Genomic DNA, 57,671 nt, shown 5'->3' with positions numbered 1-57,671 from the left:
CCTCGATGAAATCGCCGAGGTGGGAATCCTCGTCGTCGCCGATCGGCGTCTCCATCGAGATCGGTTCCTTGGCGATCTTCATCACCTTGCGGATCTTGTCCTCGGGCATGTCCATTTCCTTGGCCAGCTCCTCCGGCGTCGGCTCACGGCCGTACTGCTGGAGCATCTGGCGGGAAATGCGGTTGAGCTTGTTGATCGTCTCGATCATGTGCACCGGGATGCGGATGGTGCGCGCCTGGTCGGCGATCGAGCGGGTGATGGCCTGGCGGATCCACCACGTCGCGTACGTCGAGAACTTGAAGCCGCGGCGGTGTTCGAACTTGTCGACCGCCTTCATCAGGCCGATGTTGCCTTCCTGGATCAGGTCGAGGAACTGCAGGCCGCGGTTGGTGTACTTCTTGGCGATGGAGATGACGAGACGCAGGTTGGCCTCGACCATTTCCTTCTTGGCCTTGCGCGCCTTGGCTTCGCCAATGGCGAGCATGCGACCGATCTCCTTGAGATCGTGCAGCGTCACCATCATGCGCTGTTCGAGCTCGATCGCCGATTCCTGCTGGGCGATGATCTGCTCGCGCACATCGCGCAGGCCGGAGCCCCACTTCTGCTTGCGCTTGAGCATCTCGTCCACCCATTCGAGGTTGGTGAGGTTGCCCTCCCACCCGCGGATGAATTCCTTGCGCGGCATGCCGGCGCGCTTGGTCGCCAGCTCGAGGATGCGGCGCTCGCGCTCGCGCATCTCGGCCATCGCACCACGCAGCTGCACCACCAGCGATTCCAGCATCGGCAGCGGCAGGCGGAAGCTCGCGAACACTTCGGCCATCTCGCCGCGCAGCTTCAGCACCGTCTTGTGCGACGGGCCGTGCTTGTCGTAGGCCTTCTCGAACTTGCCGTAGAGATCGGCAAGCAACGCCATGCTTTCCTTGACCTTGGCCGGATTCGGGCCGGCGGGCGCGGCTTCCTTCTCCTCGCCGTCCTCGTCTTCGTCCTCGTCGACTTCGGCATCGTCCATCGCCAGTTCTTCGGCAACGCTGGCTTCGTCATTGAGGTCGTCGGCGAAACCGGAAATGATTTCCGGCAGGCGCTTCTTGCCGGCCTGGACCAGCGCGTAATCGTCGAGCAGCTGCTTGTTCGACCACGGGAACGAGGCCAGCGCGCCCAGCATCTGCTGCAGGCCTTCCTCGATGCGCTTGGCGATGGCGATTTCGCCTTCGCGGGTCAGCAGCTCGACCGTGCCCATCTCGCGCATGTACATGCGCACGGGGTCGGTGGTGCGACCGGTTTCGGTATCGAGCGCGGACAGCGCAGCAGCCGCTTCTTCGGCGGCGGTGTCGTCGACTTCGCGGCCACTGCCGGACTGGCCTGCGAGCAACAGCGTCTCGGCATCCGGCGCAACTTCGTGCACCTCGATGCCCATGCCGTTGATCAGGCCGATGATGTCTTCGATCTGCTCGGGATCGACGACGTCATCCGGAAGATGGTCGTTGACCTCGGCAAATGTCAGGTAGCCCTGTTCGAGGCCCTTGCTGATCAGTAGCTTGATGTCCGATTGCTGGACCTGACGCTCGTTGGCCATGCGGCTCTCACCTGATGAACGTGAAACGGAGTGAACCTGCAATTTTACCATGCCGGAGGGCCCTCTAGGGCCTATGTCCGGAGCAGGAAGGTGACCGGGCCGTCATTGACCAGGCTGACTGTCATATGGGAACGGAAGCGCCCGGTTTCCACCCTTCCGGGCGAAATTCGCCGGCATTCGGCCACCAGACGGTCGAAAATCGGTTCAGCTTCGGCCGGAGGCGCGGCGGAACTGAAGCTCGGGCGCAGGCCGGAGGCGGTATCGGCGGCCAGGGTGAACTGGCTGACCAAGAGGAGATCTCCGGCGATATCGTGGAGAGATCGATTCATCTTGCCGGCATCGTCGGCAAATACCCGGTATCGCAGCAATCGCTCGCCCATCTTCAGGATCTGGCTTTCGCTGTCCCCCGGCTCGGCCGCGACCAGTGCCAGCAAGCCCGGCCCGATGGCGCCAACGACCTCTTCTTCGACTTCGACCTTGGCCTGGGTGACGCGCTGGATGAGGGCAAGCATGGGCGAATTTAAACACGCGCCCGATAAACTTGATCCGGTGAATCCCGACCGTACCGCCAACCTCCTCTATGCCCTCGCCTCGGGTCTCGGCCACCTGCCCTGGCCCGTGAGCAACCGTTTCGGCGATGGCCTGGCGCGCCTGCAACGCTGGAGCGGCGGCCGCGAACTGCGGGTGACCCGGCGCAATCTCGAGCTGGCGATGCCGGAACTGGATGCCGGCGCACGCACCGAACTGGAGCGCGCCGTCCTGCGCAGCACTGGCCGCCAGATGATGGAGACGCTGCACCTGTGGACCCATCCGCATGCCGACAACCTGGCGCTGATCGACGGCGAGGATGGTCGCGAACTGTTCGATGCCGCCCTGCGTTCCGGTCGCGGGCTGATCGTCTCGGCGCCGCACTTCGGCAACTGGGAACTGCTCAACCAATGGCTGGCCGCGCAGACGCCACTTGCCATCCTCTACAAGCCGCCGGAATCCGCGATTGGCGAAGCCTTCCTGCGTCGCGTGCGTGCCGACGAGGCACCAGATCGCATCACCCAGGTCCGCGCCGAAGGCACGGCGATCCGCGCACTGTTCAAGACATTGGCCGCGGGCGGCGTGGTCGGCATCCTGCCCGACCAGCAACCCAAGGCCGGCGATGGCGAATTCGCGCCGTTCTTCGGCGTGCAGGCATTGACCATGACCCTGCTCAATCGCCTCGCGCAGCGCACCGGCGCCACCGTGCTGCACGCGTGGTGCCAGCGCAGCGCCGACACGCCGCGTTTCCGAGTGTGCATCGAACGCGCCGATCCCGAAATCGCCAGCGACGACGCGCAAACCGGTGTCGTCGCGCTCAACCGCGACATCGAACGCATCGCCCGCCGCGATCTCGCGCAATACCAGTGGACCTACAAGCGCTATACCTTGCGTCCGCCCGGCAGCGGCGAAGTGAATCCCTACGCCGATTTCGAGAAGCATTCGAGGCCGCGATGAGCGAAGTCGCATCGAAGCTGCCGATGACCGGCGTGGTGATCGCGAAAAACGAAGGCGATCGCATCGGCCGTTGCGTTGCGAGCCTCGTGCCGTTGTGCCGCGAAGTGATCGTGATGGATTCGCAGTCGGACGACGATACCGTCGCGGCGGCAGAACAAGCCGGCGCGCGCGTGGTGCAGCAACCGTGGCTGGGTTTCGCCGCGCAGAAGAACGCGGTGATCGCGCTGGCGCAGACGCCATGGGTGCTGCTGCTGGATTCCGACGAATGGCTGGCGGATGGCGCTGATGATGCGATCCGCAACGCCTTCGCCGACGGCCGCGTCGAACAGGCCGATGCCTGGAACCTGTTGCGACGCACGCACTATCTCGGCACCGCGTTGAACCACGGCGGCTGGGGCAAGGAGAAAGTCGCGCGCCTGTTCCGCAACGACCTGCGTTACAAGCCCGCCAGCGTGCACGAGGCACTGGACCTCGCCGGCAAGCGCGTCGCCACGCTGGACGCGCGCATCGAACACGACACCGCGCGCAGCGACGACGAATACGCGACCAAGCTGCAACGCTACACCGCGCTATGGGCGCAGCAGCGTCACGCGCAGGGACGACGCGCCAGCGCGATCGACGCACCACTGCACGCCGCGGCCTACTGGCTGAAAAACTACCTGCTGCGCGGCGGCTTCCTCGACGGAGGCACGTCTGCGCGCTATCACGCGCTGCATGCGCGCTACGTGTACGACAAGTATCGCAAGCTGCGGGAATTGGCCGACAGCTCATCGCCCGGCTGAGCGCCTATCGCGGTTGTCTGCAGCCGCCGACACGCCGTGAATACATCCATGTAGGCTCATACGCAGCATCCATGCTGCGTATGGTCGGCGCTACAGACGAACCGCATAGGCGCTGCCGGTGGCGGGCTTTTCGCTCTTTCTCAGAAACAACAGCGCGCAGGCTGTTGCTGTTCGGCGTCTTGACGCCACAACACGCGCGCGGCGGCGGGTGCGCCAGTCCGGAGCGTGGGCGTGACGCGCCATGGATGGCGCGTCCGAGCCTACATGGACGTACTTGCGGCGGCCCGCGCGCCGGAGCTGGTCACCCGCCAAGCCAGCGCGTGCGATGCTGTTGCTTCAGTGCGGACAATCCGCAACAGCCACCCCGCGCACCAGATACCACGTACGGCGATTCGAGTGCGGCACCTGCTCCAGCGCCGAATCGGGAATGCACTTCGGCAGCACCGTGTCCTGCACCAGCAGCCAGCGATGCTGTGGATCGGCCTGCAGCCAGTGGATCGCGTCGGTGGTCTGCGCCTGCATGTCGCGGGTGAACCCGAAATTCGTCGCGGGACGATCGGCCATCAACAGGTTCTGCTCCTTCCAGCCGAGCAACGCCAGTTGTGCGTCGGGACCGATGCGTGCGCCGACATCGCGCATCAGACCGCGCGCCGATGACGAATCGTTGAGCAGCGGATAGCCGAACACACCGAACAACACCCACATCGTGCCCAGCGAAACGATCGTGGCGATCTCCAGGCGCTTGCGCCACCACGCCAACGCGACGACCACGCCCGCGCCCATCGCCAGCAACATCCAGCCGATGCCGACGCCGGATTCAAGGCCGCGTTCGGTGAGGAAGCGCGTGGTCGACTTCGAGTGGCCAAATGCCAACAAGGCACCGCCAATCACGAGACCGACCGCCATCACCGCCAGGACCGTTGTCAGCAACCGTCGCGGCCATGCCTTCTTCAACAAACCGGGCAACAACGGCGCCAGTGCGAGGCCCCACATCGGCAGCACCGGCATGATGTAGACGTCGCGCTTGCCCGACGGGATGCTGAAGAAAATCACAAGCAGCACGCCCCAGGCCAGCGGCAACAGGTAGCGCGCATCAAGGCGCTGCAGGCGACGTTTCCACGCCGGAATCGCCCACGGCAGCGCCAGCATCGCCGGCAGCCACATGCCGAGCACCACCACGATGAAATACCACCACGGTTGCGCGTGGTCCCACGACTGCGCGTAACGCTTTGCGGTCTGGTGGAACAGGATGTCGTTGAGATAAGCGTCGTAGACGGGATCGTGGTGCGAGCGCACCGCCAGCACCATCGGCACCAGCCAGATGCACATCGCGATCACGAAGAACACCGGCGCGATCCAGAACCGCCAGTCGCGCAGATGCAGCGAGACGCGCTGGCCACGCGATTGCCAGCCGCGGACGCTGGCGAAGATCGCGGGAAGCAGCATCAACAGCGCCAATACGCCGACGCCCTTGGTGATGGTGCCGAGTCCGGCGAAGAACCAGCCGATCCACCACCAGCGCCAGTTCGGGCCAAGCAGCAGGTGCCGCAGCAATCCGTAATTGGCAACGGTGATGAAGCAGGTCACCAGCGGATCGATCTGCGCCTTCTTGGACTGGTAGGCGAACTGGAAGGCCAGCAGCACTGCCCATGCCGCCCACAATCCGATCTTCGGCGTCCACAGGCGCTTGCCGAGATCCTTGACGCAAGCCAGCGTCGCCAGCGTCGCCAGCAGCGACGGCAGCAGGAAGGCGACGCGCCAGTTGTGGAAAATCTCGAAGAACGTGGCCTGCAGCCACATCAGCATCGGCGGCTTGTCGGAATACAACTCGATGCCGCGATGCGGGAACAGCCAGTTGCCGCTCTCCACCATCTGCTTGGCGACCAGCGCGAAACGCGGTTCGTCGGCGGGCCAGGGGTCGCGCAGGCCGATGCCGGCGCCGACGATCAGCAGCGCAGCGATCCAGAACAGCCAGGTGTCGCGGGAAGACCGGGTTTCGAACATGGATTTCGGCATGGCGCGATCATACGGGAAGCCCCGCCGATCATTGTTTCCGCAATCGGGCGTAGAAGAAGCCGTCCATGCCGCCCTCGCCGGGCAGGCGCTGGTGGCCGAAGCCGGTGTCGCGGCCGAACGCGGCATCGAGGGGCTCGAGTCGCGCATCCGTCGTGCGTTGCAGGAAGGCCTCGACCTGGCGATCGTTTTCTTCGCGCAGGATCGAGCAGGTCGCATAGATCAGGGCGCCACCCGGCGCCAGCGTCGGCCACAGGGCATCGAGCATGCGCGACTGCAATCCGGCCAATGCCGCGACATCTTCCGCGCGACGATGCAGCAGGATGTCGGGCTGGCGACGCAGGATGCCGGTCGCGCTGCACGGCGCGTCGATCAGGATGGCGTCGAACACCCGGCCGTCCCACCATGCATCCGGTTGGGTGGCATCGGCCGTGAGTGTTTCTGCCGTGAGGCCAAGACGCTGCAATCCTTCCGATACGCGACGCAGGCGGCGCGCATCGATATCCGCAGCAACGACCTGCAACCCCGGCTCGCGCTCGAGCAGATGCGCGGTCTTGCCCCCGGGCGCGGCGCAGGCGTCGAGCACGCGCATGCCGGCCTTCAGCGCGAACGCATCGGCGATCTGCTGCGCGCTGCCGTCCTGCACCGAGACCAGTCCGTCGCCGAATCCGGGCAACACGCTCACCGCGACCGGCGTCTCCAGCAACAACGCATCGACGGGATGGTCCGGCATCTGCACATCCATGCCGTTCTCGCGCAACCGCGCGACATAGGCATCGCGATCGACCTTGCGACGATTCACCCGCAGCCACATCGGCGGCGACGTGCGACTCGCGTGCAGGATGGCGTCGATGTCTTCCGGCCAATCGGCGCGCAGGCGCTGCAACAACCATTGCGGCCAACCCGCCTGCGCATCGGCACGCGCCAAGGGTTCGCGTGTCGCCCGGCGCAACACCGCATTGACCAGTCCGGCCTGGTGGGTGCGCTTGAGCAGACGCGCGGCTTCCACCGTGGCATCGACCGCGGCGTGGCTGGGCAAACCCATGGCGTCGAGTTGCGCGAGGCCGGCGTAAAGCAGCGCACGCAGATCGTTGTCGCGCTGGCCGAGCGGGCGCGGCAGCCAGGACTTCAATGTCGCCTCGTAATCGGCGCGATTGCGCAGCGCGGCCATCACCATCGCTTCCAGCAGCGCGCGATCGCGGCCATCGTCGATCCGCGATTGCGCCGTCGACAACTCCGCCTTCAGCGAACGGCCGCGATGCATCACCGCATCGAGCACGCGCGCGGCATCGGCGCGCACGCCTGCGCCGCGATCTCCGCCAGACCGCGTTTGGTCAGAGCTGGCCACGACGGGCATTCAGGTAATCGGCAGCAGGCACGGCGCGCCCGCCTTCGCGCTGCAGCATCAACAGGCGCAGCACGCCATCGCCGCAGGCGACATCGATGCCGTCGCGGTTCGCGGCGACCACCGTTCCCGGCGCGGCTTCGGCATGTGCGGCTAGCGCTTTCGCCGCATGGATGCGCGCACGTTCGCCAGCGAGCGTGGCTTCCGCGACCGGCCACGGCTGGAAGGCGCGGACCTTGCGCGCAAGCACTTCGGCGGATTCGTTCCAGTCGAGGCGCGCTTCCGCCTTTTCGATCTTGGCAGCGTGGGTCACGCCGATTTCCGACTGCGACCGCGGCTGCGGCGGCATTCCCGCGACCAGCATGTCCAGACCCTGCGCCAGCACGTTCGCGCCGATCTCCGCGAGGCGCTCGTAGAGTTCGCCCGACGTTTCGTCTGCGCCGATCGCGGTCGCTTCCGACAGCAACACCGGCCCGGTATCGAGCCCCGCTTCCATCTGCATCAGGCAGACGCCGGTTTCGGCATCGCCGGCTTCGATCGCGCGCTGGATCGGCGCGGCGCCACGCCAGCGCGGCAGCAACGAGCCATGCACGTTCCAGCAGCCAAGACGCGAGATCTTCAACACCTTTTTCGGCAGGATCAGGCCGTAGGCCGCGGTGACGATCAGATCGGGCTCGAGAACCCGCAATTCCGCCTGGACTTCGGGATCGCGCAGGGTTTCCGGCTGGCGGACCTCGATGCCACGTTGCAACGCTTCCTGCTTCACCGGCGGTGGCGTCAGCGCGCGCCCGCGCCCTGCCGGGCGATCGGGCTGGGTATAGACGGCGACGACTTCGGCCCGTTCGCAGGCCACGCGCAAGCTCGGCACGGCGAATTCCGGCGTGCCGGCAAACACGATTTTCAAGATCAGGCCGCCTTCTTCTCGCGCGCTGCCTTGGCCAGTTTCTTCTTCACCATCTCGCGCTTGAGCGGCGACAGGTAGTCGACGAACAGCTTGCCGTCGAGGTGATCCATCTCGTGCTGGATGCACACCGCCAACAGGCCGTCGGCGTCCATCTCGAAGCTCGCGCCCTTGCGGTCGGTCGCGCGCACGCGGATGTTCGCCGCGCGCGTCACGTCGGCGAAGATGTTGGGCACCGACAGGCAACCTTCCTGGCAGACTTCCTCGCCTTCTTTGGCGAGGATTTCCGGGTTGATGAAGACCATCGGCGAATTCTTCTCTTCGCTGATGTCGATCACCATGAAACGCTGGTGCACGTCGACCTGACTCGCCGCGAGGCCGATGCCCGGCGCGTCGTACATGGTCTCGAACATGTCGTCGAGGAGTTTCTGGAAGTCGGGCGCGGCAATGCCGGCCACGTCGACGGGCACGGCTTTCGTGCGCAGTCGGGCGTCGGGGAATTCGAGGATCGTGAGCAAAGCCATGGTTCGGGGTCCGGAGTGCGGGCGGGGAAGGAACACCGCGTCATCGCATGCCGCCAGTGTAGCGCGTCCTGCCAGCCGCTCCCGGAACGCCGGCTGGCCGGGGGGCGGGGCTCCCGCCCGTAAAAACGGGGATTTAAATGTAAGGGTCTTGTGAAACTGTGAACTTTGTGGTGTAAATGGCCGCCCGTATTGGGGATTTGTCGGGGAACCTCAGGCTATGGCCTCGCTCCTGTCGCGCTTCAACCTCTCGCTGAAAACCGTCGCCGCCACCGCGGTGCTCACCGTTGCCGGCCTCGCCATCGCCGGGAATCCGGGCATTCGCCCCGATCACCCCGACACCTACGTGGTGAAGAAGGGCGACACCCTGTGGGATATCGCCGGCAAGTTCCTCAGCCGCCCGTGGCTGTGGCCGGAAATCTGGCAGGCCAACCCGCAGGTGAAGAATCCGCACCTGATCTATCCGGGTGACGTCCTGAGCCTGGCCTACATCAATCGCACCGCCGAGGCGCAGCACCGCGCCGAAGCGCCGATCCCGGGCATCCCGCTGGCGCAGGTCGAGCCCTGGCTCAAGGACATGCGCGTGGTCAACAGCTTCGACCAGCTGCCCTACGTGGTCGGCATCGAGGACGATCGCCTGCGCGGCTCGCAGGGCTATGTCGTCTATGCCAAGGGCCTGCCCGCCAGCGCGGTCGGCCAGCGCTTCCTGATCGTGCGCCCGAACGTGCGGTACGCCCGCCTCGACCGTCGCCAGGGCGGCGAGATCATGGACACCGCCGACCTCGATTTCCGCGGCAAGCGCACCATCGACTTCCAGCAGTTCTGGACCTCGGCGATCACCCCGGACCGCGGCCACGACCTGCTCGGCTTCGAGCTGCAGCGCGTCAACGTCGGCACCGTGACCCGTGGCGAAGTCGGCGGCATCGAAGCTTCGACCGTCCGCCTCGACGAAGCCGGCCGCGAAGTGCGCGAAGGCGATCGCCTGATCCCGGTCGACGCCCAGCCCTACGATCCCTACTTCGTCCCGCACCCGCCGAGGGCGCAGTTCGAGTACCGCCACGCGCAAGTGCTGGCCGTCGCCGACCGCCTGCGCACCGCCGGCCCGCGCGACGTCATCGCGATCTCGGTCGGCAGCCAGGACGGCGTCGACAACGGCACCGTGTTCTCGCTGTGGCGCATGGGCAGCAACAAGGTCGACCGCGTGAAGTACAAGCGCACCGAAGAACTGGTCGGCAACTACGGCCGCGTCCGCCTGCCCGACGAGTTCTCCGGCCATGCGATGGTGTTCCGCACCTTCGACCACGTCAGCTACGCGCTGGTGATGGACGGCATCAAGCCGACCGAAGTCGGCTACGAGCTCAAGCATCCCGACGCGCCGTACTGATCCGCGTTAAGCCGCTTCGGATTTTTCCGACACGGTATCGAGACGGCGTCCTAGGGCGCCGTCGTCGTTTCCGCCCCAAGCTGGCGGCATGGTCGATTTCGATATGCCCGAACTGGCGGCAAGGCTGGCGTTCCTGTGCGCCGGCGGCCGGCGCGCACCCCGCCGCGAACTGCTGCAACTCCATGGCAGCGCCAGCGCGGCGCTGGCGGCGGGTCCGCACGCGTGGCGCGCGGCAGGGTTGTCGGAAGACACCTGCATCCGCCTGCGCCGTGGCGCCGATCCCGACGTCTGGCTGCGCACCGCCGAATGGCTGCAGCGCCCGGGCCATCGCCTGATCGCCTGGCACGATCCCGATTACCCCGCCGCCTTGCGCACCATTTCCGGCGCGCCGTTGATGCTGTTCACCGCCGGCGATGCCTCGTTGCTGCAGAACCCTGCCGTCGCCGTCGTCGGCACCCGTTCCGCCAGCCCCGGCGGCCGCAGCCTGGCCAAGCAGTTCGCCCATCGCTTCGCCGATGCCGGACTGGTGGTGGTCAGCGGACTCGCCGCGGGGATCGACGGCGCCGCGCATGAGGGCGCACTCGAGGCTGGGGGCGACACCATCGCCGTGCTCGGCAGCGGTCCCGATCTCTGCTACCCCGCCCAGCATCGCGACCTCCACGCCCGGATCGCCGCGCGCGGACTGCTCGTCAGCGAATACCCGCCGGGCACGCAACCGCTGCGCGACCATTTCCCCGCGCGCAACCGCATCATCGCCGGGCTGGCGCAGGGCACCCTGGTGGTCGAGGCCGCGGCGCGTTCCGGCGCCCTGATCACCGCCCAGTTCGCCGTCGATGCCGGCCGCGAGGTCTGGGCGGTCCCGGGATCGATCCACGACCCCCACGCCCGCGGCTGCCACCGCCTGATCCGCGATGGCGCCTTGCTGGTGGAAAGCCCGGAAGACGTGTTGCAGGCGCTGGCGCCAGCCCTGACCCGTGCAGTCCAGCGCCCGAAAGCCACGACCGACGTGGCCAGGCAGCCGCCTGTCCAGCCACCCAAGGATTGGGACCCCGACCACAAGAACGTGTGGTCGGCGCTGGGGCACGACCCAATCCCTATGGATGCACTGGCGGATCGCACCGCATTGACGCCGGCCCGACTCTCCTCCATTCTCCTGACCATGGAGCTGCAGGGGACGATCACGGTCAAGCACGGCCGGTACCTCCGCACTCCCGGGTGAAGCAAGGCTTCTGCCATCCACGCGCCCACGGGCGCAGGCCGGGGATCGATGAAAGAGAGCATTCTGGACGTCCTGTTGTATCTCTTCGAACACTGCTTCACAGATGACTCTGCCCCACCGCAGGACCGCGACGGCCTCCAGTCGACACTGGTCTCCGCCGGCTTCAGTCCCGCCGAAGCCAATCGCGCCTTCGACTGGCTGGACGGCCTCGCCGAGCGTCGCCCCACCTTCGCCAACCAGGGACCGTCGGGACCGACTCGCGTCTTCACGACCGGCGAGCTGGCGAAGCTCGACATCGAGGCGCGCGGCTTCCTGATCTACCTCGAACAACATGGCGTGCTCGATGCCGACCAGCGCGAGTTGGTGCTGGATCGCGCGATGGCGCTCGACCAGGACGAACTCGATCTCGACGACCTGAAATGGGTCGTGCTGATGGTGCTGTTCAACCAGCCGGGATCGGAAGCCGCGTACGCGTGGATGGAAACGCAGATGTTCGCGGACGATCCCGAACCGTTGCACTGATGTCGTCGCCGCCTCCCCTGCCACCGCCGTTGCCGACGGCGGCGCGGCCGCAAGCACCGGCGAAATCCTCGCAACGCAATGGCTGCCTGATCGCGCTGGCAGTTTGTGCCGCATTGTTCGTTCCGCTCGCCGGCATCCTCGCCGCGATCGCGATCCCGGCCTACCAGCAATACGTGCTGAAATCGAAAGTGATGGCGGCGATCGCGGCCACGCACCCGACCCGGGTCGCCATCGACAACCGGCTCGCGCAAGGCGGCGAATGCCCGGGCAGCAATGTCGATACCGACTTCAAGGGCATGCAGGGCGTCGAGCGCGTCGAAGTCGGGCAACTCGCCGAAGACGCGACGCGTTGCGTCTACGCCGTCCATCTCGGCAATACCGGCAGCGACCAGCTCGACGGCAAGACGATCTGGATGGATCGCGCGAAGGCCGGCGACACCACCTGGAAGTGCCGCTCCGACCTCGACAATCGCTACCTGCCACCGGCTTGCCGCCAAGACTGAGCTCGCGCAGACTGCGCGTTCGCAATAGCGAATCGACAGGGGAATCGAATGACAGAGTGGTATTACGCCGATCGCCAGGGCCAGCAACGCGGCCCCGTGCAATCGCAGGAATTGTTGGCCCTGCGCAATGCCGGGCAGATCGGACTGGACACGCTGGTCTGGCGCAACGGCATGGCGAACTGGCAGGCCTTTTCCACGGTGGCGAACGAAGTGTTGCCGCCGACCAGCGAAACCGCATCGCCGATGCAAGGCATGTCGATGTACGAGATGGCGACGCCGGCACCATCGACACCCGTCGAGGCAGCGCCGGCGCCATCACCTGTCGCAGCGCCCGCCGCCGGCAGCTATTCGATGTACGAGACCGCGACGCCGGTCGCGCAGGCGAATGATCCCTACGCGGCGCCGCGCGCGACCATCAGCGCCACCAATGCGCTTCCCGTGCTGGGCGGGCATGTCGTGGATGCCGGATTCTGGAAGCGCGTGGCCGCCTACATCATCGATGGCCTGCTGCTGGGCATTGCCGGTTATGCCATCCAGCTGCCGCTGTTGATGGCGATCGGCTTTGGTGCCGGCATGTCGTCGAAACCCGATTTCGGCGTGATGACGGTGGTCATGCTGATCCTGGCCTATCTGATCCCGATCGCCATGCAGATGACCTATTACGCCTGGTTCCACGCGGGCGAACGCCAGGCCACCCTGGGCAAGCGCGCCATCGGCATCAAGGTGACCGGCATGCAGGGCGAGCGCATCAGCTTCGCCCGCGGCGTCGGCCGTTATTTCGCGCTCATCCTGAGCGGCCTCCCACTGGGGATCGGCTACATCATGGCGGCGTTCACGGAGCGCAAGCAGGCCCTGCACGACATGATCGCCTCGACCTACGTGGTCGACCAGTGGGCCTATACGGACCACCCGGACCGGCAGGACGAAACCCTGGGCACCCTCACCAAGGTCATCATCGGAATCGGCATCGCCCTCTTCGCCCTGTTCTTCCTGGCGATGTGCGCCGCAATCGTCCTCCCCGCTCTCAACGGGCGGTGAGACAGCTTGACAGCCACCCCGTGGCGTGATTCCACTATAAAAAGAGGTTGATTCCAAACGCCCGGGCCACCATGTCCCGGGCGTTGGCGTCTCGACCGCCCTTTTTTGCCGGCCCGTTGCCGGCTCCGGAATCCTGTTGCCATGCCCAAGCACCTACTCGTCGTCGAATCGCCCGCCAAGGCCAAGACGATCAACAAATACCTCGGCAAGGACTACACCGTCCTCGCCAGCTACGGCCATGTGCGCGACCTGGTGCCGAAGGAAGGGGCGGTGGATCCGGAGCACGGCTTCCGGATGCGCTACGACCTGATCGAGAAGAACGAGAAGCACGTCGAGGCGATCGCCAAGGCCGCCAAGGCCGCCGACGAAATCCTGCTCGCGACCGACCCGGATCGCGAAGGCGAGGCGATCAGCTGGCACATCGCCGAAATCCTCAACGAGCGGAAGCTGCTGAAGGACAAGCCGCTGCACCGCGTGGTGTTCACCGAGATCACTCCGCGCGCGATCAAGGAAGCCATCGCCAAGCCGCGCCGGATCGAGATGCCGCTGGTCGATGCCCAGCAAGCGCGTCGCGCCCTGGACTACCTGGTCGGCTTCAACCTGTCGCCGGTGTTGTGGCGCAAGGTGCAGCGCGGATTGTCGGCCGGCCGCGTGCAGTCGCCGGCGCTGCGCATGATCGTCGAGCGCGAAGAGGAGATCGAAGCGTTCAAGGCGCGCGAGTACTGGACCATCGAAGCGGAATGCGCGCATCCGTCGCAGGCGTTCTCGGCCAAGCTGGTCAAGCTCGACGGCAAGAAGTTCGAGCAGTTCACGATCACCGACGGCGATACCGCCGAAGACGCCCGCGCCCGCATCACCCAGGCCGCGCAGGGCCGGCTGCACGTCACCGACGTCGCCAGCAAGGAACGCAAGCGCCGGCCGTCGCCGCCGTTCACCACGTCCACGCTGCAGCAGGAAGCGGCGCGCAAGCTCGGCTTCACCACGCGCAAGACCATGCAGGTCGCGCAGAAGCTGTACGAAGGCGTGGCGATCGGCGAGGAAGGCACGGTCGGCCTGATCAGCTACATGCGTACCGACTCGGTCAACCTGTCGCAGGATGCGCTCGGCGAAATCCGCGACGTCATCGCCCGCGACTTCGGCACCGCGTCGCTGCCGGACAAGCCGAATTTCTACACCACGAAATCGAAGAACGCGCAGGAAGCGCACGAAGCGATCCGCCCGACCGCGGCCTTGCGCACGCCTGCGCAGATCGCGCGCTACCTCAGCGACGACGAGCGCAAGCTCTACGACCTGGTGTGGAAGCGCGCGGTCGCCAGCCAGATGATCCCGGCCACGCTCAACACGGTGTCGGTGGAACTCGCGGCCGGCAACCAGCACGCCTTCCGCGCCAGCGGCACCACGGTGGTGGTGCCCGGCTTCCTCGCCGTGTACGAGGAAGGCAAGGACCAGAAGACCGCGGACGACGACGACGAAGGCCGCAAGCTGCCGGCGATGAAGACCGGCGACAACGTGCCGCTCGATCGCGTGCACGCGGACCAGCATTTCACCCAGCCGCCGCCGCGCTTCACCGAAGCGTCGCTGGTGAAGGCGCTGGAGGAATACGGCATCGGTCGTCCTTCGACCTACGCATCGATCATCCAGACGCTGCTGTTCCGCAAGTACACCGAGATGGAAGGCCGCGCCTTCCGCCCGACCGATGTCGGCCGCGCGGTGTCGAAATTCCTCAGCTCGCATTTCACCCGCTACGTCGACTACGACTTCACCGCGAAGATGGAAGACGAGCTCGACGCGGTCAGCCGCGGCGAGGAGGAATGGGTCCCGCTGATGGAGAAGTTCTGGGGTCCGTTCAAGGAGCTGGTGACGGACAAGACCGAATCGGTGGACCGCACCGATGCCGGCAGCGCCCGCGAGCTCGGCATCGATCCCACCAGCGGCAAACCGATCAGCGCGCGTATCGGCCGCTTCGGCCCGATGGTGCAGATCGGCACCGTCGAGGACGAGGAGAAGCCGAAGTTCGCCTCGTTGCAGCCGGGACAGAGCATCTATTCGATCTCGCTGGAGGAAGCGCTCAAGCTGTTCGACATGCCGCGCAAGCTCGGCGAATCGAACGGCGAGCAGGTGACGGTCGGCATCGGCCGCTTCGGCCCCTTCGCCAAGCGCGGCTCGACCTATGCCTCGCTGAAGAAGGAAGACGACCCCTACGCCATCGATCTTGCCCGCGCGGTGTTCCTGATCGAGGAGAAGGAAGAGATCGCGCGCAACCGCATCATCAAGTCGTTCGAAGGCAGCGACATCCAGGTGCTGAACGGTCGCTTCGGCCCCTACATCAGCGATGGCGCGATGAACGGCAAGATCCCCAAGGATCGCGAGCCGGCATCGCTGACGCTGGAGGAAGTGATCCAGCTGATGGCGGAAACCGGCAAGCCCGCACGCAAGGGCTGGGGTCGCAAGACTGCCGCCAAGACCGTGACCAAGAAAGCTCCGGCAAAGAAGGCGGCGACTAAGGCCCCGGCGAAGAAGGCCGCAACCAAGAAAACCGCGGCGAAGAAAGCCACCAAGAAAACTGCAACGAAAAAAACCGCGACGAAGAAGGCTGCGACCAAGAAAACCGCAGCGGACGACGCGCCGCCGTTCTAAGCACAAGGTCTATCGATTTCGTAACACGAACGGGCGCATCATCGGCGCCCGCCCCCGCCAACACAGGAATGATCGATGAATACCCTCGACAAAGTCGTATACACCGCCCACGTCCACACCAACGGTGGCCGCGAAAATGGCCATGCCCGCAGTGACGACGACCATCTCGACGTGCGCTTGACCACGCCCGGCAAGGGCGGCGGCACCAATCCCGAACAGTTGTTCGCGGCGGGGTATTCGGCCTGCTTCATCGGCGCGATGAAGGCGGTCGCCGCGCGCCAGCACCTGCAGGTTCCCGAAGGCGTCGGCATCGATGCCGAAGTCGACCTCGGCCCGGTCGGCCAGGCCTTCGGCGTCGCCGTGCGCCTGAACATCCACCTGCCGGGCATGGATCGCGCCGCTGCGCAGAAGCTGATCGACGACGCGCACCAGGTCTGCCCGTATTCCAACGCGACGCGCGGCAACATCCCGGTCACGCTGACGCTGGCTGACTGATCAAGCCGCGTGCTGCTGCTTGATGCCGACGCCGCCGTTGCGCTGATCAGGCGTGGCGGCGTGATCGCCTACCCCACCGAAGGCGTGTGGGGACTGGGCTGCGACCCGCGCAACGAACAGGCCGTCATGCGCATCCTCGCGATCAAGCAGCGCGAGGTCGAGAAAGGCCTGATCCTGATCGCCGCGGACGAAACGCAGCTCGCGCCGTTCGTGTCGATGGAAGCATTGGGCGAAGAACAACGCGCGGTTGTCCGCGCAACATGGCCGGGCGCGGCGACCTGGATCGTGCCGGCATCGGCGGCGGCGCCGCGCTGGATCACCGGCATGCACGACGGCATCGCGGTACGCATATCCGCGCATCCGCCCGTTATCGCACTCTGCAATGCCTTCGGCGGCGCGCTGGTCTCGACCAGCGCCAATCGCGCCGGCAACGGTGCGCCGACGCAAAGATCCGGGCTGGATCCCGAAGTTCTCGCCCTGCTGGATGGCGTGCTTGCCGGCGAAACCGGCGGGTTGCTGCAACCGACGCCGATCCGCGACGCCCGCAGCGGAGCCATTCTGCGCGGCTGAAAACCCGGGTTTCGTTTCGGCTGAAACGAAAATTGTGGCAGTGCACAAACTGTGGTCTATTCGGGTGAAGAGGCGCTCCGCGCACGCGAGTCGCCCTCTCACCACCGACACGACTGGACCACGATGGACGACCGGCGCAACCCACTGGCTGGCGGTCTCTATGACCCCGGCATCGAGCACGACAGCTGCGGCTTCGGCCTGATTGCCGATATCGCCGGCCCGGGTTCGCGCGCGATTGTTGATACCGCGCTGGAAGCGCTGTCGCGGATGGAGCATCGCGGAGGTGTCGCTGCCGATGGCTTGAGCGGCGATGGCTGCGGCGTGTTGCTGCACGGCTGCGAACCCTTCGCGCGCGCGCTGGCGAAGGATGCCGGCATCGCCCTGCCCGATGGCCGCATCGCCGCCGGCAACGTCTTCCTGCCGCGCGATGTAGAAGGCGCCGCACGCTGCCGCGAAACCCTGGAGCGCGAACTGCGGCATGTCGGTCATTCGATCGCAGGCTGGCGCGTCGTGCCGACCGACGATCGCGTCTGCGGCGCACTGGCGCGTTCCAACATGCCGCGCATCGAGCAGGTCTTCGTCGCGGATGCCGGCAACGACGCCGATGCCTTCGAGCGCGATCTCTATCTCGCCCGCCGTCGCGCCGAACAATCCCTGCGCGATCTCGCCGATTTCCATGTCGTCGGACTGTCGGCCAGGCTGCTCGGCTACAAGGGCATGGTGCTGCCGGAACACCTGCGCACGCTCTATCCCGATCTCGCGCATCCGGCGCTCGGCGCGCGCGTGGTGGTGTTCCACCAGCGCTTCTCCACCAATACGCAACCGCGCTGGCCGCTGGCGCAGCCGTTCCGCCGCCTCGCCCACAACGGCGAGATCAACAGCATCGCCGGCAATCGCGCCTGGGCGCAGTCGCGCCGGAACATCTGGAAGTCGCCGCTGCTCGACGTGAGCGAGTTCGACCAGGCGGTCACCACCAACGGTTCCGATTCGCAAAGCCTCGACAACGCATTGGAGTGGCTTCAACTCGGCGGCATGGACCTGTTGCAGGCGATGCGCATCCTGATTCCGCCGGCGCTGCAGTCGCTGGAATACAAGGACGCCGACCTGGTCGCGTTCTACGAGTACTACTCGATCAATTCCGAACCGTGGGACGGCCCCGCCGGCATCGTGATGTGCGACGGTCGCCACGCCGCCTGCACGCTCGATCGCAACGGCCTGCGCCCGGCACGCTGGACGCTGTCGCGCGACGGCGTGTTCGTGATCGCTTCGGAAACCGGCGTGTGGGACCTGCCGGCGGAAGACGTCGAAGCCAAGGGCAAGCTCGGTCCCGGCGAGATGATCGCGATCGACCTCGATGCAGGCAAGCTGCTCGATACCCACGCCATCGACGCCATCAACCGCGCCCGCGCGCCGTACAAGCAATGGCTGCGCGAAGGCATGTCCTACCTGCACACCGAGCTGATCGATCCGGCGCTGACCGACGCGCCGTTCGATACCGAAACCCTGCTCGGCTTCCAGCGCCTCTTCCAGCTCAGCCGCGAGGAACAGGAGCAGGTGCTGCGCCCGCTCGCCGAAACCGAACAGGAAGCGATCGGATCGATGGGCGACGACGTGCCGATGGCGGCGATCAGCCAGCGCATCCGCCCGCTCTACGACTGTTTCCGCCAGGCCTTCGCCCAGGTCACCAATCCATCGATCGATCCGCTGCGCGAAGGCAGCGTCATGAGCCTGACCACGCAGATCGGCCGCGAAGGCAACCTGTTCGTGGATGCGCCGTCCAACGTCGACCACGTCCTGCTGAATTCGCCGGTGCTGTCGCAGCGCAAGCTGCACCAGTTGCTGGCGCTGCCGCGCTTCGCCGAATCGCATCTCTACATCGATCTCTATTTCGACGCCAACACCTCGTTGCAGGAAGCGCTGCAACGCATCTGCAAGCAGGCCGAAGACGCCGCGCGCGCCGGCATCGAACTGTTGATCCTCAGCGATCGCCGCCCGCTGCGCGGTTGCGCCGCGGTGCATGCGCTGCTGGCGACCGGCGCCGTGCACCAGCATCTTGTCCGCCACGACTTGCGCTGCATCAGCAACATCCTGGTCGAGACCGGCACCGCGCGCGATCCGCATCATTTCGCCTGCCTGGTCGGCTGCGGCGCGACCGCGGTCTATCCCTATCTCGCCTACCAATCGCTGCATGCGCTGGCGCGACGCGGCATCCTCGGCGGCAAGACCAATGGCGAACCCTTGCAGGTCGGCCGCAGCTATCGCCGTGGCGTGAAAAAGGGATTGCTGAAGATCCTGTCGAAGATGGGCATCGGCACGATTGCAAGTTATCGCGGGGCGCAGCTGTTCGAGATCGTCGGACTCGATCCGGAAGTGGTCGCGCAATGCTTCGCCGGCACGCCATCGCGGATCGGCGGCGCCGGATTCGCGCGACTGGAAGCCGATGCGCGCGCGCTGGCGGAACAGGGCTGGGATCTCAACGCGTTGCCGGAAGCCGGCGGCCTGCTGCGCTACCTCCCCGGCGGCGAATACCACCAGTACAACCCGGACGTGGTGCAGTCGCTGCAACGCGCGGTGCTGACCGGCGATCGCGAAGACTGGAAGCGCTATGCGTCCACGGTGGACGAACGTCCGGCGGCGGCACTGCGCGACCTCTTGCGCGCGAAGCCGATCGGCCGGCCGGTTGCGATTGAAGAAGTGGAACCGGTCGAAGCGATCATCCGTCGCTTCGACAGCGCCGGCATGAGCCTTGGCGCGTTGTCGCCGGAAGCGCACGAAGCGCTGGCGATCGCGATGAACCGCCTCGGCGCGCGCAGCAATTCCGGCGAAGGTGGCGAGGATCCCGCGCGTTACCACGACGATCGCCGCAGCAAGATCAAGCAGATCGCCTCGGGACGTTTCGGCGTCACACCCGAATACCTGATCAATGCCGACGTGTTGCAGATCAAGCTCGCGCAGGGCGCCAAGCCCGGCGAAGGCGGCCAGCTGCCGGGCAGCAAGGTCGATCCGCTGATCGCGCGACTGCGTTACGCCAAGCCCGGCATCGGGCTGATCTCGCCGCCGCCGCACCACGACATCTATTCGATCGAGGATCTCGCGCAACTGATCTTCGACCTGCGCCAGATCAATCCGCGCGCGCTGATCTCGGTGAAGCTGGTCAGCCATGCCGGCGTCGGCACCATTGCCGCAGGCGTGGTGAAAGCAGGCGCCGATCTCATCACCATTTCCGGCCACGACGGCGGCACCGGCGCCAGCCCGATCGGATCGATCCGCTACGCCGGCGTGCCGTGGGAACTCGGCCTCTCGGAAGCGCGCCAGGCGCTGCAGGGCAACGACCTGCGCGACAAGGTGTTGCTTCAAACCGATGGTGGCCTGAAGACCGGACTCGACGTGATCAAGGCGGCGCTGCTCGGCGCCGACAGTTTCGGTTTCGGCACCGCTCCGATGATCGCGCTCGGCTGCAAATACCTGCGCATCTGCCACCTCAACAATTGCGCCACCGGCCTCGCGACCCAGGACGCGCGCCTGCGCGAACTGCATTTCAAGGGACTGCCGGAACGCGTCGAAACCTTCTTCCGCAATGTCGCCGAAGACGTGCGCGAACACCTGGCCGCGTTGGGCGCGCGTTCGCTGGGCGAGATCGTCGGTCGCAGCGACCTGCTCGAACAATTCCTGCACCACACCCGCGACGATGTCGAGATCGACCTCTCCGCGTTGTTGCGCAGTGATCCCGACAAGGCCGCCAGCTATTGCGGCGCACCGGCCCTGCAGACGCAACCCGACGGCCTGGCCGCGACGCTCGAGCGCACACTCGCCGACGCCATCGCCCGCGGCGAAGGCGGCGAGACCAGCCAGGTCATCCGCAATGTCGATCGCAGCATCGGCACGCGCCTGTCCGGCCTCATCGCGCAACACCACGGCAATACCGGGATGAGCGACCGTCCGGTCACGCTGCGCCTGCAGGGCACCGCCGGGCAAAGTCTTGGCGCATTCAACGCCGGCGGGTTGCACATCGATCTCTCCGGCGATGCCAACGACTACGTCGGCAAGGGCATGGCCGGCGGACGCATCGTGCTGCGTCCTACGGCAGGCAGCCGGTATGCCAGCGAAGCCACGCCGATCCTCGGCAACACCTGCCTCTATGGCGCGACGGGTGGCGAGCTCTACGCCGCGGGCCGCGCCGGCGAACGTTTCGCCGTGCGCAATTCCGGCGCGGTCGCGGTAGTGGAAGGCGCCGGCGACCATTGCTGCGAATACATGACCGGCGGCACCGTGGTCGTGCTCGGTGATGTCGGCCTCAACTTCGGCGCGGGCTTCACCGGAGGCATCGCCTACGTGCTCGATCGCGAACGCGATTTCGTCGATCGCTACAACCACGAACTGATCGACATCCAGCGCATCACCGCCGAACACTTCGATACCTATCGCCAGCACCTGCGCGAACTGATCGAAACCCACGCACGCCTGACCGGCAGCGCCTGGAGCGCGCACATCCTCGACGGTTTCCGCGACTTCGTCGGCAAGTTCTGGTTGGCGAAACCGAAAGCGGCCGACCTCGACGCGCTGGCCGACGAACTGAGGCGCGCCGCATGAGCCGCAAGCAGCCTTTCCAGTTCCTCGACGCCGCACGGCAGATGCCCGACAAACAGCTGCTGCAACTGCGCCTGCAAGGCGACTGGAGCGAGTTGTACGGACGCTTCGACATGCCTGCGGCCAAGCAGCAGGCGGGACGCTGCCTTGATTGCGGCAATCCCTATTGCCAGAACGCCTGTCCGGTGCACAACCATATTCCGCGCTGGCTGCGGCTGGTGGAGGAAGGCCGCATCATCGAAGCGGTCGAGCTCTGCCACGAAACCAATCCATTGCCGGAAATCTGTGGTCGCGTCTGCCCGCAGGATCGCCTGTGCGAAGGTGCCTGCACGCTTGAGGACGGCTTCGGCGCGGTGACGATCGGCGCCACCGAGAAATACATCGTCGAGACCGCGCTCGCGCAAGGCTGGCGTCCCGACCTGTCGCGGGTGCAGGCCACCGGCAAGCGCGTGGCGATCGTCGGCGCCGGACCGGCGGGGCTTGCCTGCGCCGATCGACTGGTGCGCAAGGGCATCGCCGCGACCGTGTTCGATCGCTACGAACAGATCGGCGGCCTGCTGCAATTCGGCATCCCCACCTTCAAGCTCGAGAAATCGGTGGTCGCGCGCCGGCGCGAACTCCTCGAAGGCATGGGCGTGCAATTCCGCCTCGGCGTCGAGATCGGTCGCGACATCGCGCTCGATGCCTTGCTTGAAGAATTCGACGCGGTCTTCCTCGGCCTCGGCGCCTATCGCTATACCGATGGCGGCCTGCCCGGACAGGAGTTGCGCGGCGTGATGCCGGCGCTGCCCTTCCTGGTGCAGAACGGACGTCGTGTTGCTGGCGACGATGCCGACGCTGCGCATCCGATCGCGGGTTGGGAATACGGATTGCAGCTACCGGATCTCGCTGGCAAGCGCGTGGTCGTTCTCGGCGGCGGCGACACCGGCATGGACTGCGTGCGTTCGGCGATACGCCTGGGCGCGGCGAACGTCAGCTGCGTCTATCGTCGCGACGAGGCGAGCATGCCCGGCTCCGCGCGCGAAGTCGCCAATGCGCGCGAGGAACAGGTCGAGTTTCTGTTCAATCGCCAGCCGCTGGCGATCGAAGCCGATGGCGATGGCGCAGTCTCCGGCGTGCGCGTGGCCACGACCGAGCTTGGCGAACCCGATGCGCGCGGACGCCGCGGCGCGGTGATCGTACCCGGCAGCGAAACCACGATCGCCGCCGACGTGGTGATCATCGCCTTCGGATTCGCACCGCAACTGCCGGACTGGCTGGCCGACGCCGACGTGCAGGCGCAGGCCAACGGTCGCCTGGTCGTGTCCGGCGAACACCGTCGTGCCTGGCAGACCACGCATCCGCGCCTGTTCGCCGGCGGCGACTGCGTACGCGGACCGGACCTGGTGGTGACCGCGGTGCAGGAAGGTCGCGACGCCGCGGCAAGCATCGCCGCGATGTTGGCGCAGGGATAACGACTCTTCCCGACAAGCGGCAAGGCGCGCAAGATGGCGCCATGCGTCCGGCTGCCGCCATCGTCCTGATCTCGCTGATCGTCCTGCTGCTCGCCTGCACCAGCGCACGGGCGACCCAGAACGATGTCACCGTTTATCGCTGCACCGATGCCCGCGGGCAGGTCGAATTGCGCGACAGTCCCTGCCCCGCCAACCAGCGCCAGCAGACGCGGCAGATGCTGCGGCCCAAGGACGCGCCGCCGAGCGCGCCGACACCCGCCACGACAGCGGTCGTGCGGGAGAACGTTCGCGAAGTGCGTTACGTGCTGCGCCAGCCGCGGCCGTTGTACGAATGCACCGCGGCCGACGGCAGCCGCTACACCAGCGAAAGCGGCGAAGGCAATCCGCGCTGGCAACCGGCCTGGATCGCCACGCCGCCATGGGGCGTGCGCCCACCGGTCGTGCCCCTGGGCGGTGGAGCACAGGTGCATTACCAGGATCGCCATACCAGCGTGCGCATCGGTCAACGCGGCGGAATCGGCGTCTATCCGGGCATGGCCTACGCTGGCGGATCATGGGTGCGCGACAGTTGTTCGCCGATGCCGGAGGAACGCATGTGCGCGATGCTGTCGCAACGACGCGATGACATTCAGCGTCGCAACGTGCTGCGCCAGCCCAGCGAACAGGCGCAACTCAATGCCGAGGAATCCTCCATCAACGCGAGATTGCGCGACGAATGCGGCGGCTGACGACCTTGACCAGAACGATCATCGCGACCGCCCTGTTGCTGGCCTTCGCCGTCGGCGACAGCGCAGGCCAATCCGTGCGCACGCGCAAGGCGAAGGCGCCGGCGAACGATCCGAACGTCACCGTGATCTATCGCTGCACCGATGCCGCTGGAATGCTCAGCATCCAGAACACGCCCTGCCCGCGTGGCCAGCACCAGGAACGCAGCGTGATCGCACGCCCGATCGATCCGCTGCCGGCGCCATTGCCGGAGGCCACGCCCCCGCCTGCAGCGCCTGCTGCCAATACGACACAGTCGCAGCCGGCCGCGCCACCTCCGGCACAGGTCGACGACACGCCGTTGCCGCCGCCTCCGCTGTATCGCTGCCACACCTCGTCGGGCGGCAGCTACGCCAACGAAACAGACAACCCGCCCGAGCGCTGCCGCGACGTGCCGCTGGTGAACATCAGCGGTTCCCAGAACGTGCCCGACCACGAATGCCAGATGGAACGCGACCGCTGCGAACGCATTCCCGACCAGGAACTGTGCGCGACCTGGAAGCAGCGGCTGGCGGAAGCCAAGTCGATGCTGGAACTCGGCAACCCGGACCTGGTCGAACGGGCAACCCTGCAGCGGGACCAGGCGCAGCGGGTGATGGACCGTTCATGTTTGACCCAAAACTGAAAATTTGATAGTAGTCACACTTTGAACGGATAGAACCTGCGGAAACACAGACCGGATGCCTGAGCCCGTGGTCGAACTCGAGCGATTGACCATCCCTGAATTCAGCCTCGGGATCGCCCGCGAGCCCGGCAGCGAGCGATTGGGCGCACAGGTGATCGAACCCGAACAGTTGTGCGACAGCGACCTGCCGCTTGCGATGGTGGCCCGTGAGCATCGTGCCGAGCTGCTGGCGAAGGCGAATCGCATGCTCGATGCGACCATGCAGGAAACCGTGGGCCAGAACCCGTCGCGACGCAGCGGCGCGGTGGCGTCGATGCAGACGCAATTCCTGATCGACCAGTACCTGCACTATCTCGGTTGGGCCAAGACCCACCCGGTCGGCGAACTTCGCGTCGATGGCGTCGACCGCCATTGGGGACGCGCGCAGACCAATGCCCTGGTCGAGACTTTGGAGGAACGCCTGAAGCAACTCGGCATGCATGGCGATCGCCCGACCCGCGACAGCGGCCACACCGCATTCCACAGTCACGCCGATCTCGCGCAAAGCCTGGTCGCGCGGATTCCCGCCGCCGCGATCACGCGCATGGCCGCCGGCGTGCGCGCGGAAGATGTCGCCTATGCGCTCGCGGAGGCCGGTCGCCGCGAAGGATTCGTGCCGACGACGCCGGTGTCGGTGGTGTCGTCCAGCGATGGCAGCCGCGTGTTCGCGGTGCAGGGCGATCTCGTCGATCCGGCCAGCATGCGCGTCAGCCTGGCGGTCGATCAGGTGCGACCGGGCACCGCAGCGGCATTGCGCGCATCGCTCGCATGCATGGACGAAAACGATGCCGACGACGTGACGCTGCGGCCCGCGATGCAACCGACGCGTTGAGCGTCAGAACCCGTAGCGCAGGAATCCGCCGTCCACCGCGATGCATTCGCCGGTGATGTAACTCGCCGCCGGCAAGCACAGGAACGCGACCGCGGCGGCGACTTCCTCGGGATCGCCGACACGGCCCATCGGCGTGCGTTGCAGCACATCGTCGAGATACTCGGGATCGGACAATTTCGGCGACGTGCGGCGCGTGCGGATGTACCACGGCGCCACCGAATTCACCCGCACGCCGTCCTCGGCCCACTCCACCGCGAGATTGCGCGTCATCTGGTGCAGCGCAGCCTTGCTCATGCCGTAGGGCGCACCGGTGCGCACATGGGTGAGCCCGGACACGCTGCCGACATTGACGATGCTCGATGCCGCGTGCTGCGTCAGCAACGGATGCGCAATCCGCGACAGTTCGAACGCGGAGAAGAGGTTGGTCTCGAAGATCTGCCGCCACTCGTCCTCGCCGTATTCGACGGTGGGCCGGCTGCGGTTGGTGCCGGCATTGTTGACGAGGATGTGCAGACCACCCTGGTCCTCGACCCAATCCATCAACGCGCCGCGTTCTTCCTCGTCGCTGATGTCGCAGTTGTAGGCGAACACGCCACGATCGGGAAATTCGTCCTGCAGATCGGCGACGACCTGCTCCAGCACGCCGCCGTCGCGCGCCGCCAGCATCACTTCCGCACCGAGGCCCAGCAATTCGCGGGCGATGGCCAGGCCGATGCCGGCGCTGCCGCCGGTGACCAGTGCGGTCTGTCCATCCAGTCGCCAGCGCGAAGTGGGCATGTCGATGCTCCGTGGTTACAACGAATCGAAGCCGCAGTAGCAATGCGCCATCGCCTGCACCGGCGAACGCGCACGGGTGAATTGCTCGCGCAAATCGCTCAGCTGGCGCTCGACGCGGGCGTCGGCGCTGCCTTCGGCCAGTCCGCGCAGCCAGGTCGAACGCGCCAGCATGCTTGTGGCGATGCGCGATTCGACATTGCCGGACAACAGCTGGTCGAGCGCACCGGCGCGACGTTCGATATAGCGCACGCGCACCTGGTCCTTGGCGATCTTGGCGCGGCCCGCGGCGAAATCGACCGCGGCCTGCAAGCCGCCGAACTCGTCGACCAGGCCACGTTCCTTCGCCTGCGCACCGCTCCACACGCGACCGCGCGCGATCGAATCGATCTGCTCGACGCTCTGCTTGCGCGCCTGCGCGACCTTGCCGGTGAAATCGCGATAACCCTTCTCGATCACCGATTGCAGGATGGTGGCGACGCCCGGATCCATCGGCCGGGTGATGTCCATCGCACCGGCCAACGGCGCGGTTGCAACGCCATCGCTGTGCACGCCGATCTTGCCCAGCGCGCGCGATGCATTCGGGATCAGGCCGAAGATGCCGATCGATCCGGTGATCGTCGACGGATCGGCATAGATGCGTTCGGCGTTCATGCTGATCCAGTAGCCGCCCGACGCCGCGACATCGCCCATCGACACCACCACCGGCTTGCCGGCGTCCTTGAGCGCCTGCACTTCACGACGGATCTGTTCGGAGGCGAAGACCTCGCCGCCAGGCGAATCCACCCGCAGCACCACCGCCTTCACCATGTCGTCGAGGCGCGCTTCGCGCAGCAGTTCCGACGTCGAATCGCCACCGACGCGCCCACCGCCCTGCTTGCCGGGCACGATTTCGCCTTCGGCCACGACGATCGCGACCTGCTGGGTGCCGTCGCCCTTGGGCAATTGCGTGCGCAGGTTGCGCAGGTACTGGTCGTAGGCGACCTGGCGGAAACCGCCATCGGCGTCCTTGTCGGCGACACCGGCCTTGGCCAGCATGTCCTCGACTTCGGCGCGCGTCTTCAGGCCATCGACCAGTTTCTGTTCGAGCGCGTATTTGGCGAGATCGCCCTGCGTGCTGGCGACGCCCTGCGCGATGCCGTCGATACCGGCCTTCACTCCTTCCGGCGTCAGCTTGCGTGCGCTGGCGATGTCGCCGATGTAGCGCTGCCACAGATCGTTCATCCAGAACAGGTCGGCTTCCTTCGCTTCCGGCGATGCGTTGTCGCGCACGTAGGGTTCCGCTGCCGACTTGTATTCGCCGACCTTGAACAGCTTGAAGTCGATGCCGAGCTTGTCCTGCAGGCCTTCGCGCATGTACGGGCGATAGCTCGACAGGCCTTCCAGCAACAGGCCGTGGCCATCGGGATCGAGGTAGACCTGGCTCGCCTGCGCGGCGATCAGGTACTGGCCCTGCGTCATGCCTTCGGAGAACGCGATCACCTGCTTGCCGCTGGCCTTGAGGCGCTGCAACGCGGCGACGATTTCATGCGTGCTGGCCATGCCCGACGGATAGAGCTTGTCGACGTCGAGGAGGACGCGTTCGATCGAGCTGTCCTTCGCCGCGGCGTCGATCACCTTGACCAGGTCGCGCAGGCGCACGACCTTGCGGCTCGGATCCTCTTCGCTGTTCTGCGCGATCAGCTTGGTCAGCGCATCGCGACCGTCTTCTTCCATCACCTTGCCTTCCGGCGCCAGCACCAGCGTGGTGCGATCGAGCACCGGCGTGATCGCCGCGCGCCCGCTCATCGACAGGAAGCCGACGAAGAGGAACAGCAGGACGAAAAAGGCGATGTTGAGGACGAGGCGCCGGGTGAAGTTGGCGACGTCCCAGACGCCCTTGAAGAAGCTGAAAATCGGGTTGGAACGGCGCGGTGCGGGCTGGTTCATCGAAGAAGAATCACGGGTGGATGCGGACAGCCTAGCAGTCCTGCAGTCGCCCGCATGTGCCGGAAGAAAACGCCGCCGTTATCGGGAATTCAGGCCAGTCGTCGACTGCTGCGCCAGGCCCGCCGCCCGAGCAGGATCGCGGCGACGGTCAGGCCGGCGATCAGGCCCGCCCACATGCCCTGCGGGCCGTAGCCAAGCCCAAGTCCGAGTCCCGCACCCACCGGCATGCCGACGCCCCAGTAGGCGAACGCGGCGAGCAGCATCGGCACGCGGGTGTCCTGCATGCCGCGCAAGGCGCCGGCCGAAATCACCTGCACGCCGTCGGGATACTGGAACGCCACCGCGAACAGGATCAGCTGCGCCGCCAGCGCGGCGACCACCGCGTCCTGGGTATAGGCGCCGACGATCAGGTGGCGTCCGAACACCATGACCAGCGCGGTCAGGGTCTGGGTGATCAACAGCAGCGCATAACTCGCGCGCAATGCGCGCCGCAGCGCCATGCCGTCCTCGCGGCCGCGGGCATGGCCGACGCGCACCGTCGTCGCTTCGGCGAGGCCGAGCGGAATCATGAAGCACAGGCTGGCGACGTTGATGGCGATCTGGTGCGCGGCCGCCGGGATCGCGCCCAGGCGTCCGATCAGCAGCGAAGTGACGATGAAGAGACTGCCTTCCATCGCCACGGTGACGCCGATCGGCAGGCCAGTGGCGAGCAGGCGCCGCAACTCGATCCAGTTCGGCGCTTCCAGGTGCGCGAACAGCGCGAAACGGGCGAAGCGCGGCGATCGCCACAGGTACAGCGCGAATGCGCATGCCTGCATCCACATCATCACCGCCGAGGCGATGCCGAGTCCGGCGGCGCCGCGCGCCTCGAAACCGAAACGGCCGAAGCACATCGCGTAGCCGAGCGGCGCCAACACCAGCAAGCCGCCGAAACCGAGCAACATGGTCGGCAAGGTCCAGTGCAGGCCATCGCTGAGATAACGCATGCACAGGTAGAAGGTGAAGGCCGGAATGCCCCAGCGGATGCCGAGCAGGAAGGCTTGCGCGTGCGGGCGCACCTCCGCGGCGATGCCCATCGTCGGCAGCAATTTCGCCGCCAGCGTCAGGAAGCCGAACATCAGCACGCCCAGCACCAGCGCCAGCCACAGCGACTGGCGGAACAGCGGGCCGATTTCGTCGTGGCGACCCGCGCCATCGAGCTCGGACACGCGTGGCGGCAACGACATCAACGTGCCCATCGGCACCAGCATCGGCAACCAGAACAGCGCATTGCCGACCGAAACGCCAGCCAGGGTATCGGTGCCGTGGTGCCCGGCGACCGAGGAGTCGACGAAACCGATCAGGCCCGACGACAGATGGCCGAGCGTGAGCGGCGCCGCCAGCAGGGCGCTGGTGCGCATCTCCTGCGCAAAGGAAGTCGGTCTGGACGCCACGGAAAGTGCCTGCAACAACAACGGGATGGCCGGAACACGGCGCGGCCCGGTATCTTAACGCCTCGTACGGAGGGTACCGATGACAAAGCCGCTGGATCCGATCGAGCCAATCACCGCGACCATGTCGCACGATGGCCCGCATCCCGACAATTGCGAGAACTGCAAGACCGCGCTGCAGGGTCCGTATTGCCATGCGTGCGGCCAGCACGGCCACAACCCGCTCAAGAGTTTTCGCCATGCCATCGAGGACGTGTTCGAATCGTTCTGGCACGTCGACGGCCGCATCTTCCGCACCCTGCGCGACCTGCTGCTGCCCTGGCGCATCATCAACAACTACCTCGGCGGCCAGCGCGTGCGTTACATCCCGCCGCTGCGCATCTTCGTCATCCTCAGCCTGGTGACGTTCTTCGTCGCCCACTTCGCCATCCATTCCGAAACCGGGCCGATCCAGTTCAACGGCGCCGACACCAACAGCATTTCGGCCGCGACCACCGTGGAAGACGTGCAACGACTGCGCGACAAGGCACTCGCCGACATCGACAAGGGCGCCACCGCCGACAAGAACGATCCGGCCTTCGTCAAGGGCGTGCTGGCGACCGCGCGCAAGGCCGTGCAGGCGCAGGCCGACACCCGCATCCGCGCCCTGGAAGATGCCAAGGCCAAGGGCCAGCCGGTGCCGCCACCATCGCCTGCACTGGTGATGGACACGGAGGATGGCGGCAAAGACGGGGGCGACTGGAACGTGACCACCGAACGCGTCCATGTCTCGTGGCTGCCGGAATTCGTCAACGACGCGCTCAACAATGCCGTGCAGCGCGGCGCCAAGAACGCCAAGCGCTTCGCGAAGGATCGTTCGGAACTGTTCCAGGCCTGGATGGGCTCGATCCCGACCGCGCTGTTCTTCATGGTGCCGTTCTTCGCCCTGCTGCTGCGCGTGTTCTACCTGTTCACGCCGTGGACCTACCTCGAGCACCTGGTGGTCGCGCTCTACAGCCACGCCTTCCTGCTTTTGGGCAGTCTGGTGTCCTTCCTGCTGTCGATGTCGTTGCGCGCGTTGCTCGGCTCGCACGCTGTCAACGCCATGATCACCTTCCTGGTGATGGCGATGATGGTGATCCTGCTGTGGACGCAGAAGCGCGTGTACCAGCAAGGCTGGATGCTGACCTTGGTCAAGTATTTCGCGGTCGGCTCGATCTACTGGTTCCTGCTCGGCTTCGGCGCGCTGTTCGCCCTGCTGCTGGTCTTCCTCAAGTGAGGATGCGCTGATGGCCAACGTGATCTACGAGGTCAATCTCGACGTCGATGCCGCCGTGGCTGATGCCTATTTCGCGTGGTTGCACGACCATGTCGCGGCCATCCTCGCGCTGCCGGGCTTCCTCGACGCCCGGATCTCCGCGGTCGAGGATCCGCCGCCGGGACGCGTGCTCTGGTGCGTGCACTATCGCGTCCACAGCCGCGCCGCACTCCAGGATTATTTCGACCATCATGCCGCCGCCATGCGCGGCGACGGCATCGCGCGCTTCGGCGATCGTTTCAGCGCGACCCGCAGGATCCTCGAACCGCTGGCCGACTGAGCGCGCCTCAGCGCTCCGACACCTGCGCCAGCCACGCCGCGCGATTCGCGGCCGGAACATTCATCAATTCCTTGCGCAGGGCGTCGCGCTGCTCCGGCGGCGTGCGCCAGGCGATGCGTCCGAGCTCGGCCAATTCATCGGCATTCATGTCGTGGAGGATGCGCAGCAATGGCGCGCGTTCGTCCTCGGGCACGTAGGACAACAGCGGCGACAACTGCGGCCAGAGCGCGCCGACTTGCGGACCGAGCAGCCAACCGCGTTGCTCGGCACGATCGAGTTGCGCGAACTCGGCGCGGAATCGCGACTGTTCGTCCGCGGGCAACGCGGCGAATGCCGTCGCCGCGTCGCGAATGCGCTGGCGCTGCGCTTCATCCAGCTGCAACCACGCCGACTGGCGTTCGCGCTGGTCGCGCTCGTGAACCCTGTTGATGGCCTGCCGGTTCGTCTCGGCTTGCGGCGCCGGCTCCGGCGCGCGCTGGCATCCCGCCATCACGATTACGGCGAGCACGAACAGGCAGGCGCGTTCACTGCGCATCGTTGCCCTCCTGGGACTCGCCGTCGCTCATGGTCTCGGGCAATTCCGGCAGCGGCGCGGCGGCGGGCGTCCCCGCCTCGTGGCGCTGCGAGTACCACGACAGGAATTCGAGGTCGCGCACCACGGCGGCATCGCGGTCGTCCGGCGCCAGCTCGCCGCGCGCGGAAGGCGCGTGGGCGCTTTCCGGCGGAAGGGCTGCCTGCGGCAATGCCTCGGTGGCGATGTGCGGCTCATCGCCGCCGGCCAGCCGTGTCGTCCAGTCGCCGACCCAGGTCGAGAGCAGCGCCGCTGCGGTCAGCACGACCACGCCGGCCAGCCAGGACCAAGTACGTCGGGAGAGTGGGAACACGCCTGGAGCAGGGGTCACGAGATCAGGCGCTGAGATGCGGCATCGCCACGATGATAGCGTGCGGCCATGCGTCGTCCTGTCCCGTCAGTCATGCCCGAGACCTGTTCCGAGGGCTTGCATCGAAACCGGAACTGTGCATCTCGTCGGAATGTTGTTCACAGGGGTCACGTCTTTGTCACGAAACCGGATACTTGGCCGTGATGACTCAGCGATTTCGCAGAATTCGCTTCTAATCCATTGATTTGAAAAGAATCAGGCCGCGTGGCACTTTTTTCACCATTCCCTGTGTTGCAGCGAAAAAGCCCCTGTTTCGCCCACGATCGGAATTGCCTGCACAGACTTATCCACATCCTGTGTGGATAAACGATATCTGTATGGGGGCTCAAGGACTTGCGACCATGACCTCACCCGCGGATGCGTTGCGTGGTGCAAGCCGGCACCGGATCGCCATGCCAGAATCTCCCGATGCCTGATGCCGTTCGCCGGGTCGCGGTCGCGCTGCCCCGGCCCCTGCCCACGCCTTTCGATTACCGCATCGATGCCGACGCAGCGGCGTCGCCCTTGCGCGGCTGCCGGCTGCGCGTGCCGTTGGGCAGCGGGGAAATCGTCGGGATCGCCGTCGACGAGGCCCAGGACGCGAATGACGAAGCGCTGGCACTGAAGCCGGTCCTGGAGCGGATCGACGAAACGCCCCTCCTCCATGGCGAGCTGTGGTCGTCGCTGGCGTGGCTGGCGCGCTATCTGCACGCCCCGATCGGCGAAGTGCTGGCCACGGCATTGCCGGCGACATTGCGCCAGGGCGCGCCGTTGCCGGAAACGCAGGCGCACGGCTGGCGATTGAGCGAAGCCGGGCAGACCGCGTTGCCGGGCCTGCGCGCGGGCGCGCCGCGTCGCCTCGCCGAACTGCTGGCGCAGGGCGTGCACGACGAGGACGGTCTCGACGCGCGACATCCGGGTTGGCGCACGCATGCCCGATCGCTGGCCAAACGCGGATTGGCGGAACGCGTCGCGGTCGACGCCGTGGTCGCCACGCCGACCGTTCCGCCGCCCGTGTTGAACGATGAACAACGCGCCGCCGCCGACGCCATCACCGCGCATGAATCGTTCGCCGTCGCCCTGCTCGATGGCGTGACCGGCAGCGGCAAGACCGAGGTCTATCTCGACGCCATCGCGCGCACGCTTGCGCGCGGACGCCAGGCCCTGGTGCTGGTGCCGGAGATCGGCCTGACCCCGCAGATGCTGGAACGCTTCCGCACCCGTCTCGGCGTGCCGATCCATGCACTGCATTCCGGACTGGCCGAAGGCGAACGTGCACGGACATGGACGGCGGCGCTGCGCGGGCAGGCGCGGGTGATCGTCGGCACGCGTTCCGCGGCCTTCGTGCCGTTGCCGGACGCCGGACTGATCATCGTCGACGAGGAACACGACGGCAGCTACAAGCAGTTCGACGGCATCCGCTACCACGCCCGCGATTTCGCCATCGTTCGCGCCAAGGCGCTGGGCGTGCCGATCGTGCTCGGCAGCGCCACGCCATCACTTGAGTCGCTGCACAACGCGCAGGCGGGACGCTACACGCACCTGCGCCTGCACCATCGCGCAGGTAGCGCACGCCCGCCACAGGTGCGCGTGATCGACGTGCGCAAGCGCCCGCTGCAGGCCGGACTCGGGCCGGAAGCGATTTCCGCCATCGAATCCGCGCTCGCCGCCGGTGGACAGGTGCTGGTGTTCCGCAATCGCCGCGGCTATGCCCCGGTGCTGCTCTGCCACGACTGTGGCTGGAGCGCGCAATGCCGGCGCTGCGATTCACCGATGACGGTGCATGGCGCGGGACGACGCTTGATCTGCCACCACTGCGGCGCGCAGCAACCGACGCCGCCGGCCTGTCCGCAATGCGCCAGCCTGGCGCTGCAGCCGCAGGGCAACGGCACCGAACGCATCGAGGAATTCCTGTCGCAGCGTTTCGCCGACGTGCCGGTGCTGCGCATCGATCGCGGCAGCACGCAGGTACGCGACGGACTGCAGAAACATCTCGACACGCTCGGCGCGCAGCCCGGCATCCTGATCGGCACCCAGATGCTGGCGAAAGGCCACGATCTGGCGAACCTCACGCTGGTGGTGGTGGTCGGCATCGACGAAGGACTGTTCTCCGCGGATTTCCGTTCCGGCGAAAAACTCGCGCAATTGCTGGTGCAGGTCGCCGGACGCGCCGGACGCGCCGACAAGGCCGGGACCGTGCTGTTGCAAACCCATCACCCCGATCACCCGCTGCTGCAGACGCTGGTGATGCAGGGCTACCACGCCTTCGCCGATGGCGAACTGGGGGAACGCGAAGCCGCCGGTTTCCCGCCGTTCGCCCACATGGCCCTGCTGCGCGCGGAAGCCAAGCACACCGATCCGGTCATGCATTTCCTGCGGGCGGCGAAGCAAGGCATTGCCGACGTCGCGATCGAAGTGCACGGGCCGTTGGCGGCGCCGATGCCGCGTCGCGCCGGCTACCAGCGCATGCAGTTGATCCTGTCGTCGCCATCGCGCGCGGCATTGCAATCGGTGCTGGATGCCTGGGTGCCGTCGCTGTACGCGATGCCGGAAGCGCGGCGGGTGCGCTGGTCGCTGGATGTCGATCCGGCCGATCTGTACTGAAGATCCGATCGACTTTGGCAGCATGCGAGTGACCCCCTCCCTGGGTCACCCGCACGTGCCTCCCTTTGTTCCGCACTGCAGTCGAGTGACTGCACGTGCGTGGTGAGTCCCTTCACCTGCACCACGGCGCAATGCCATCCTGTCACCGCCACCGTGTTGACCTTGCCGGCCTGGACAACCTCGTCCCGGTGATTCCGGCAACGGTTTCCGTCGTATGCATGGCGGGGGACCACATGCACGCCTGACTGGATCAGTCCGGAAGATGGGCGGGAACCGCGTCTTCCTTCGACGGTGCAGAGACTGAGCATATTCGCGGAAAAAAAACACCCCCAAATTCAGGTGTTTTTTCCGTTCTATGCCATCAGCGGCATCAGAAGGTTGATCACCGTTCCATGTTCGCCACGAACGATATCGAACGCCGCGCCCAACCTCTGTGCGCGCGTTCGCATACTGGCCATGCCAGCACCACCTTCGCTGTTTTTTTGCGATTCAGATTGACCAGCCGTTCGGCTGTTAAGAACCGCCGCCGCGATGCCGATGCCGTCATCGCGCACCTGCATGCGCAGGCTCTCCGCTGTGCATTCCAGCGTCACGTCGACGCGTCGCGCACGGCTGTGCTTGAACACGTTGGTGAGCGCTTCCTGCAAGAGGCGCAGCAGATCCAGGCTGCGCACGGTGCCAAGATCGACGCCTTCCAGCCCTTTCAGCGTCCAATAGTCTTCGATCTCCGCCGATTCGAGCAGACGACTGGCACGATGGCGCAAAGGTATGACCAATTCGGCGAGGTCGGCATGCTCACGCGCAGTGCTGTCGATCACTAGGCGAAGATCTTCGCGCATCTCGCTGAGGATGCCGATGACGCGCGCCTTCGGCATGTCGTCCGGCGCCTGCTTCAATTCGGCGATGGTGCCGACCAGCGTGCCGCCGAAACCGTCGTGGAGGTCGCGCACCAGCTGCAGGCGCTCGCCGGCACGGCTATGCGCGAGTTCCAGCGCGTGCTGCTGGTTCATGGTCCGGGCAAGCTGGGACGTCGCCGAATGCACTTCGCGGGTGAGTTCGGTATTGAAGCCTTCGACCCGCTTCATGGTGGTGGCGAAACGATAGGCCAGCACGAACCCCATGCCGAGGATGGTCAGCGGCGACAGCAGCGCGCCGAGATAGGTCGACGCCTTCATCCAGCACAGGTAGACGGCAAGATCGTGGAAGGACATCACCAGGGGAACGCTGACGCAGGCCGCCAGCACCAGGTAGTCGCTGCGGCGGTGAAGCAACGCATAGCCGATGAAGGCCAGGTTGGCCACGTACACGTACATGATCGCGGGCAGCAGGTAGGTGTTGCGTTGCGGCCCCATCCAGTCGGGGATGATCGGCACCAGCACCAGCGCCAGTGCGGCGATGACGATCAGCACCCTTTCGATGCGTGGCCAGCGTCGGTTGCAGTAGCGCAGCAGGAAGATCGAATGCGTCACCACCATCGCCACGAAGCTGGCGGCGATGAAGGCTTGCCACATGTTGGTGGTCGGGAACGGCCAGGTGCTGTCGACGATGTAGTTGCTGCCGTACAAGGTGCCGAAAAATCCGCTGAGCGCATACCAGCCATAGGTGGTGTCCTGCCTGCGCATCAGCCAGAACAATCCGAACAGCGAGGCAACGACAATCCCGATGGCGAAATCGAGGACCTGCAGGTCGCGGCGGATGAAGACCGCCTTGTTGAAGCTCGCCTGCAACGTCGCGGCGTCGCCCACCGACACGGTGCCGAAGCCCGGCGCGTATTCGCTGAGGCCCGATACCCGCACCAGCAACTCGTTCTCGCCCTGCTTCAGCAACGGCGCCTGCACCATGAAATGACGCGGGACATGCCATTTGCGCGATAACGGTTCCACCAGCGACGCATCGCGATCGATCACGCTGCCGTTGAGCCGCACCTCGGCCGCCATGCAGGTGTAATCGAGCAGCAATCCGATCGGTACGCTGGCATCGGCCTGGTTCCAGCGAATGCGATACCACACCACGCCGCTGTAGCCCGGCCAGTGCGAATTCCATTCGTCCATCAGATTGACCGGCACCCAGCCGTCGCGCGGCGGCAGGGTCGCGTTCCAGTCCGAGCGCACCGCTTCGGCGCGATCGATGGTGACGACGGCCGGCTCGGCGGCGCAGGCGAGGTTCGCCAGCAGCGCCAGCATCAGTGCGCAAAGCAACCGGATCATTCCAGCAGGCCCAAGGTACGCGCCTCATGCACGGCCGCGGTGCGCGACTTCACCGCGAGCTTGCGGTAAATGTTCTTGGTGTGTCCTTCAATGGTCAGGCGCGACAGGTTCGCGCGCTCGGCGATGTCGCGATTGCTCAATCCCTGCGCGACCCATTGCAGGATTTCGCGCTCGCGCATGGACAGTTGCGGCGCAGTCGCGGCATCCACCGGCGATGGCGTCGCCGCCGGCACCATGCCAAGGATGCGGCGCGCGATCATCGGATCGATGGGAGACCCGCCACGTTGCAGGCTGCGCAGCGACAGCACCAGCTCGATGTCCTCGCGATCCTTGAGGAGATAGCCGATCGCACCGGCACGCAGCGCGGCGAGGATGATTTCCTCCTCGGCGAAGGCGGAAACGATCACCGCCTGCGTTTCCGGCGATTCCTGCTGCATGTGCCGGATCAGGTCGATGCCGCTGCCGTCGGGCAGCCGGACATCGACAAGGGCGAGCACCGGGCGGTGTTCGCGCAGGCAGGCACGGGCGCTGGCGAGATCCGATGCGATATCGATCCGCGCGTCCGCACCCGCGACCTCGCGCATCAGCGCGCGCAGTCGCGCCTGCATCGCGGAGTCATCCTCCACGACCAGGATCGACGTCAACTGGATCGGCTCCGGCTCCACCACCACATCCCCCTCTGCGGTCGCCACAGTCTAGCGTCGCCCCGCCGACGGTGTCGTGCGCCCGATCCCGGCCAATGCGCGACAATGGGCACTCTTTCCGCATTCCGGACCTTCACGTGGCCAATCAGCTCGATCAACTTCGCGACCTTTCCGCCGTGGTCGCCGACACCGGCGACATCGACGCCATCGCGCGGTACCAGCCGATGGACGCCACCACCAATCCGTCGCTGCTGCTCAAGGCCGCCGCCTTGCCGGCCTATGCCGGGCACATCGATGCCGCCCTGCGCGACGCCGAAGGACAGGGCGACGCCCGCATCGCCGATGCCTGCGACCGCCTTGCGGTGGCGATCGGCGGCGACATCCTCAAGCTGATTCCCGGACGCGTCTCTACCGAAGTCGATGCGCGACTGAGCTTCGACACCACGGCCACCATCGCCAAGGCCCATCGCCTGGTCGATCTCTACCAGCGCGCCGGCATCGGCAAAGATCGCCTGCTGATCAAGGTCGCCGCGACCTGGGAAGGCATTCGCGCCGCGGAACGACTCGAACGCGAAGGCATCCATTGCAACCTCACGCTGCTGTTCTCGTTCGCGCAGGCGGTGGCCTGCGCGGAAGCCGGCGTCTTCCTGATCTCGCCCTTCGTCGGCCGCATCCTCGACTGGCACCTCGCCAACGGCATGGCCAAGCCGGCGACGCCGCAGGACGATCCCGGCGTGCAGTCGGTGATGCGCATCTGGAACTACTACAAGCAGCACGGCTACCAGACCGTGGTGATGGGCGCGAGCTTCCGCAACACCGGCGAAGTGCTGGCACTGGCCGGCTGCGATCGCCTCACGATCTCGCCCGACCTGCTGGGTGAACTGGCGCAGTCGAACGATGCGGTTGCCCGCGCGCTGGTCGACGACGGCACGCGCAAGCCTGCGCCGCCCGCACTCGGCGAATCGGCGTTCCGCTGGCAGCACAACGAAGACGCGATGGCCACCGACAAGCTCGCCGACGGCATCCGCAAGTTCGCGGTCGACCAAGGCAAGCTCGAAGCGTTGCTGCGCGAACGGATGGGCTGAGCGTCAGCCGTCGCGCAACAGCTTCTGGATCCTGCCGCCGAGTTTCATCACTTTCATCAGCGTCGCCGGTTGCAAGCGCAGCATTTCCTCGCCCCAGGCCGATAACGCGCTCATCAGCGCCAGCGTTTCCTTCGCCCGCGCACGCACGTCGGCCGATTCGGCAGCGAAGGCGGGATCGGCGACAAGTTCCCTGAGCATGCCCACGGTGGGATCGAACTCGCGCGCCTTGCGTTCGCGAACCACCGTGCGGAACAGTTCCCACACGTCCTTCGAGGTCTCGAAATGGTCGCGGCGGTCACCCATCAGGTGCAGCGTCCGCACCAGGTTGAGATTGATCAGCTCGCGCAGGCTGGTGCTGACGTTGGAGCGCGCCACCTCCAGCGTCTCGGCGATCTCCTCCGCATGCATCGGCCGCCCCGACAGGAACAGCAACGCATGGATTTGCGCCACCGTGCGGTTCACGCCCCAGCGCGATCCCATCTCGCCCCAATGCAGGACGAAGCGGCGGCTAATCGGGGACAAAGCAATGCTGGCATCGGTCATCGGGGCGCTCCGGGAATGCTTGCACGCAGATTAGTTTCGCCATATATTTCTGTCAATACTGAAATTACTGACAGTACAGGAGTGGACTCATGGAGGGTTGCGAACGCGGGAAGGGACTGCGGGTATTGGTGCCCGGCGGCGCCGGCTTCATCGGTCGCCATGTGGTGGCCGCACTCGCCGCGCGTGGTTGCGAGGTCGTGATCGGCAGCCGCCATCCAGGCAAATACCCCAATGGCATCGGCGCTGCTTCTGCCTATCGCGCATTGCGGATGGAACGGATGCTGCACGCCGGCGACTGGACCGAAGCGCTTGCCGGCATCGATGCGGTCGTCAACTGCGTCGGCATCCTGCGGCCGCGAGGGCATGAAACCTATGACCGCGTGCACCACCTGGCGCCGGCAGCGCTTGCAGCCGCATGCCGCGAACGCGGGTTGCGATTGGTGCACGTCTCGGCGCTGGGCTACGACGACAGGCTGCGCAGCCGCTTCCTGCGCTCCAAGCACGATGGCGAGAACGCCCTGCGCGCCAGCGGCGCCGACTGGCACATCGTGCGGCCATCTCTGCTCGATGGCGACGGCGGCCATGGCGGCGCAAAATGGATCAGGCGCGTCGCGCATTGGCCCGTGCATCCGTTGCCGCGCGCGGCGCGCGGCAGGATCGCGGTGCTGGACGCCGGCGACCTTGGCGAGGCCATCGCAACCCTGGTGCTGCAAGGCGCCGACGTGCGCGAGCACGACCTCGGCGGCAACGACTTGCGCACGATCGGCGAGCATCTCGCCGCGATGCGTGCGTTGCACCATGCCCGGCCGGCATGGCGGATACCGATCCCGGACTGGCTGGCGTGGCTCACCGCGCACGCTTGCGACCTGTTGCATGCCACGCCGTTTTCCTACGGCCACTGGGAGCTCCTGCAGCGCGACAACTGCCCGCGCATCAATCGCCTGCCGAGCCTGCTTGGCCGCACGCCGCGTACCGTTGGCACAATGCCCAAATACGGAACCGTCAACGAGGCCGTCGCATGAAGCTGTCGCAAAACGACAGGCACGCAATACCCCACGTCGTCATCATCGGCGGCGGCTTCGCCGGATTGTGGGCGACGCGGGCGCTGGCGAACGCGCCCGTGCGCATCACACTGGTCGATCGCCACAACCACCATCTGTTCCAGCCACTGCTTTACCAGGTCGCGACCGCGGGGTTGTCGGCGCCCGATATCGCCGCGCCATTGCGCCATATCCTGCGCCGGCAGAAGAACGTCGAAGTGCGGATGGCGACGGTGACCGCCATCGATGCCGACGCAAAAAACATCACGCTGGACGATGGCACGACGCTCGATTTCGATGACCTGCTGCTCGCCAGCGGCGCGACGCACGCGTATTTCGGCAACGACCAGTGGGCGGAACACGCGCCTGGCCTGAAAACGCTGGACGACGCGCTCGAGCTGCGGCGCGAATTGCTGTTCGCGTTCGAACGCGCGGAAGCCGCGACCGATCCCGCCGAACGCGAAGCGTGGCTGAGCTTCGCCATCGTCGGCGGCGGCCCGACCGGCGTGGAACTGGCCGGCACGCTGGCGGAAATCGCACGAGAGACGTTGAAGGACGAATTCCGCAACATCGATCCCTCGCAGGCGCGCGTGCGCCTGATCGAAGCCGGCCCGCGGGTTCTGGCGGCGTTTCCGGAAACGTTGTCGGAGAAAGCGCGCACGCAACTGGAACGCCTCGGCGTCGAAGTCACGCTGGGCACGCCGGTGAAGGACATCAACGCCGACGGTTACCTGCTGGGCGACAGCTTCGTTCCGGCGAAGACCGTGGTGTGGGCCGCCGGCGTCGCGGCGTCGCCCTTGGGCGCGATGCTTGGCGTGCCGCTGGATCGCGCCGGTCGCGTGCAGGTGGAACCCGACCTGTCGATCCCCCGCCACCCCGACATCTTCGTCGCCGGCGACCTCGCTGCATTGATGCAGGCGAACGGAAAGCCGGTGCCCGGCGTCGCGCCGGCGGCCAAGCAGATGGGTCGCCTGGTCGCACGCAACATCCGCGCACGCCTGGACGGCGCCACCACCATTCCATTCGTCTACAAGGATTACGGCAACCTCGCCACCATCGGTCGCATGGCCGCGGTGGTGGACCTCGGCAAGTTGCGTTTCTCCGGCATCCTGGCGTGGTGGTTCTGGCTGGTCATGCACGTGTTCTTCCTGATCGGTTTCCGCAACCGCCTGGTCGTGCTGCTCAACTGGTGCTGGGCATATTGGAGTTACCAGCGCGCGGCGCGGATCATCCTTGGCGAAAACCACGATTCGCCGAGCGCGGACTGAGGCGGCCATGGCAACCCTCCTGCTCGCTTTCGACCTGATCGGCACGTTCGTGTTCGCGCTCAGCGGCGGCACCCTGGCGGTGCGCAAGCGGCTCGACCTGTTCGGCGTACTGGTGCTGTCCTGCGTTGCTGCGGTCTCCGGCGGCATCGTCCGCGATGTCCTGATCGGCGCGCACCCGCCGGCATCGCTGGCGGATTGGCGCTACCTGGTGACGGCGATGGCGGCCGGACTGGTCACCTTCCGCTGGTCCGCGCTCATCGAGCGCATGAACAATCCGGTGCAACTGTTCGACGCCGCCGGTCTCGCCCTGTTCGCGGTGCTCGGCACCGCCAAGGCGCTGGCGTTCGGGCTCACGCCGTTCGCGGCGATGCTGCTCGGCATGGTGACCGGCATCGGTGGCGGCATCGCCCGCGACGTCCTGGTCGCGCGCACGCCGGTGGTGCTGCAGGCCGAACTCTATGCGATCGCCGCGCTGGCCGGCGGCGGCGTGGTGGCGTTGGCCTCGGCCCTGCACCTGCCCCAAGTCCCGGCGATGGTGGCCGGCGCGCTGGCCTGCTTCGGCCTGCGCTACATGGCCCTGCGGCATGGCTGGCAATTGCCGGTGGCGCGGCCGCGCGAATAGCACGCGCTGCAAATGCAAACGGCCCGGATCGCTCCGGGCCGTTCGATGTTGCTGCGATCGCGTCGCTGATTAGGCCGCGAACAACGCCTTCATCTTCTTCATCGCGTTCGCCTCGATCTGGCGGATGCGTTCGGCACTGACACCGTATTCGTCGGCCAGTTCCTGCAAGGTCACCTTGCTGTCGGCATCGAGCCAGCGACGCTTGATGATGTCGCGCGAACGCGCATCCAGATCGGCCAGGCCATCGCGCAACAGCGCCAGCTGGTGATCTTCGCTGTCGGCACGCTCGTAGGCCTGCGACGGGTCTTCGTCATCGGCGCGCAGGTAGGCGGCCGGCGACGGCGGCGCGTGCTCGTCGTCCTCGTCGGACGGCATGTCGAAGCCGATGTCGCGTCCGGACAGGCGCGCTTCCATCTCCAGCACTTCGCTTTCCGGCACGTTCAGGTCGCGCGCGACGGCCTTGACCTCCTCGGCGTTCATCCAGCCCAGCCGCGTCCGCGACTTGCGCAGGTTGAAGAACAGCTTGCGCTGCGCCTTGGTGGTCGCGACCTTGACGATGCGCCAGTTCTTGAGGATGAACTCGTGCATCTCGGCACGGATCCAGTGCACCGCGAAGCTGACCAGGCGCACGCCGACATCGGGGTCGAAGCGCTTGATCGCCTTCATCAGGCCGATGTTGCCTTCCTGGATCAGGTCGCCGAGCTGCAGGCCGTAGCCGTTGTAGCCACGGGCCACGTGCACCACGAAGCGCAGGTGGGCGAGGATCAATTCCTGGGCGGCGGTCAGGTCGTTGTTGTCGCGCAGGCGGGCGGCAAGCGCGCGCTCGTCGTCGGCGCTGAGCATCGGAACCTGATGCACGGCGGAAATGTACGCGTCTAGGGAGCCCAGGGGGCTGGGCAGCGTGAGCGCGGTGCTCGTTGCGCGAGTGACCGGCACCCGCGTGGGGGTCATTGCAGTCATGGGCGAATCTTAGCAGTCCGGTGTGATGAGTGCCAAACGACCATACGGTCCCGTTTTCAGGCGTTCAGGAACGGGAAAACCCGGACTCCAACCACCTGATATTTCCCTATGGGGACGACATGGACAAGTTGCAATGGTGACGAAAGGTCCCCTGCACATCGCTGGCGTAGCGTGGCCCTGCCTCAACCCCTCAACCTTTCGGAGACGTGCATGAAGCACCCGATCCTGTTGTCCCTGATGTCGCTCGCGCTGTCGGCCGCCGTGCCGGCCATGGCCCAGACCGCCGCCCCGGCCGGGTCCACCGGCCAGTGCAAGGACGGCAGCTACACCTCCGCCAGCTTCAAGATGGGCGCCTGCCGCGGCCACAAGGGCGTCCAGTCCTGGTTCGGCTCGACCGAAGCCAAGCCCGCGAAGGCAGCCAAGTCCACGACCGCGTCGGCGAAACCCGCCGCTGCACCCACCCCGGCTGCGGCACCCGCCACGCCCACCGCCGGCGCCAGCGGCCTGTGCAAGGACGGCACCTCGACCAACGCCGCGTCCAAGTCCGGCGCCTGCCGCGGCCACAAGGGCGTGCAGACGTGGTATGGCGGCGCGGCCACCACGGCCAAGCCCGCGGCTGCCCCGGCACCGGTGCCCGCTCCCGCCGCGGCTCCGGCACGCCCGGCTCCGGTCGCGACGACTGCTCCGGCGCCCGCTCCGGCCCCGGCAGCGCGCGCACCGCGTGCCATGCCGACCCCGGGCCCGGTCGCGGCCGGCGGCGGCAATGGCCAGGTCTGGGTCAACATGAAGGACAAGGTCTATCACTGCCAGGGCGATCGCTGGTACGGCACCACCAAGAGCGGCCAGTACATGAGCGAGAGCGCCGCGATCGCTGCTGGTGCCCGCGCATCGCGCGGCAAGGCCTGCGGCACGAAGTAAGTCCTTGCATCACGGCAAAACAAAAACGCGGCCCATGGCCGCGTTTTTTTGTCCCGCAAAGTTGTTGCCGAAGATCAAGCCCTGCGTTCGATCGAACTGACCGCGCCATCGTCGTTGTGGTGCACCACGCAGATGCGGCTGTCGCGACCGTCCTGCAATTCCTGGCGCGGCACCTGCAGGCGGCGCGCTTCCTCTTCCAGCGTCTCCGTCACCGGGACGGCGGCGGGTTTCCGATTGGGAATCAGGCTCCACAACAGCAACAGCGCACAGGTGCCGAACACCAGCAGCGCCGAATGCGTCAGCGACACCGGGGTGATGGTGTCGATCGCTTCCTGCGCGGCCAGGTCCCAGTCCACGTGCAGACGATGCGCTTCGCGCAGGGAACGGAAAGCGACGCGGAACGCCGGGATCCACAGCAGGATCCAGCCGATCCACACCAGCAGCGTCGCGCCATCCGACACCAGCCGGCGCCCACGCCCGAGTTCGCCGCGGGCATTGATGATCGGCGGCTTGGAGCGCGGCTCAGCCATGGTCGCCGCCTCCGCTCCTCATGTGGACGCCGCGATCGGGGCTGACCCAACGCGCGCGCTTGCCCTCGCCCATCATCCACGCCTTGGGGAAGGCGACGACGGTGGCAGCGGTATTGATCAGCCAGAACATCAGCGGATACCACACCATCCAGTAGTAGTTGCGACCGAGGCCGTGCTCGTAATGGCTGTCCAGCCACTTGCTCACCGCGAACTGCAGCAAACAGGTGAACGCCAGGAACACGCTGCTGTACTGCGGGATCAGCGGCGAACCGATGCCCGGGAACCAGTCGTCCGGCAGCACGTAGCCGAGCAGCCACACCACCACCATCGCCAGCATCACGTAGGCCCAGGTCAGGCTCAGCACCAGTTCCAGCAACAACGGCCACAGGCGGTTCTGGCTGGGATGCAGCACCACGTCGAGATTGCGACGCAACACCTGCGCGCCACCGGTCGCCCAACGCAGGCGCTGCTTCCACAATCCCTTCAGCGTTTCCGGCATCAGGATCCACACCAGCGCATGCGGTTCGTAGCGCACGTCCCAACCGCCGCGCTGCAGGCGCCAGGTGATGTCGATGTCTTCGGTCAGCGCATCGGGATTCCAGTAACCGACCTGGCGCACGGCCGAGCGACGGAACGCGGTGATCACGCCGGAGACGGTGAACAACGCACCGAACACGCGTTGCGCGCGCTTGATCATGCCGACGATCGACGAGAATTCGCCGACCTGCACGCGTCCGAGCAGGGTCGAACGGTTGCGGATGCGCGGATTGCCGGTGACCGCGGCGACGCGCGGATTGTCGAAGTGGCGCACCATCCAGTAGGCCGCATGCGGATCGAGCAAGGCATCGCCGTCGATGCAGATGAGGATGCGGTGTTTCGCCAGCAACGCGCCGGCCTGCAAGCCCATCGCCTTGCCCTGGTTGCGTGCGAGATGCACCACGCGCAGGCGCGGGTTGTCGGCGACCATGGCATCGAGGATGGCGCCGGTATCGTCCTTGCTGCCATCGTTGATGGCGATGACTTCGAAGTCGGGGTAGTCGAGCTTCAGCGCCTGCCCGATGGTCTCCGCCGCATGCGGGCCTTCGTTGTAGCAGGGAATCAGCACGCTCACGCCGGGCGCGTCGGCAGGAATCGGCGGATGCTCGAACGACGGTTCGCGGCGCTCGATGCGCCAGTAGAACAGGATCGCCCCGAGCATCCACAGGTAGGACATGAACAACGGGTAGTAATAGACGAACCCCTGCAGCGTCAGCCACGCCGTGGGCAGGAACGCCTGGAACGAACCCGGAATCACTGATCGTCCTCCTCGTCGTCCTGCGGGTTGAGCTTGCTGTCGAGTACCGGCTTCAGCAGCGCCGCATCGGGCACGTTGTTGAAGACGTTGTCGGGATAGTAGCCGACGTGCTTCACGCCCATGCCGTAGAGCATGCGGATGGTGTCGGGGAGTTCGTTCGGCGGCAGCGGCGCGTCATTCTTGCGCCAGTCCACCGACTGCAGTTCGAACACGGTGTGGTTGATGCCGTGCGGCACCGCCTTCACCTTGGCCACCATCTCCTTGTAGAACTTCTGCGGATCCTCGGCCTGCTCCATGTAGGGCATGACCATGATCGCGGTGTAGTCGTAGCGCTGGATCGACTTGCGCAAGTTCTGCGCGTACCAGGTCTCGGCCTCGGGATTGAGCGCGACCTGCGCGTAGAGATTGCGCGCGGTGAGCAGGCCCGGCTGTTCCGCGCGCACGGCGGCGGCCACGTCCAGCGCGAAGCCATCGAGGAAGTCGGTCTTGCGTTCGCTCCACTTCACCAACAGGGCGTGATCGCTGCGCAGAGTCGGCAGCGGTTGCGGCAGGCCCCAGGCGCGATACTGCTTCTTCGCCCAGGCGCTGCCATCTTCGTAATCGGACAGGGTGACGTCATCGTGGAAAAGGATGCCGTCGAAGGTCGCCTGGCGGCCGAGGTCCTCGTAGATGTCCTTCACCCACTTGCGCACGCGCGGCGAGAACGGCGTCAGTCGCGGATAGCCCATCGCCAGGTGGTTGGCCTTGTTCGGCAGCGTCACCACCACGTCCTTCGACACCGGATCGCTGGCCGGCGGCTGCCACGCCAAGAGCGGCATCCACGCGAACACGCGCTTGACCTGGGTGCGCGTCAGCAACTGCCAGGCGACGCGGTTGAACAGGTCGGCGCGCATCGGCATGTGGCGGTTGGGGAAATACACTGCGTCGGCGGCGCCGTTGGCGTCGGGATCGGCGAAGGCCTGCAGGTAGACGATGTTGATGCCAAGGCGCTGCACGCGATCGAGCAGCTTGCCGAGGTTGGCTTCGGTCTGCTCGGGATCCTTGTCGTAGATGTAGTCGAGGTCGATCTGCGCGACCTTGGCGGCGCGGCCCTGGTCGAGTACGTTGCGTTCGCGCACGTGCAACAGGTGGGACAGCACTTCCGGCGTGGTATCGCCCATCACCAGTTCGCGACGCAGCGCCGACAGCGGCGTCGACGTGCTGTTGGGACCATCGTCGAGGTTGAGGCCGAGCGGCATGCCCGCCTGTTCGGCGATCTTGCTGACATCGGCGTTGTAGCGGCCATACGGCCACACCATCACCCGCGGCGCCTTGCCGAGATGCTTGCTGATGAGCGCGCGGTTGCGGGCGAAATCGCGGCGGATGCGCGCGCGGTATTCGTCCACCGTTTCATAGCGCTGCTGGTCGGGCACCCATTGCAGCGCGGTCGCCGCCGGCTGGCGGTTGCCCTGCGGATTGGCGAGGATGCCGCGATGCAGGTCGAAGCTGTGGCTGGCGACTTCGACCAGTCCGCTGTCCTGCATCTTCTTGAGTTCGCTCCACGCCATCAGCTCGTTGCGTGGCAGCGGCCGACCATCGAAATCGAAGTCCTTGCCTTCCGGCACTTCCAGCCAGTGGCCGACCAATGCGACCACCGCGGGGATCTTCTCGCGCTTGAGGATCGGCCACGCATTCTTGTAGACCGATTCGTAGCCGTCGTCGAAGGTCATCAGCACCGGCTTCGCCGGCAACGGCTTCTTCTTGGCGCGGGCGTCGAGGATGTCCTGCACCGAGACGAAGTGGTAGCCGTTCGCCTTCAGCCATTGCAGCTGCTTTTCCAGCAGGGCCGGCGGCACCGCGTAGGACGGCGTCAGCGCATCCTTGCGTTCGGCGATCTCGTGGTAGCACAGCACGGTGACTTCCGGCGGCACGATCGCGGCGCGCGCCACGGAAGCAAGCGCCCCGACCGTGCACAGGCAGGCGAAGGCGAAGAACTGCAGGGAACGGAGGACGGCCGGGACGCGGGACATGCGCAGCTTCAACGGGAACCAACGGTCATTCTAGGCCGTGGCGGCCTTCCGTCGGCATTAAATGACTGTCATGTCCTCAGGGCTTGCCTGTGGGCAGCGACCAGTCGATCGGCGTCTGGCCGTGGCGCGCCAGGTACTCGTTGGCGGCGGAGAAATGGCCGCAACCGATGAAGCCGCGATGCGCCGACAGCGGCGACGGATGCGGGGCCTTGAGCACGCGATGGCGGCGCGGATCGATGACCTTGCCCTTGGCCTGCGCATAACTGCCCCAGAGCATGAAGACCAGCCCTTCGCGCTCGCGGTTGAGGACGTCGACCACGTGGTCGGTGAACCCTTCCCAGCCGCGGCCCTGGTGGCTGCCGGCACGACCCTCCTCGACCGTCAGCACCGAATTGAGCAGCAGCACGCCGCGCTCCGCCCACGGCATCAGGTAGCCATTGGCCGGACGCGACAGACCGAGGTCGCGATGGATTTCCTTGTAGATGTTGTCGAGCGACGGCGGCACCGGCACGCCCGGCAACACCGAGAAGCACAGGCCGTGCGCCTGGCCGGGACCGTGATAGGGGTCCTGGCCGAGGATCACCACCTTGACCGCATCGAACGGCGTGGCATCGAAGGCGGCGAAGATGTTCTTGGGCTCGGGATGGATGCGGGCGCCGGCACGGATGCGTTCGCGCAGGAAGACCGACAGCGCGCGCATGTCCTCGCGCTGGAACCAATCGCCGACGCGCGCCTTCCAGGAAGGCTCGAGGCGAATGGTGTCGTTGTCCGTCATCGTCAGTGCCGCACCAGCCGCGCCGCGTGCAGCTGGAACAGGATCTTGGTCACCAGCAGACGCTGCTCCACCGGCTTCAGCACCAGATCGTTGGCGCCGGCGACCAGCAGGTCGCGCTGCTTGTCGGGATTCTCGTCGCCGGTCATCACGATGATCGGCAGCGCGCGCTTGCCGAGATGGAACTCGCCGCGCACGCGTCGCAGCACGTCGCCGCCACCGAGCGGACCGTTGAGATAGACGTCGGTGAGGATGAGGTTGGCGCCCGGCGCGTCGTCGCCGTCGCGATGCTCGGCGAGGTAATCGAGCGCGGCCTCGGCGCTCTCGACATGGATCACGTCGAGGCCCTGCGCCGCGAGCATGCGCTTGATCGCCAGCGCGACAACGCGACTGTCCTCGATGTAGAGCACGCGCGCACCGGCGATCGGTTGCGGCTGCACGTAGCCGCGCAGGAACGCGACCAGCGCGCCGTAACCGAGCTCCTTGTCGAAGTAATCGGTGATTTCGTCGCCGAGGGTGCGCGTTTCCAGCCGGTGCTGGACATCGGACGACACCGCGATCACCGGCACGTAGGCCTGGCCCGCCGCTTCGTGCACCGCGCGCGCGACATCCTGGCCATCGCCATCGGGCAGCACCAGCGAGGTGGTGACGAGATCGACCTGGCCCGCGGCCAGCGCCGTTTGCGCGCTGGCGACGCCGTCGCAGGGCACCACGCTGGCGTTCGGCAACTCCTTCATCAACACGTCGCCGATGAGCTTGCGCACCATGCGCGAACCATCGACCACCATCACGCGCGGCGCTTCGCTGACAAGATGACGCAGATCGCGGGTTGGGATGGACATCAGCGATCCGTCGGACGGGTCTGGCGCAGGAAGTGGCCGGTGACGATACCCGCACCCAGCCATCCCAACAAGGTCGCAGCGACCACCGCGGCCAGCGCCTGCACCGGCGTCAACGGTTGCAGTTCGAAATGCGATCCATAGCTCGCGGCCAGCGTCGACAACGGCGACTGCAGGGCGATGTTGGCGGCGGTCAGCACGGCGAGCGCGAGCAGGCCGGCGCCCAATCCGTACAACGCACCGAGATAGAGGAAGGGCCGGCGGATGAAACCGTCGGTGGCGCCGAGCAATTGCAGCACGCCGATTTCCTCGCGGCGCGACTGGATGTCGAGGCGCACGGTGTTTCCGATCACCAGCACCGCCCCGGCGCCGAGCATCACCGCCAGCACCAGCGCCAATCGCGCGCCGAGCTGCAACCAGTCGTCGAGGCGCTTGCGCCACACCGCGTCGTGCTGCACCAGGTCGGCTTCCGGCAACTGCTTCAATGCATCGGCGAGCGCGATTTCGTCGGACTTCGGCGTCACCACCAGCACGTTCGGCAGCGGATTGCCGTCGAGTCCGTCGAGCGCATCGCCCAGGGTGCTGCTCTTGCGCAATTCGGCGAGGCCCTCGTCCGGTGTCTTCCACACCACGTTGCCGACATCGGGACGCGCACGCACTTCCTCGGCCAATGCGCGGGCGCGATCGACCTTGGTGTCCTGCTTGAGGAAGACGCTGATCTCGCGCGAACGCTGGACGTCGCCGGTGAAGCGCTGGACGTTCTGCAGCACCAGCCACAGGCCCAGCGGCAGGGTGAAGGCGAGCGCGATCACCGCGATGGTCAGCAGCGAAGCGAACGGCTTGCGCACCACGCGGCCGAGGCTGGCGACCACGCTGTAGAGATGATGGTCGACCCAGGTCCCGACGCCTGCGCGCGGAGTATCGACGCGCTGGTTACTCATCGGCGAGGTCCTCGGGCGAAATGTCGTCGACCAGCTGGCCCTGGTTCAGCACCAGCACGCGCTTCTTCATGCGCTTGACGAGGTTGAGGTCGTGGCTCGCCACCAGCACGCTGGTGCCGCGCTCGGGCAGCGACGCGAACAATTCCATGATCTCGGCGGACAGCGTCGGATCGAGATTGCCGGTCGGTTCGTCGGCCACCAGCATCCGGGGTTCTCCGATCAGCGCACGGGCAATGCCGACGCGTTGCTGCTCGCCGGCGGAGAGTTGCGACGGCAGCGATTTCTCGCGGCCACCCAGCCCCATCCGTTCCAGCTGGCTGCGCACGCGCTTGCCGATCTCGGCGCGCGGCATCCCGCGCAGGATCAGTGGCAGCGCCACGTTCTCGAAGATGCTGCGATCGGCCAGCAACTGATGGTTCTGGTAGACCACGCCGACATCGCGCCGATGCAGCGCAACCTTGCGACCGCGGACGTTGTGGAGATTGCGTTCGTCGAACAGCACCGCGCCGCGATTGGGGCGCTCGGCCAGCTGGATCAGCTTGAGCAGCGTGCTCTTGCCGGCGCCGGAATGGCCGGTGACGAACAGCATTTCGCCCGGTTCCACCGCGAAATTGACGTCCGCCAGCGCGTGGCGGCCGCCGGGATATTGCTTGCTGACGCCGTCGAAGCGAAGAAGGCTCATGCCGGCATTATGCCGGCATCAGTGTTGTTGCGACGCTCCGCGCGTGACCAGGCGACGCAGGCCCTGGCCGATGCGGCCGAGCAGGCCCGGCTTCGCCTGTTCGGCGACCGGCTTCGGTGCGGCGTGTTCATGCTTGCCACCGGCGTTGTCGCGACGCGGCGCGCGTTGTTGCGTCGAAGCGTCCTGTTGCGGGACTGCGGCGCCATCGACCGGACGACCCTTGCGACGACGGCGACGCTTGCGCGGCGCCTTGTTCTCGTCGCCTTCCGCGGCGGCGACCGAAGCCGCCGGCTTGGCATCCTGCTGTTCCGGACGCGGACGCGGCGGACGTGGTTGACGAGGCTCGTTGCCATCGCGACTGCCTTCCGCGCGACGACGCGGGCCCGTCGAAGAACCGCCGCCACTACGCGAACGACCACCGCCGCGCTTGGCCTCGTCGGCGGCGCGCGCTTCGCGGGCTTCCTTGAAGATCGTGCCGATGCTGTCGTCCTCGCCACCCGCCTCGACTTCCAGCTTGGGACGTTCCGGACGCGGCAACGCGATCAGCAGCTCCGGGCTGACGCTGGCGCGCGGGATTTCCTGGCCGATATAGGCCTCGATATCGGGCAGGCCCATCGCGTAGCGCTCGCAGGCGAAGCTGATCGCGTCGCCCTCGGCGCCAAGGCGCGCGGTACGCCCGATGCGGTGCACGTAGTCCTCGGCATCGAACGGCAGGTCGTAGTTGAAGACGTGCGAGACGCCGTCGATGTGCAGGCCGCGCGCGGCAACGTCGGTGGCGACCAGCAGTTCGAGCTGGCCGGCCTGGAATTTCTTCAGCAGCGATTCGCGCTTCTTCTGCGGCACGTCGCCCGAGAGCACGCCGACGCGATAGCCGGCGCGTTCCAGCGCGCGCGCCACGCGCTCGACGAAGACCTTGGTATTGACGAAGACCATCGTCCGCGCGCCCTCGCTGCGCGACAGCAGGCCGAGCAGCAGCGGCAGCTTTTCGTCGTCGGCCGGGAAATACAGGTGCTGGCGCACGCGGGCGGCGGTGACCGTCTCCGCTTCCACCACCAGCTTCTCGGGCTCGTTCATGTGCTCGTAGGCGAGCTCGAGCACGCGATGGCTCAGCGTCGCCGAGAACAGCAGGGTCTGGCGTTCGGTGCGTGCCGGCATCCGGCGCAGCAGGAAGCGGATGTCCTTGATGAAGCCGAGATCGAACATGCGATCAGCTTCGTCGAGGATGCAGACCTCGCAGGCGTGCAGGCTCACCACCTTGTGCTGCTTGACGTAATCGATCAGGCGGCCGGGGGTGGCGATGATGATGTCGGCGCCGCGCTGCAACTGCTCGCGCTGCTTGTCGTAATCGACGCCGCCATAGACCAGCGCGAACTTCAGGCCGAGATCGGAAGCGAACTTCACGGCATCCTTGTGGATCTGGATCGCCAGCTCGCGGGTCGGCGCCAGGATCAGCGCGCGCGGATCTTCCGGCTTGCGCTCGGCCATCGCCGGGCGGGTCAGCAGGCGGTTGATCGCGGCGATCAGGAAGGCCAGCGTCTTGCCGGTGCCGGTCTGGGCCTGGCCGGCGACATCGCGTCCGGCCAGTGCGACCGGCAGTGTCAGCGCCTGGATCGGGGTGCAGCGGTTGAAACCGGCGGCTTCCAGGCCCGCGAGCAGCGAGGGATGCAGGTCGAAGGAAGAGAAAGCGACGTCGGTCAGCGGTTTGTCGGACATGAAGGTTCTTATGGGGATTTCTGGGCGCGAAGGGCGCTCGGGATGGGCAGCCACGCGCTGGGCGGGTGCCGGAAGCGGCTTTCAGGGAGGCGCGCCGGGGTCTTGAAGCCGGCGTGCAAGCCCACACATCTTAGCAAGTCGAACCTGCAGCCGCGTCACAGTTGCTGCGACCGGGACATGCGAAGCTATCCGCGTCCCTTTTCCGACCCGCCCCCATTCCGGAGTGTCCATGAGCAGCGCCAACGTTTTCCATGCCACCGACAAGGACTTCGACGACCTCGTCCTCAAGTCCGACCAGCCCGTGCTGGTGGATTTCTGGGCGCCGTGGTGCGGTCCCTGCAAGATGATCGCCCCCAGCCTCGACCAGCTCGCCGACACCTATGAAGGCAAGGCCAAGGTGGTGAAGGTCGACATCGAGGCCAACCCGCAGCTGGGCATGCGCTTCAACGTCCGCAGCATCCCGATGCTGGTGATGTTCAAGGGCGGCCAGATCGCCGCGACCCAGATGGGCGCGCCGCCGAACGTGAAGTCGGTGCTGTCCCAGATGATCGACCGCGCGGTCGCCTGATCGCCCCCAATCCTGAATATCTGTCGGCGCCCGCTTGCCGCGGCGCGCCGGCAGTGCTAGTTTCTAGGCGTCCGGCGCGCCTGTCCGTTCCATTCGACATCTCCGCCGCACCCATCTCGTTGCACCGAATCCATTCCTGAACCACTCCGCCGGCCCCGTGCCGAGCGCTCGCCATTGCGAGGATTCCCCTTTGTCCGAAGAAGAAATCAAGCCCGCCCCGAAGCGTCGTGGCCGTCCGCCCAAGGTACGTCCCGAAGCCACGGAAGCCGCTCCAACCCCCGTCGCCGTTGAAGTCGCGGCGCCCGCCCCCACCCCGCCTCCCGCACCCGCGCCGACCCCGGCGCCCGTCGCCAGCCAGCCCAGCGCGCCCGCGCAGTCGCACGCCAACACTGGCGATGGCGAACAGCAGCAGGGCGGCAATGGCGGCCAGCAGCAGAACGGTGGCCCGCGCGAAGACGGCCAGCGTTTCAACAACAACAATCGCCGCGAGCGCTTCAAGAATCGCCGCGAACGCCAGCGCGACCGCTATCGCGACCAGGGCCTGCCGACCGACGATGACGGCCAGCAGAACGGACCGCCGCCCTCGGCCCGGCCGATGCCGACCATCCCCGATGGCTTCCCCCAGTACTCGCTGGGCGACCTCAAGCGCATGCCCGCCCAGAAGCTGCTCGACATCGCCGAGCAGTTGCAGATCCATGAAGGCGTGGCCCGCGCGCGCAAGCAGGACATCATCTTCGCCCTGCTGAAAGTGCTGACCCGCCACGGCGAAGGCGTCGCCGCAGACGGCGTGCTGGAAATCCTGCCCGACGGCTACGGCTTCCTGCGCGCGGCCGAGGCCAGCTACCTGGCCGGCCCGGACGACACCTACATCTCGCCGAGCCAGATCCGCCGCTTCAACCTGCGCACCGGCGACCACATCGCCGGCCGCATCCGCTGGCCCAAGGATGGCGAACGCTACTTCGCGCTCAACATCGTCGACACCATCAACGGCGAGCCGATCGAAGCCAGCAAGAACAAAACCCTGTTCGAAAACCTGACGCCACTGTTCCCGCGCAAGCGCTTCAAGCTCGAACGCGGCGACGGATCGTCGGAAGACATCACCGGCCGCATCCTCGACCTGATGGCGCCGCAGGGCAAGGGCCAGCGCGCGCTGATCGTGTCGCCGCCGAAAGCCGGCAAGACGATGATGATGCAGCAGATCGCCACCGCGATCACGACCAATCATCCCGACGTCCACCTGATCGTCCTGCTGATCGACGAACGCCCGGAAGAAGTGACGGAAATGCAGCGCACCGTGCGCGGCGAAGTCATCTCCTCCACCTTCGACGAACCGGCCGCGCGCCACGTCCAGGTCGCGGAAATGGTGATCGAGCGCGCCAAGCGCCTGGTCGAGCACAAGAAGGACGTGGTGATCCTGCTCGACTCGATCACCCGCCTCGCCCGCGCCTACAACAACGTGCTGCCTTCCAGCGGCAAGGTGCTGACCGGCGGCGTCGACTCCAACGCGATGCATCGCCCGAAGCGCTTCTTCGGCGCGGCGCGTAATGTCGAGGAAGGCGGTTCGCTGACCATCATCGCCACCGCACTGGTCGATACCGGCAGCGCGATGGACAAGGTGATCTACGAGGAGTTCAAGGGCACCGGCAACTCGGAAGTGCACCTCGACCGTCGCATCACCGAGAAGCGCGTCTACCCGGCGATCGGCGTCAACCTCTCCGGCACCCGTCGCGAGGACCTGCTGATCGAGCCCGACCTGCTGCAGAAGATCTGGATCCTGCGCAAGCTGCTGCACCCGATGGACGAAATCGCAGCGATGGAATTCCTGCTCGACAAGATGAAGAACACCAAGTCCAACGACGAGTTCTTCAGTTCGATGAAGCGATAATCCACCGAAAAGCGGTTGAAAAAGGGCCTTTGGACATCCAGAGGCCCTTTTTATTTAAGGTCTTGTATCTATTCAAGGCTCCGGTCAAAGCCCAAAGTTTGACCACCAACCTTGACCACCAGACAGTTCTAAGTCCCTTCCTGAGCGGATGGGAAAATGAGCAAGAAACGATATCTGCAGCAACTGGGCCACTCTTGGCACATCCGCATCAAGGTGCCTGTAGGGCTACGCGACAAGGTTGGGAGCACGCACATCGATGCGCTCTCCATACCCGTGACCTTGATGAAGCCAATCGCCTGAAATAGCCTGCAATCCTTCAAGCACACCAGCACATCGAAGCATTGGCAACGGGCTCCACCTCTGAACTGTGCTTCTCACGGCCGAGGGCGACCTCGTTGGTCTTAACCCCGCAGCAGTTGGACCCCAACCCCAGCTACAAATCCCAACCTTCGGCCTGCATCAGGTCTGGATGCCCTCTCTGAAGAATGGGCAGTGACGAGTACGGTGAAGACCGTCCAATTTCAGCGCAAGCAGGTCTACAAGGAGTTCGGACTCACCTTGGTAGCAACTCTGCGGCCCAACTGCCGTCACAGACTCTCTGGCGGATGTATACGTCGATGAATGCCTGCTCAAAGTCCCCCGATAGTTTCAGCACCCGTAGACGCAAGCCAAGCGCACTAGCCGCGTTGCTCCGACAACGGTGAAACAGCCAAGCCCAAGAAGCGTGCCTACACCATGTCTGAACTGGTGAAGCTGCTCTCAGGCACCCCCACCTACCCCGCGTTGCGAGAAGCCATGGCGCTTGGCTTGTTTGGGGTGCCTACATAGATGAAATCTGCTGCCTAACCCGTAGCGACATTCGCATATCTGGTGGCTACGGCCACATCCACATTAACAAGAGCAAATCCAATGCAAACAAATGATGCCATTAAGTGCTTTGGCAGATATCCATCAATATTTTGATTTCTATTAGAAACCTATTTAATCAATGAACTGTTGATTTCCAGATGTATAGCGGCAGCCATGGAACTTGGCTATAAATGTCAAATCGAATATGGAGAACTAGTGGATGAGCGGAAGACGACAGCATTATCTCCCTCAGTTCCTTCAGCGAAATTTTCAATCACGCAAAAATAGAGATGCTCATTACGTTTATGTCCACAGAAACCAAGGTAGCTTTCTGACAAATACGAGCAACATTGGACATGAGAGGGATTTCTACGGGAATCCAGAAGAAAGCACTGCAGATGAAAATATTACGCGAGCAGAAACCGTCCTTGGTGAAATTCTTAAACGGGCTTTGTCTAATGGACAGGTAGCGCAGTCCGAATATGCCCTTCTTGTTGCTTCAATCTCCATCAGAACAAAGAAAATGCGGGATGCGCTAAAAAACGCAGCCCCTCAGATCATTAGCGCAATGTCCACAGCAATCAATGCCAAGAAGCTTGCTGAAGAAGAATATGACAAATTCTTTAGTGACAAGAGGGGGATTGATGACTTAATAGATATTGAACTCGGAAAGGTCCACTTGAATAGGAACCAGCGTGCAACATTCAAAGCCATAGCACGAGCACAGCTAGTTCAAGAGGCAAAATCTTGTCGAAATGAAACAATTGACCGTATTGTGAGTGAATTCCGAGGATTCTTTGAGCGACTTCTAAATGAATCTGAAAACATTGCTGACCAGTCTTTCTTAAAAATATTCAAAGAATCTTCTGTTCCAGACAAACGGGTCACACTATTTGAGCAGCTTATTTATGAAACATATGCTGCTTCTGATTCCGAATTTTTTATATTAGGCGACTGTGGGGTTGTAGCAATTCAGTCAGATGGCAAAGTGAAATTGGCACTAGGCGACGTTGACGATCAACTGACCATGGATGAGGTGTGGCTGCCATTGTCTCCGAAAATTGCAGTTATTGGCCGAAGGCCCGGAAATATTACTAAGCGATCAGCAAGCGAAATCAACATGCTATCCGCTCTGTTATCTAGTGAGTTCTTCCTGAGCCATATGCCCGATGATGGGCAGTTCAAAGAATTAAAGGAATTGATTGGCTCAGCCGAACCACTTCTGTCAACCGAAGAGCTCCTGGCCATTTCTGCATAACCCTCTCCTACGATCATGTCGTTAATACACAGTTGGGCATGCCATGTCAGATTTCAGTAAATTAATTGACTCTCTCAATCGGCATATCGGAACATATCACCCTGTTACGGCGCGCGACGAGACTAAGTGGTTTCCGGGAAATGAAGCCGCCAGCTTACTTCTTCAGTCTCAGCATATTTGGGAAGACCTGCTAATTCTTGCTTCTATCCATCGAAACACGACCGACAATTACGCTAAAAAATTGATCCTCAAGTATGTGTTCATGGAAACGAAATCACTTATTGAGGTATTCGATAAACTGTGTGCAATTGTTGCGAAGACCAGCATATTTGACCCCTATGAACGACATGGGCACCGAGAGATCACCGCACAAGAGAAAGAACAGGCTTTCTATCTCAACAAAGAATTTTATCGCGCAAGAAACAAAACAGAAAAAGCGATTACAGAAATTCGTGACAACATTTCTGCGCACAGAGGTAATTTAAAGTGGCACGAGGTCCAGAAGTTCTGGGATCAAGTT

51 protein-coding genes (2 of these 51 cut by a window edge) are annotated in these 57,671 nt (G+C 65.4%); 28 read left to right on the top strand and 23 right to left on the bottom strand.

What is annotated here, in order from left to right; all coding sequences use genetic code 11:
- Both rpoD and dtd read right to left on the bottom strand, forming a co-directional pair.
- Positions 1–1,624: the 5' portion of an RNA polymerase sigma factor RpoD gene (gene rpoD / locus ABE093_RS11220; RefSeq protein WP_430760981.1), read on the bottom strand. 272 nt of this gene lie to the left of the window's left edge; the window shows 1,624 of its 1,896 coding nt (coding positions 1–1,624); its start codon is at positions 1,622–1,624; its stop codon lies off the left edge, out of view.
- Positions 1,625–1,644: 20 nt separating this feature from the next.
- Positions 1,645–2,085 (bottom strand): D-aminoacyl-tRNA deacylase, encoded by a 441-nt coding sequence (gene dtd, locus ABE093_RS11215; RefSeq protein WP_430760980.1) that lies wholly within the window; start codon positions 2,083–2,085, stop codon positions 1,645–1,647.
- Here dtd and ABE093_RS11210 point away from each other — a divergent pair.
- Positions 2,084–3,058 (top strand): lauroyl acyltransferase, encoded by a 975-nt coding sequence (locus tag ABE093_RS11210; protein ID WP_430760979.1) that lies wholly within the window; start codon positions 2,084–2,086, stop codon positions 3,056–3,058. The two genes, dtd and ABE093_RS11210, sit on opposite strands and share 2 nt — an antisense overlap.
- Positions 3,055–3,840, top strand: a complete 786-nt coding sequence (locus ABE093_RS11205) for a glycosyltransferase family 2 protein (protein WP_430760978.1) — start codon at positions 3,055–3,057, stop codon at positions 3,838–3,840. The genes ABE093_RS11210 and ABE093_RS11205 overlap by 4 nt, the downstream gene beginning before the upstream one ends.
- Before the next feature lie 336 nt (positions 3,841–4,176).
- Here the strand turns inward: ABE093_RS11205 and ABE093_RS11200 are convergent, their stop codons facing one another.
- The 4 genes from ABE093_RS11200 to def are packed head-to-tail and all read right to left on the bottom strand — an operon-like array spanning position 4,177 to position 8,623.
- On the bottom strand, positions 4,177–5,844 hold the full coding sequence (locus tag ABE093_RS11200; protein ID WP_430760994.1) for an ArnT family glycosyltransferase: 1,668 nt from the start codon (positions 5,842–5,844) through the stop codon (positions 4,177–4,179).
- A 40-nt stretch (positions 5,845–5,884) separates the two neighbouring features.
- A complete protein-coding gene (gene rsmB / locus ABE093_RS11195; protein ID WP_430760977.1) occupies positions 5,885–7,201 on the bottom strand; it encodes a 16S rRNA (cytosine(967)-C(5))-methyltransferase RsmB in 1,317 nt (438 codons plus the stop codon).
- Positions 7,188–8,102: a methionyl-tRNA formyltransferase gene (fmt, locus tag ABE093_RS11190; RefSeq protein ID WP_430760976.1), complete on the bottom strand. Its 915-nt coding sequence runs from the start codon at positions 8,100–8,102 to the stop codon at positions 7,188–7,190. Before fmt ends, rsmB begins: the two co-directional genes overlap by 14 nt.
- A gap of 2 nt (positions 8,103–8,104) precedes the next feature.
- Positions 8,105–8,623, bottom strand: a complete 519-nt coding sequence (gene def, locus ABE093_RS11185; RefSeq protein ID WP_430760975.1) for a peptide deformylase — start codon at positions 8,621–8,623, stop codon at positions 8,105–8,107.
- Between the two features lie 217 nt (positions 8,624–8,840).
- Between def and ABE093_RS11180 the strand changes: the two genes are divergently transcribed.
- The 13 genes from ABE093_RS11180 (at position 8,841) to ABE093_RS11120 (ending at position 25,290) form a co-directional block, all read left to right on the top strand.
- On the top strand, positions 8,841–10,004 hold the full coding sequence (locus tag ABE093_RS11180; protein WP_430760974.1) for a LysM peptidoglycan-binding domain-containing protein: 1,164 nt from the start codon (positions 8,841–8,843) through the stop codon (positions 10,002–10,004).
- Between the two features lie 88 nt (positions 10,005–10,092).
- Positions 10,093–11,223, top strand: a complete 1,131-nt coding sequence (gene dprA / locus ABE093_RS11175; RefSeq protein ID WP_430760973.1) for a DNA-processing protein DprA — start codon at positions 10,093–10,095, stop codon at positions 11,221–11,223.
- 48 nt (positions 11,224–11,271) lie between these two features.
- Positions 11,272–11,745, top strand: a complete 474-nt coding sequence (locus ABE093_RS11170) for a DUF494 family protein (protein WP_430760972.1) — start codon at positions 11,272–11,274, stop codon at positions 11,743–11,745.
- Positions 11,745–12,248 carry a pilin gene (locus tag ABE093_RS11165; RefSeq protein WP_430760971.1) on the top strand — a complete coding sequence of 168 codons (504 nt, stop codon included), beginning with the start codon at positions 11,745–11,747 and terminating at the stop codon, positions 12,246–12,248. Before ABE093_RS11170 ends, ABE093_RS11165 begins: the two co-directional genes overlap by 1 nt.
- A gap of 48 nt (positions 12,249–12,296) precedes the next feature.
- Entirely contained in the window at positions 12,297–13,286 is a 990-nt protein-coding gene (locus ABE093_RS11160) for an RDD family protein (RefSeq protein ID WP_430760970.1), read from the top strand.
- Positions 13,287–13,427: 141 nt separating this feature from the next.
- Entirely contained in the window at positions 13,428–15,923 is a 2,496-nt protein-coding gene (locus ABE093_RS11155; RefSeq protein ID WP_430760969.1) for a DNA topoisomerase I, read from the top strand.
- Between the two features lie 75 nt (positions 15,924–15,998).
- Positions 15,999–16,418, top strand: a complete 420-nt coding sequence (locus tag ABE093_RS11150; RefSeq protein WP_430760968.1) for an organic hydroperoxide resistance protein — start codon at positions 15,999–16,001, stop codon at positions 16,416–16,418.
- A 9-nt stretch (positions 16,419–16,427) separates the two neighbouring features.
- Positions 16,428–16,988: a Sua5/YciO/YrdC/YwlC family protein gene (locus ABE093_RS11145; protein ID WP_430760967.1), complete on the top strand. Its 561-nt coding sequence runs from the start codon at positions 16,428–16,430 to the stop codon at positions 16,986–16,988.
- Between the two features lie 123 nt (positions 16,989–17,111).
- Positions 17,112–21,578 (top strand): glutamate synthase large subunit, encoded by a 4,467-nt coding sequence (gltB, locus tag ABE093_RS11140; RefSeq protein WP_430760966.1) that lies wholly within the window; start codon positions 17,112–17,114, stop codon positions 21,576–21,578.
- Positions 21,575–23,029 (top strand): FAD-dependent oxidoreductase, encoded by a 1,455-nt coding sequence (locus tag ABE093_RS11135; RefSeq protein WP_430760965.1) that lies wholly within the window; start codon positions 21,575–21,577, stop codon positions 23,027–23,029. The genes gltB and ABE093_RS11135 overlap by 4 nt, the downstream gene beginning before the upstream one ends.
- A gap of 41 nt (positions 23,030–23,070) precedes the next feature.
- Positions 23,071–23,757, top strand: coding sequence for a DUF4124 domain-containing protein (locus tag ABE093_RS11130; protein WP_430760964.1), 687 nt, complete (start codon positions 23,071–23,073; stop codon positions 23,755–23,757).
- Between the two features lie 5 nt (positions 23,758–23,762).
- Positions 23,763–24,419 (top strand): DUF4124 domain-containing protein, encoded by a 657-nt coding sequence (locus ABE093_RS11125; RefSeq protein WP_430760963.1) that lies wholly within the window; start codon positions 23,763–23,765, stop codon positions 24,417–24,419.
- Between the two features lie 55 nt (positions 24,420–24,474).
- Positions 24,475–25,290, top strand: coding sequence for an XVIPCD domain-containing protein (locus tag ABE093_RS11120; protein ID WP_430760962.1), 816 nt, complete (start codon positions 24,475–24,477; stop codon positions 25,288–25,290).
- A gap of 3 nt (positions 25,291–25,293) precedes the next feature.
- On the opposite strand, the gene ABE093_RS11115 is transcribed toward ABE093_RS11120, so the two are convergent.
- The 3 genes from ABE093_RS11115 to ABE093_RS11105 all read right to left on the bottom strand — a co-directional run bounded on the left by ABE093_RS11115 (position 25,294) and on the right by ABE093_RS11105 (position 29,393).
- Entirely contained in the window at positions 25,294–26,067 is a 774-nt protein-coding gene (locus ABE093_RS11115) for an SDR family oxidoreductase (RefSeq protein WP_430760961.1), read from the bottom strand.
- Between the two features lie 15 nt (positions 26,068–26,082).
- Positions 26,083–27,993, bottom strand: a complete 1,911-nt coding sequence (gene sppA / locus ABE093_RS11110) for a signal peptide peptidase SppA (RefSeq protein WP_430760960.1) — start codon at positions 27,991–27,993, stop codon at positions 26,083–26,085.
- Between the two features lie 89 nt (positions 27,994–28,082).
- Entirely contained in the window at positions 28,083–29,393 is a 1,311-nt protein-coding gene (locus ABE093_RS11105; RefSeq protein WP_430760959.1) for an MATE family efflux transporter, read from the bottom strand.
- 112 nt (positions 29,394–29,505) lie between these two features.
- On the opposite strand from ABE093_RS11105, the gene ABE093_RS11100 reads away from it, so the two are divergent.
- Together ABE093_RS11100 and ABE093_RS11095 are read left to right on the top strand one after the other, a co-directional pair.
- Positions 29,506–30,681, top strand: a complete 1,176-nt coding sequence (locus ABE093_RS11100) for a DUF3667 domain-containing protein (RefSeq protein WP_430760958.1) — start codon at positions 29,506–29,508, stop codon at positions 30,679–30,681.
- A 10-nt stretch (positions 30,682–30,691) separates the two neighbouring features.
- The gene (locus ABE093_RS11095) at positions 30,692–31,000 is read left to right on the top strand and encodes a DUF4286 family protein (protein WP_430760957.1); all 309 of its coding nucleotides are present in this window, start codon (positions 30,692–30,694) and stop codon (positions 30,998–31,000) included.
- 7 nt (positions 31,001–31,007) lie between these two features.
- Here the strand turns inward: ABE093_RS11095 and ABE093_RS11090 are convergent, their stop codons facing one another.
- A complete protein-coding gene (locus ABE093_RS11090) occupies positions 31,008–31,535 on the bottom strand; it encodes a hypothetical protein (protein WP_430760956.1) in 528 nt (175 codons plus the stop codon).
- On the bottom strand, positions 31,525–31,884 hold the full coding sequence (locus ABE093_RS11085; protein ID WP_430760955.1) for a hypothetical protein: 360 nt from the start codon (positions 31,882–31,884) through the stop codon (positions 31,525–31,527). Before ABE093_RS11085 ends, ABE093_RS11090 begins: the two co-directional genes overlap by 11 nt.
- 465 nt (positions 31,885–32,349) lie before the next feature.
- Between ABE093_RS11085 and ABE093_RS11080 the strand changes: the two genes are divergently transcribed.
- Positions 32,350–34,524, top strand: a complete 2,175-nt coding sequence (locus tag ABE093_RS11080) for a primosomal protein N' (protein WP_430760954.1) — start codon at positions 32,350–32,352, stop codon at positions 34,522–34,524.
- 353 nt (positions 34,525–34,877) lie between these two features.
- On the opposite strand, the gene ABE093_RS11075 is transcribed toward ABE093_RS11080, so the two are convergent.
- Positions 34,878–36,731 (bottom strand): ATP-binding protein, encoded by a 1,854-nt coding sequence (locus tag ABE093_RS11075; RefSeq protein ID WP_430760953.1) that lies wholly within the window; start codon positions 36,729–36,731, stop codon positions 34,878–34,880.
- Entirely contained in the window at positions 36,728–37,423 is a 696-nt protein-coding gene (locus tag ABE093_RS11070; RefSeq protein WP_430760952.1) for a response regulator, read from the bottom strand. The genes ABE093_RS11075 and ABE093_RS11070 overlap by 4 nt, the downstream gene beginning before the upstream one ends.
- An 89-nt stretch (positions 37,424–37,512) precedes the next feature.
- On the opposite strand from ABE093_RS11070, the gene tal reads away from it, so the two are divergent.
- A complete protein-coding gene (gene tal, locus ABE093_RS11065) occupies positions 37,513–38,460 on the top strand; it encodes a transaldolase (RefSeq protein WP_430760951.1) in 948 nt (315 codons plus the stop codon).
- Positions 38,461–38,463: 3 nt separating this feature from the next.
- On the opposite strand, the gene ABE093_RS11060 is transcribed toward tal, so the two are convergent.
- On the bottom strand, positions 38,464–39,003 hold the full coding sequence (locus ABE093_RS11060) for a GbsR/MarR family transcriptional regulator (protein ID WP_430760950.1): 540 nt from the start codon (positions 39,001–39,003) through the stop codon (positions 38,464–38,466).
- Positions 39,004–39,092: 89 nt separating this feature from the next.
- On the opposite strand from ABE093_RS11060, the gene ABE093_RS11055 reads away from it, so the two are divergent.
- The 3 genes from ABE093_RS11055 to ABE093_RS11045 are packed head-to-tail and all read left to right on the top strand — an operon-like array spanning position 39,093 to position 41,933.
- Positions 39,093–40,025, top strand: a complete 933-nt coding sequence (locus ABE093_RS11055) for an NAD(P)H-binding protein (RefSeq protein ID WP_430760949.1) — start codon at positions 39,093–39,095, stop codon at positions 40,023–40,025.
- Positions 40,022–41,311, top strand: coding sequence for an NAD(P)/FAD-dependent oxidoreductase (locus tag ABE093_RS11050; protein WP_430760948.1), 1,290 nt, complete (start codon positions 40,022–40,024; stop codon positions 41,309–41,311). Before ABE093_RS11055 ends, ABE093_RS11050 begins: the two co-directional genes overlap by 4 nt.
- 7 nt (positions 41,312–41,318) lie before the next feature.
- On the top strand, positions 41,319–41,933 hold the full coding sequence (locus ABE093_RS11045; RefSeq protein WP_430760947.1) for a trimeric intracellular cation channel family protein: 615 nt from the start codon (positions 41,319–41,321) through the stop codon (positions 41,931–41,933).
- 69 nt (positions 41,934–42,002) lie between these two features.
- Here the strand turns inward: ABE093_RS11045 and rpoH are convergent, their stop codons facing one another.
- A complete protein-coding gene (gene rpoH, locus ABE093_RS11040) occupies positions 42,003–42,884 on the bottom strand; it encodes an RNA polymerase sigma factor RpoH (protein ID WP_430760993.1) in 882 nt (293 codons plus the stop codon).
- 219 nt (positions 42,885–43,103) lie between these two features.
- On the opposite strand from rpoH, the gene ABE093_RS11035 reads away from it, so the two are divergent.
- Positions 43,104–43,811 carry a DUF3761 domain-containing protein gene (locus ABE093_RS11035; protein WP_430760946.1) on the top strand — a complete coding sequence of 236 codons (708 nt, stop codon included), beginning with the start codon at positions 43,104–43,106 and terminating at the stop codon, positions 43,809–43,811.
- A gap of 74 nt (positions 43,812–43,885) precedes the next feature.
- Here the strand turns inward: ABE093_RS11035 and pgaD are convergent, their stop codons facing one another.
- From pgaD to rhlB, 8 genes are all read right to left on the bottom strand, one after another.
- The gene (gene pgaD, locus ABE093_RS11030; RefSeq protein ID WP_430760945.1) at positions 43,886–44,341 is read right to left on the bottom strand and encodes a poly-beta-1,6-N-acetyl-D-glucosamine biosynthesis protein PgaD; all 456 of its coding nucleotides are present in this window, start codon (positions 44,339–44,341) and stop codon (positions 43,886–43,888) included.
- Positions 44,334–45,635 (bottom strand): poly-beta-1,6-N-acetyl-D-glucosamine synthase, encoded by a 1,302-nt coding sequence (gene pgaC / locus ABE093_RS11025; protein WP_430760944.1) that lies wholly within the window; start codon positions 45,633–45,635, stop codon positions 44,334–44,336. The genes pgaD and pgaC overlap by 8 nt, the downstream gene beginning before the upstream one ends.
- A complete protein-coding gene (pgaB, locus tag ABE093_RS11020) occupies positions 45,632–47,644 on the bottom strand; it encodes a poly-beta-1,6-N-acetyl-D-glucosamine N-deacetylase PgaB (protein ID WP_430760943.1) in 2,013 nt (670 codons plus the stop codon). The genes pgaC and pgaB overlap by 4 nt, the downstream gene beginning before the upstream one ends.
- Before the next feature lie 76 nt (positions 47,645–47,720).
- Positions 47,721–48,419, bottom strand: coding sequence for a uracil-DNA glycosylase (ung, locus tag ABE093_RS11015; protein ID WP_430760942.1), 699 nt, complete (start codon positions 48,417–48,419; stop codon positions 47,721–47,723).
- Between the two features lie 2 nt (positions 48,420–48,421).
- Entirely contained in the window at positions 48,422–49,258 is an 837-nt protein-coding gene (locus ABE093_RS11010; protein ID WP_430760941.1) for a response regulator, read from the bottom strand.
- A complete protein-coding gene (gene ftsX, locus ABE093_RS11005; RefSeq protein WP_430760940.1) occupies positions 49,258–50,196 on the bottom strand; it encodes a permease-like cell division protein FtsX in 939 nt (312 codons plus the stop codon). Before ftsX ends, ABE093_RS11010 begins: the two co-directional genes overlap by 1 nt.
- Positions 50,189–50,878: a cell division ATP-binding protein FtsE gene (ftsE, locus tag ABE093_RS11000; RefSeq protein ID WP_430760939.1), complete on the bottom strand. Its 690-nt coding sequence runs from the start codon at positions 50,876–50,878 to the stop codon at positions 50,189–50,191. The genes ftsX and ftsE overlap by 8 nt, the downstream gene beginning before the upstream one ends.
- An 18-nt stretch (positions 50,879–50,896) precedes the next feature.
- Positions 50,897–52,591: an ATP-dependent RNA helicase RhlB gene (gene rhlB, locus ABE093_RS10995; protein WP_430760938.1), complete on the bottom strand. Its 1,695-nt coding sequence runs from the start codon at positions 52,589–52,591 to the stop codon at positions 50,897–50,899.
- A gap of 229 nt (positions 52,592–52,820) precedes the next feature.
- Between rhlB and trxA the strand changes: the two genes are divergently transcribed.
- The 5 genes from trxA to ABE093_RS10970 all read left to right on the top strand — a co-directional run.
- A complete protein-coding gene (gene trxA / locus ABE093_RS10990) occupies positions 52,821–53,159 on the top strand; it encodes a thioredoxin (RefSeq protein WP_430760937.1) in 339 nt (112 codons plus the stop codon).
- A 190-nt stretch (positions 53,160–53,349) separates the two neighbouring features.
- Positions 53,350–55,044, top strand: a complete 1,695-nt coding sequence (gene rho / locus ABE093_RS10985) for a transcription termination factor Rho (RefSeq protein WP_430760936.1) — start codon at positions 53,350–53,352, stop codon at positions 55,042–55,044.
- Between the two features lie 156 nt (positions 55,045–55,200).
- On the top strand, positions 55,201–55,344 hold the full coding sequence (locus ABE093_RS10980) for a hypothetical protein (protein WP_430760935.1): 144 nt from the start codon (positions 55,201–55,203) through the stop codon (positions 55,342–55,344).
- 769 nt (positions 55,345–56,113) lie between these two features.
- The gene (locus ABE093_RS10975) at positions 56,114–57,151 is read left to right on the top strand and encodes a DUF4238 domain-containing protein (RefSeq protein ID WP_430760934.1); all 1,038 of its coding nucleotides are present in this window, start codon (positions 56,114–56,116) and stop codon (positions 57,149–57,151) included.
- Between the two features lie 43 nt (positions 57,152–57,194).
- A protein-coding gene (locus tag ABE093_RS10970) for a hypothetical protein (RefSeq protein ID WP_430760933.1) crosses the window boundary here: on the top strand, positions 57,195–57,671 show its 5' portion. Its footprint extends 153 nt past the window's final position; only the first 477 of its 630 coding nucleotides appear in the window; the start codon lies at positions 57,195–57,197; the stop codon falls past the right edge of the window.

This window comes from Solilutibacter silvestris (genome assembly GCF_050574925.1).
In the GTDB taxonomy this organism is placed as follows: Bacteria; Pseudomonadota; Gammaproteobacteria; order Xanthomonadales; family Xanthomonadaceae; genus Solilutibacter; species Solilutibacter silvestris_A.
Note: the sequence above shows the minus strand (reverse complement) of the source record. Positions and strands in the feature narration are given on the sequence as shown.

Bases quoted from the DNA above. Each gene is read 5' to 3' on its own strand.
- ABE093_RS11210 (WP_430760979.1), top strand. From the start codon at position 2,084: ATGGGCGAATTTAAACACGCGCCCGATAAACTTGATCCGGTGAATCCC.
- dtd (WP_430760980.1), bottom strand. From the start codon at position 2,085: ATGCTTGCCCTCATCCAGCGCGTCACCCAGGCCAAGGTCGAAGTCGAA.
- ABE093_RS11205 (WP_430760978.1), top strand. From the start codon at position 3,055: ATGAGCGAAGTCGCATCGAAGCTGCCGATGACCGGCGTGGTGATCGCG.
- ABE093_RS11200 (WP_430760994.1), bottom strand. From the start codon at position 5,844: ATGTTCGAAACCCGGTCTTCCCGCGACACCTGGCTGTTCTGGATCGCT.
- def (WP_430760975.1), bottom strand. From the start codon at position 8,623: ATGGCTTTGCTCACGATCCTCGAATTCCCCGACGCCCGACTGCGCACG.
- ABE093_RS11180 (WP_430760974.1), top strand. From the start codon at position 8,841: ATGGCCTCGCTCCTGTCGCGCTTCAACCTCTCGCTGAAAACCGTCGCC.
- dprA (WP_430760973.1), top strand. From the start codon at position 10,093: ATGGTCGATTTCGATATGCCCGAACTGGCGGCAAGGCTGGCGTTCCTG.
- ABE093_RS11170 (WP_430760972.1), top strand. From the start codon at position 11,272: ATGAAAGAGAGCATTCTGGACGTCCTGTTGTATCTCTTCGAACACTGC.
- ABE093_RS11165 (WP_430760971.1), top strand. From the start codon at position 11,745: ATGTCGTCGCCGCCTCCCCTGCCACCGCCGTTGCCGACGGCGGCGCGG.
- ABE093_RS11160 (WP_430760970.1), top strand. From the start codon at position 12,297: ATGACAGAGTGGTATTACGCCGATCGCCAGGGCCAGCAACGCGGCCCC.
- ABE093_RS11155 (WP_430760969.1), top strand. From the start codon at position 13,428: ATGCCCAAGCACCTACTCGTCGTCGAATCGCCCGCCAAGGCCAAGACG.
- ABE093_RS11150 (WP_430760968.1), top strand. From the start codon at position 15,999: ATGAATACCCTCGACAAAGTCGTATACACCGCCCACGTCCACACCAAC.
- gltB (WP_430760966.1), top strand. From the start codon at position 17,112: ATGGACGACCGGCGCAACCCACTGGCTGGCGGTCTCTATGACCCCGGC.
- ABE093_RS11135 (WP_430760965.1), top strand. From the start codon at position 21,575: ATGAGCCGCAAGCAGCCTTTCCAGTTCCTCGACGCCGCACGGCAGATG.
- ABE093_RS11130 (WP_430760964.1), top strand. From the start codon at position 23,071: ATGCGTCCGGCTGCCGCCATCGTCCTGATCTCGCTGATCGTCCTGCTG.
- ABE093_RS11120 (WP_430760962.1), top strand. From the start codon at position 24,475: ATGCCTGAGCCCGTGGTCGAACTCGAGCGATTGACCATCCCTGAATTC.
- ABE093_RS11115 (WP_430760961.1), bottom strand. From the start codon at position 26,067: ATGCCCACTTCGCGCTGGCGACTGGATGGACAGACCGCACTGGTCACC.
- sppA (WP_430760960.1), bottom strand. From the start codon at position 27,993: ATGAACCAGCCCGCACCGCGCCGTTCCAACCCGATTTTCAGCTTCTTC.
- ABE093_RS11105 (WP_430760959.1), bottom strand. From the start codon at position 29,393: ATGCGCACCAGCGCCCTGCTGGCGGCGCCGCTCACGCTCGGCCATCTG.
- ABE093_RS11100 (WP_430760958.1), top strand. From the start codon at position 29,506: ATGACAAAGCCGCTGGATCCGATCGAGCCAATCACCGCGACCATGTCG.
- ABE093_RS11095 (WP_430760957.1), top strand. From the start codon at position 30,692: ATGGCCAACGTGATCTACGAGGTCAATCTCGACGTCGATGCCGCCGTG.
- ABE093_RS11090 (WP_430760956.1), bottom strand. From the start codon at position 31,535: ATGCGCAGTGAACGCGCCTGCCTGTTCGTGCTCGCCGTAATCGTGATG.
- ABE093_RS11080 (WP_430760954.1), top strand. From the start codon at position 32,350: ATGCCTGATGCCGTTCGCCGGGTCGCGGTCGCGCTGCCCCGGCCCCTG.
- ABE093_RS11075 (WP_430760953.1), bottom strand. From the start codon at position 36,731: ATGATCCGGTTGCTTTGCGCACTGATGCTGGCGCTGCTGGCGAACCTC.
- ABE093_RS11060 (WP_430760950.1), bottom strand. From the start codon at position 39,003: ATGACCGATGCCAGCATTGCTTTGTCCCCGATTAGCCGCCGCTTCGTC.
- ABE093_RS11055 (WP_430760949.1), top strand. From the start codon at position 39,093: ATGGAGGGTTGCGAACGCGGGAAGGGACTGCGGGTATTGGTGCCCGGC.
- ABE093_RS11050 (WP_430760948.1), top strand. From the start codon at position 40,022: ATGAAGCTGTCGCAAAACGACAGGCACGCAATACCCCACGTCGTCATC.
- ABE093_RS11045 (WP_430760947.1), top strand. From the start codon at position 41,319: ATGGCAACCCTCCTGCTCGCTTTCGACCTGATCGGCACGTTCGTGTTC.
- rpoH (WP_430760993.1), bottom strand. From the start codon at position 42,884: ATGACCCCCACGCGGGTGCCGGTCACTCGCGCAACGAGCACCGCGCTC.
- ABE093_RS11035 (WP_430760946.1), top strand. From the start codon at position 43,104: ATGAAGCACCCGATCCTGTTGTCCCTGATGTCGCTCGCGCTGTCGGCC.
- pgaD (WP_430760945.1), bottom strand. From the start codon at position 44,341: ATGGCTGAGCCGCGCTCCAAGCCGCCGATCATCAATGCCCGCGGCGAA.
- pgaB (WP_430760943.1), bottom strand. From the start codon at position 47,644: ATGTCCCGCGTCCCGGCCGTCCTCCGTTCCCTGCAGTTCTTCGCCTTC.
- ung (WP_430760942.1), bottom strand. From the start codon at position 48,419: ATGACGGACAACGACACCATTCGCCTCGAGCCTTCCTGGAAGGCGCGC.
- ABE093_RS11010 (WP_430760941.1), bottom strand. From the start codon at position 49,258: ATGTCCATCCCAACCCGCGATCTGCGTCATCTTGTCAGCGAAGCGCCG.
- ftsX (WP_430760940.1), bottom strand. From the start codon at position 50,196: ATGAGTAACCAGCGCGTCGATACTCCGCGCGCAGGCGTCGGGACCTGG.
- ftsE (WP_430760939.1), bottom strand. From the start codon at position 50,878: ATGAGCCTTCTTCGCTTCGACGGCGTCAGCAAGCAATATCCCGGCGGC.
- rhlB (WP_430760938.1), bottom strand. From the start codon at position 52,591: ATGTCCGACAAACCGCTGACCGACGTCGCTTTCTCTTCCTTCGACCTG.
- trxA (WP_430760937.1), top strand. From the start codon at position 52,821: ATGAGCAGCGCCAACGTTTTCCATGCCACCGACAAGGACTTCGACGAC.
- ABE093_RS10980 (WP_430760935.1), top strand. From the start codon at position 55,201: ATGAGCAAGAAACGATATCTGCAGCAACTGGGCCACTCTTGGCACATC.
- ABE093_RS10975 (WP_430760934.1), top strand. From the start codon at position 56,114: ATGAGCGGAAGACGACAGCATTATCTCCCTCAGTTCCTTCAGCGAAAT.